The organism is Flavobacterium sp. UW10123, assembly GCF_040538975.1.
Classification (GTDB): domain Bacteria; phylum Bacteroidota; class Bacteroidia; order Flavobacteriales; family Flavobacteriaceae; genus Flavobacterium.
In genome coordinates, this window is record NZ_JBEWQE010000015.1 from 57672 (window position 1) to 115342 (window position 57671).

The window sequence follows — 57671 nt, forward strand, 5'->3', positions numbered from 1 at the left end:
TATGAATGCAAACACAATTTCAAAACAAACCGAAATCAAGCTTTTGAATTTTTTCAACGACAGAATCGATCCTGTTGAAATGGCTAAAACTTTAAGGCAAGTAAATTTTACACTCGCTTTATGTGTTTTGAGCGAACATGAAACATTTCAAAGCGAAATCATCAGATTAAGAGACAGTTTTTATTGGCTCAATGAATTAGCAGAAACTTTAAATCCATATTTGGAGGTGGAGTAAAATTTAAAAGAGAACCCTCGATTTTTGAAATCGAGGGTTCTCTTTTAGTAAGCGATAAACTTTGTGGGCGCGAGCGGGACGCTCGTGCCCACAAAGCATTTCCCCGCATTAATTAACTTATCTATAAATATTGCATCGTGATGGAATTTCTGTTAATTCTTGTAATTAGAAACAATAAAATCTCTTTTTTCTAAATTTATATGCAAAATAATCCCATTTTAGCGTTTCCAAATTAATTTCGTTTTTTAAGATTAGTTCAAATGAATAAAAATATAAAAACTCTCTACGAAATTGCTCAAAAAGAGACTCGAAAAATATTAGGTTTAATGTCAGGAACTTCACTTGATGGACTTGACTTAGCTCTTTGCGAAGTTTCGGGCGAAGGTGAAAACACGGTTGTCAAAATTCAAGAATTTGAAACCATTGACTACAACGACGATATTAAAACCGAAATCAGAAAAGTATTCGCTCAGAAAACAATCGACTTTCAACATTTGGTTTTATTAAATGAATGGATTGCAAACCTTCATGCTGGAATGATTAACGATTGTCTTTCAAAATGGAATATTCCCGCAAGCGAAGTCGATTTGATTGCTTCGCACGGACAAACGGTTCTGCACGCGCCAAAATTTTTACATCAGCAAGAAAAATTTCCAAATGCGACTTTACAGATTGGCGACGGCGATCATATTGCGGTAAAAACGGGAATTATTACACTTTCAGATTTTAGACAAAAACATGTTGCTGCAGGTGGCGAAGGTGCGCCTTTGGCGGTTTATGGCGATTATTTGTTATTCAGCAAAAAAGGAGAAAATCGAATTATGCTCAACATGGGCGGAATCGCAAATTTCACTTATTTGCCCGCTTCACAAAACGCCGAGGAAGTTTTTGTAACCGATACAGGAACAGCAAATACCTTAATCGATATTTTCACCAAACAATTTTTCCCTGAAAAAAGCTTTGACAAAGATGCTAAAATTGCTAAAAAAGGCACTGTAAATCAAGATCTTTTAAGCAAATTAAAAAGCGATGCTTTCTTCCAGAAAAGCTTCCCGAAAACAATTGGTCAGGAATTATTCAACCACGAGTTTGTAAACTCAGCTTTGGTAAAATTAGGATTAGAAAACATTTCGGCACCAGATTTGCTGGCAACTTTAACACGCCTAAGCGCCGAAACGATTGCCGAAGCAGTTTTGTTTGTTGTAGAAAATACTAAAACACCAATCGAAGAGTTTACAGTTTATATGTCTGGCGGTGGCGCAAGAAATCCGTTAATGGTAAGCTGGTTACAAGAATTATTGTCTTGTAAATTTGAAAAAAGCGACGTTCTCGGAATTTCGGGCGATGCGAAAGAAGCCGTTTTATTTGCCGTTTTGGCCAATGAAACTGTTGCTGGAGGAAATTATAATTTTGGTTCACAAAAAGGAATTCCATCGGTAACCATGGGAAAAATTTCTTTTCCAAGCTAAATATTTTCAGCCACGAATTACACGAATTTTCACGAATTCTTTTTCTGCCACAGATTAAAGGATTTCTAGGGTTAATCATTTTAATCTATATAATCTGTGGCAAAAAAAAATATTATGATTACAGTAATTACACAATTTTTTGTTCTTAATTATTCTTTTCAAAAATAATTTGTGAAAATTCGTGTAATTCGTGGCAAAACAGACTATTTTTGGTTCTTGTTAAAATAAACATTTGAAATGCATAAAAATCAGCACTTACTATACTCTATCATACTTTTATTTTTCTTTGGATTGAAATCATTTTCACAAGAAAAAATACCGCATCCTAAAAATGAATTTAGAGGAGTCTGGATTGCAACTGTAGTAAATATTGACTGGCCAAAAACAAGCACAGACAACGTAGAAAAAGAAAAGGCTGATTATCTTGAAATTTTAGAAGCTTACAAAAAACTAAATTACAATGCTGTAATTGTTCAAGTTAGAAGCGTCGGCGACGCTATTTATCCTTCAGAATTTGCACCTTGGTCGCGATTTTTAACAGGAAAAGAAGGTTTGGCTCCAAATCCATACTACGATACTTTGGCTTGGATGATCGAACAGGCACACAACCGCGGATTTGAATTTCATGCTTGGTTAAATCCTTACCGCGCCACTTTCGATTTAAATAAAAATCTTTTAAGTCCAAATCATGATCTTTTTAAACATCCAGAATGGATGATTGAATATGGAGGAAAGTATTATTATGATCCAGCTTTGCCAGAAGTTCAGGCACATTTAACAAAAGTGGTAAAAGAAGTCGTTGACAAATATGATATCGATGCGATTCATTTCGACGATTATTTTTATCCGTATGCTGTTCCAGGAAAAGTATTTAACGATAATGCCTCGTATCAAAAATATGGCGCAGGTTTAAGCCGTTCAGATTGGCGCCGTGCAAATGTGAGCAACTTTGTACACGCAATTTCGACAACCATAAAAGAAAGCAAGCCTTGGGTACAATTTGGAATTAGTCCGTTTGGGGTTTGGCGAAACAAATCTCAAGATCCGAGAGGTTCTGAAACTCAATCTACATCAAATTACGACGATTTATACGCAGATCCGATGTTATGGATGGATCAGAACTGGATCGATTATATTTTGCCACAATTGTATTGGAGTATGAATAATACAAGAGCTTCTTATTCTAAATTGGTAAAATGGTGGTCTGAGAATACTAATCCAAACACTGCTATCTACATCGGACATGCTACCTACAAAATTAGAGGTGATGGTGATAAAAGCTGGAATTTTATGACCGAAATTCCAACACAAATTGATTTTTTAAGAACCTTTAAAAATGTTTCTGGAAGTGCTTATTTCAGTTCAAAATGGTTCATGGGCAAAAACTTCGATGTTGTTCGTCATTTAGAAGAAAATCAATATAAATATCCTGCTCTTCCTGCAGCGGTTCCTAATTTAAAACATGTTATTATCGATACTCCAAAAGTTTTGGAATATAGTAAAGACAGCATTAAATATAACTTTACATTCCAAAGTCCGCTAAATACAAAAGTACGTTATATGGTGGTTTATGGTGGTGATCATATTTCGAAAATTGATATCAACGATGCGTCAAAAATTATCGAAAAAGTAACCGTAAAAGAAGTTGACGGAAAAATTACTTTTGCCATTGCCGCAGGAAAACTTAATCTTTACAAAGCCTGCGCTGTAACTTTTATTGATTATTATGCTAATGAAAGCACTCCAACTGCTATTGACCTAAAAAAACCTTATAAAAACTATACACCAAATCAACCTAATGAAAACAGATAATAAACCTTGGTTCTGGATTCCGCTTCTTAATTTCGCATCTGGATTACCGTATGCCATCATTATTTCGGTTTCGGTAATTATGTACAAAAATCTAGGAATTTCAAATGAAGACATTGGAGTTTATACCAGTTTATTATACCTTCCTTGGGTTATTAAACCGCTTTGGAGTCCGCTTATTGAATTGATCGGAACCAAAAGAAAATGGTTTTTATTGATGCAGTTAATAATTTCTATTTCCTTTTTGCTGGTCGGATTTGTAATTCCAACAAACGGATTTTTCATCATGTCTTTGGCCATATTTTGGGTTGCCGCTTTCGCTTCGGCATCTAACGATATTGCTACTGACGGCTTTTATTTATTGGTTTTACCAGAAGACAAACAATCTTTCTTTATCGGAATCAGAAGTACTTTTTACAGACTTTCTATGCTTGCAGGAAACGGTTTGGTAGTACTTTTTGCCGGATATTTGGAACATAAATTTGGAGACAACACCAAAGCTTGGTCGTATACCATGATTTGCGTTGGTTTATTGATGACATTTATTACCGCTTACAATTTTATTTTTACGCCAAAAAATGAAATCAATGTTGTAGAGAGCAGTAAAGAAACATCGCATCAAAACTTTGGAACCATATTTATCAATTTCTTCAAGAAAAAACAAATCGGATTAATTCTTGCCTTTGTTTTAGTTTTCAGATTAGGAGAATCGCAATTGCTAAAAATGTTAAGTCCTTTTTTACTAGATTCTAAAGAACTTGGAGGAATGGGATTAGACACCGAAGCCGTTGGAATCATTTACGGAACATTTGGAGTTGCTGCATTGACTTTAGGAGGAATTCTGGGAGGAATTGCCATTTCACGACATGGCCTTACCAAATGGATGTTTCCAATGTTTTTAACCATGCATTTACCAATTATTGGCTTTATTCTATTAGCATTTTTTCACCCAACCTCAATTTATTACATTTATATCGTCGTTATTTTAGAACAATTTGGCTATGGTTTTGGTTTTACGGCATTTATGATGTATTTAATTCATGTTGCTGAAGGAGAATCAAAAACAGCACATTATGCATTGGCAACAGGATTTATGGCAATGGGAATGATGCTGCCAGGAATGTTAAGTGGCTACATTCAACAATATTTAGGCTATGGAAACTTCTTCATTTGGGTTTTAATAGCTACAATTCCAGGTCTTATTTTATCACGTTTTTTAACTTTCCCAAAAGATTTTGGGAAGAAATCAGAAGAAGTTTAAACCCCAAATCAAACTTTACCTATGGAAATCAATGAGAATTTGCAGAACGAACGAAATCTGAAAGGATCGGAGTTCGAAAAAAATGGAAATCTTGAAAAAGCGATTGAGTTGTATGAAGAAAATGTTGCAGAAGGCTTTAAAGGAAATCACCCTTACGATCGATTAGCAACGATCTACAAAAACGAAAACGACCTCGAAAATGAAATTCGGGTTTTAGAAAAAGCAATTGTGGTTTATGAAATCATAACCATTGAAGACCGATTGGAAGGTTTGCCAAAACTTTTCCGTTTTAAAAACCGATTAGAAAAGGCGCTTGAAACCAAAAAACAATTGGCTAAACAAAAGAAAGCAAAGTTGAAGTAATTTTTACCATTAAGACATTAAGTAATTTAAGCCAAGCTTTATGAACTTTCTTATTGAAAAGAAGAGAATAAAGTAAAACTAAGGCGCTAAGCTTAATTTTCTTTTACCTCGAATAGATTAAGCAATTTAAGCCATAGCTTTATGAACTTAATGCCTTAATGGTAAAAACAAGATAACTAAAATTATTTGACATGGTTACTTTAAAACGTACAAATTCAGACGATATCGATTTTATAAATCTGGTTGTTTTATTAGATCAAGATTTAGCAATTCGAGATGGCGAAGATCATGCGTTTTATAATCAGTTTAATAAAACCGATAAAATAAAACACACGATTGTTTATTATGAAAACGGAATTCCTGTTGGCTGTGGTGCTTTTCGCGAAAAAGAACCAGAAACAACAGAAATTAAACGAATGTATGTTCATCCAGACCACAGAAAAAAAGGAATTGCTTCTGCCGTTCTAAAAGAACTTGAAATCTGGGCAAAAGAAGTCGGTTATACTTGTACCATTTTGGAAACTGGAAAAAATCAGCCAGAAGCCATCAACTTATATCAAAAATTAAATTATACCATCATTCCAAATTATCCGCCTTACGAAAAAATGGATAATAGTGTTTGCATGAAAAAGACTTTATAATAATGAAAATCACAGCCGAAGCATTACGACAAAAAATAGGACAATTTTTCTTTCCAGCAGTATTCATCAACGATACCGAAGAAAATATTCAAGAAACCGAACGCCTTATAAAAGAACATAATATTGGCGGACTAACCTTTTTTCACAGTCGTGCGAGCGCTGCAACCAATTACGAAAGCAAGAAAAAAGTAGTTTTCAATGATGACAGCTACGAAAAAATCAAAGCTTTGATTGTTCGTTATCAAAAAGCCGCTTCTACTCCACTTTTAATCAGTATTGATGCAGAATGGGGATTGGCAATGCGTATCGAAAAAACTCCTCAATATCCGTATGCGATTACGCTTGGCGCTTTGCCAGAAAGCAAAGCAAACTTAGTTTACGAAACTGGAAAACAAATTGGTTTAGATTTAAAAGCAGCTGGAATTCAATACAATTTATCGCCTTTGGCAGATATTAATAATAATCCAAATAATCCCGTTATCGGTTATCGTTCATTTGGTGAAAACAAACAAAAAGTAGCCGATTTTTCAGTTGAATATTTAAAAGGAATGTCGGAAGTTGGTGTTTTAGGATGTCTGAAACATTTTCCTGGACACGGAAATACGAATGTAGACTCGCATTTAGGATTGCCGGTTTTAAAGGAAACTTTAGAAGAATTATTGGATAACGAATTATATCCGTTCATTAAAGGAATTGAAAACAATGTCGATTCGATTATGATTGGACATTTGGCGGTTCCGAGTTTAAACGACGGAAAAGATACTTCTGCAACTTTATCAAAAGCAGTAATTCAAGATCTTTTACGTGATAAATTAGGTTATAATGGTTTGGTAATTTCTGATGCTTTAAACATGCACAGCGTTTCTAAATTGTACGAAACCAAAGGCCAATTAGAATGGGAAGCTTTTAATGCTGGAAATGATGTTTTATGTTTTGCCGAAAATGTTCCTGAAGGAATTGAAGCAATCTATAAAAATGCTTCTCCAGACCGTATTTTCGAAAGCTACAACCGAATCATGAAAGCCAAAGAAAAAGCCGGAATTCTTTCTGGAAATACTGCTGCTTCGGGCGAATTGGATTTCGCAAAAACATCAAAAATAAATTTAGAAATTGCTCAAAATGCCATTACTAAACTTATAGATAACTCAAGTGCTGAACTGGCTTTTGAAGCGCAGAAAAACAATAAACTTGCCAAATTGAGTTTATATAAAAATACTGAAAATACATTTTTCAAAACTTTAAATACAAAACTTAATTCGCCAGAATTTGCTTTTGAAAGTCTAGAAGTTTCAGATATTAATTCAATCCAAAAAGAATTAGAAAATTTCGATACTATTATCATTTCATTATTTGTTCCAAAAGCAAAACCGCTAAATAATTTCGAAATTGATGACGAAGTTTTAAACTTGCTTTCTGAATTATTGCAAGCCAAAAAGTGTATTATTTTTGTTTTTGGAAATCCGTATGCATTGCCTTTAATTCCTAATCTGAAAAAAGCTTCAGGATTAATTCAGGCGTACCAAGATTTTGAAGAATTTCAAAAAACAGCGGGAGTTCAATTTTTAGAAAAAAATAATTTCAACGGCGCTTTACCCGTAAATATTGATATTCAATAAATTACAACCACAAATAGCCAAAATTTATTAACTTATAAATTTTTATAATCACATCTTATTGTAAGAACCTGTACTTATGCCCTACTTTTGCAGCAAATAAATATTAAACGTAAAACGAAAATTATGTCTTTAGTAGGAAAAAAATTCCCAAGTATTGCAGTAGATGCTATCTCAGAAATGGGTGACAATTTAAAAATCAACATTTTTGAAGAAGCAGTAAACAACAATAAAAAAGTACTTTTATTTTGGTACCCAAAAGATTTTACTTTTGTATGTCCAACAGAATTACACGCCTTTCAAGCTGCTTTACCAGAATTTGAAAAAAGAAATACTATCGTAATTGGTGCTTCTTGTGATACAAACGAAGTTCACTTTGCTTGGTTAAATACTCCAAAAAACAATGGTGGAATCGAAGGTGTTACTTACCCAATCTTAGCTGATACAAACCGTAACTTAGCTAACATTTTAGGTATTCTTGATATCGAATCTACAAGCTATAGTGAAGATACAGATTCAGTTATCATCGAAGGTTCAAATGTAACTTACAGAGCTACTTATCTAATTGACGAGACTGGAAAAATTTTCCACGAAAGCGTAAACGATATGCCATTAGGACGTAACGTAAACGAATACTTAAGAATGGTTGACGCTTACACTCACATTCAAACTAAAGGTGAAGTTTGTCCTGCAAACTGGGAAGCTGGTAAAGAAGCAATGTCTGCTGACAGAATCAGTACTGCTGAATACTTAAGCGCAAACTAATTTTTTATAAAGGTACAAAGGTTCATAGGTACAGAGTTGCAAAGTTTTTTTGCTGCTCAAAAAATTATCCCATTGAACCTTTGTTACTTTAATTCTCCTCTAAAAAAATACCAAAGAATTTTATCGGTCTCAAACAACAAATGTAATTTGTTGCGATTTCTTATATAATTTAAAAAACTTTGAGCCTTTGAACCTTTGTAACTTTGAACCTTAAAAAATAAAGAAATGTTAATCGACTTAAACGAAGATACGTTAGCAGATTTAGTTGCTAAAAACGAAAAAGTAGTAGTACAATATTCAGCTTCATGGTGTGGAAATTGCCGTATTATGAAACCAAAATTCAAAAAATTAGCAACAGAAAATGAAGCTATCACTTTTGTTTTGGTTGATGCAGAAAATTCTCCTGAATCAAGAAAATTAGCTAATGTGAGTAACTTGCCAACATTCGCTACTTTCGTAAACGGACAATTAGTTGGTGAAACGCAAACTAACAAACAAGAAGTTTTAATTGACTTAGTAAACGCTATTGTTTAATTGGTTATTTGTTTATTCGTTTAATCGATTAAACAAAAAAACGATTTAACGCTTAAACAAAAAATTATGAAATTACCAGTAATTAAGCATTTAACACAATTCATCGAAGAAAACGATCAGGATTACATCATTGAAACGATCGAAGTTCTTGAAGCGATGACCGAAATTCCTTCTCTAAAAGACGAAGAATTAGACGTAATCGGTGAATTGATTTCAAATATGTACGGTGCCCTTGAAGTACAAAAATTGGTTACTCAAGGAACAGATAAAAAAGAAGCTTTAAATACGTTCATGAAACGTGTGTTAGGCTCAATCGATAAGTAAATCGGCCCCCTCCCAAGAATAAATAAAAAAACAAAGCTGAGAAAGCGTTTCTAATTTAGGGACGCTTTTTTTTAATTTATAGTCTCAGTGGCAGTTTTCAATCTCTCTGTTGACGCCATCTTTGTCAGGCTGAGCGGAGTCGAAGCCCACGTAAAGTAATTCTACAAAGATTAACTATTTATATTGCGCAATTCCGTACTCGGGCTTCGACTCCGCTCAGCCTGACAAGCATAATAAATCTAAAATAATTCGACAAAATCGTGAATTCGTGGCTACCCAAAAACGATCCTTAATCTCTCCTTAAACCGATAACAAATACTTTTAGATTCAAATATTAATCATTACTTTTGAGCCTCATTAATTTTAATCAAAAATCATGGCATCTATCACATTAGGAGGAAATCCAGTTCATACATCAGGTGAATTACCAGCAGTTGGATCGCAATTAGCTGACTTCAAATTAGTACAAAACGATTTATCTGTTGCTTCTTTAAGCACATTCGCTGGTAAAAAATTAGTTTTAAATATCTTCCCAAGTGTTGATACTGGAACTTGCGCAACATCTGTTAGAACTTTCAATGCAAGTGCAAGCGGATTAGAAAACACTACTGTTTTATGTATTTCTAGAGATTTACCTTTTGCTCAAAAACGTTTTTGTGGTGCTGAAGGTTTAGAAAATGTAGTAAACTTATCAGATTTTCAAACTGGTGCTTTCGGAAAAGCAAACGGATTAGAAATCGTTGACGGACCTTTAACAGGTTTACACTCAAGAGCAATCATTGTTGTTGATGCAGACGGAAAAGTCCTTCACACAGAACAAGTAGCAGAAATTGCAAACGAACCAAATTACGAAGCAGCTTTAGCAGCACTATAATATTTTCCAATAAATGGAGTTTCAAAAAGATAATACATTTGTTACAGGTCGATTAAAAAGTATGACCTATGCTTTTAACGGCGCTGTAAAATTAATTAAGACAGAACATAGCATTATGGTTCAATTCTCATTGGGAATTATCATGACAATTGCTGGGTTCTATTTTCATATTTCTCAAACCGAATGGCTGTGTCAAACTCTGGCAATCGGTTTAGTTTTAGCTATCGAAGGGTTGAATACAGCAGTTGAAAAAATTGCCGATTTTATCCATCCTGATTATAGCAAACGAATAGGTTTTATTAAAGATATTGCTGCAGGGGCAGTATTTTTTGCTGCAATGACTGCAATAGCAATAGGCTTGATTATTTATATTCCAAAATTTATTTAGGCAAAGGAAAACGCAAGAATGGCAAAAAATAAAAAAGAAACTGTAGATAAAAAAAACGATAAACAAGAAGGAAATAAAAGATCACTCAAGATATCCAAACAACAAAAATTTGTTCTAGGATGTCTTTTGGTTCTTTTTTCTATTGCCCTATTGGTCGCATTTATTTCTTTTTATGTTAATGGACAATGGCAAAATGATCAAAGTGTTGTCAATCAGCTTGGTGATCGCACTGAAGTTGCTGAAAACTGGCTCGGAAAATTTGGAGCATATCTTGCTGATTTAATTATCTATAGAGGTTTCGGACTTGCTTCTTTCATTTTTGTACGTTTGTTTTTCCTAACTGGAATGTTTTTAGCATTGGAGCTTTCGACCCAAAAACTAAAAAACACTTGGTTCTGGGATATTTTTGCCATTATTATCGTTTCTGTGCTATTTGGTTTCTTTGCGACTTCTGCACCAGAATTAGGAGGAACTATCGGTTATGAATTAAATTTATTCCTTCAAGATTATATCGGAAAAACAGGTACATTACTCACACTACTTTTTGGTTTAATTATTTATCTGATTTTCAAAATCAAATTATCGCCAGAAAAAATTCAATCGTATTTTGATTCTACTAAAAAAGAATTCAAATCAGAATTAGACACTTTAAAACCAGCTGTAAATCAACCTGAAAGCGCTTATAATTTAGAAGAGTTTGCTATTAAAGAAGAAGTAGAAAGTGATCCTGAAATAGATGACATTCACATCAAAACAGTTGACACGCAATTCGAACTTAACAAAGAAGCTTTAAAGCCAACTATTTCTCATTCGTCAGAAATTGAATTAAATCCAGTTTTAAAGCCAATTACTCCAAAACAAGAACTGCCTTTAGTTTCTGCCGATGAAGCTTTTGTAATTGAAAAAGCAGAAGAAGAAGATATTATCGAAGAAAACTTAGCTTCACGCTTAGTTGCCGATTTCGGATTATTTGATCCAACTTTGGATTTATCCAATTACAAATTTCCAACCATCGATTTATTAAAAGAATATTCGACTGGCGGAATTACTATCAATCAGGAAGAATTAGAAGAAAATAAAAACAGGATTGTAGATACACTTCGTAACTACAAAATTGAAATCGCACAGATTAAAGCTACAGTTGGTCCATCAGTAACTTTATATGAAATTGTGCCAGAAGCGGGAATTAGAATTTCTAAAATTAAGAGTTTAGAAGACGATATTGCTTTATCATTATCAGCACTTGGAATTCGTATTATTGCACCAATTCCAGGAAAAGGTACTATCGGTATTGAGGTTCCGAACAAAAACCCAACTATGGTTTCGATGAAAAGTGTTATTGGTGCGGCAAAATTCCAAGAAGCCGAAATGGAATTGCCAATTGCATTAGGAAAAACCATTTCTAACGAAACTTTTGTTGTTGATTTAGCCAAAATGCCTCACTTATTAATGGCCGGAGCAACTGGACAAGGAAAGTCTGTTGGATTGAATGCAGTTTTAACTTCGCTTTTATACAAAAAACATCCGGCAGAAGTAAAATTTGTTTTGGTTGACCCTAAAAAAGTTGAGCTTACGCTTTTCAATAAAATTGAAAGACACTATTTAGCCAAACTTCCTGACACAGAAGATGCTATTATTACAGATAATGCAAAAGTTGTCAATACTTTAAACTCACTTTGTACCGAAATGGACAATCGTTATTCTTTATTAAAAGATGCGATGGTTCGTAATATTAAAGAATACAACGATAAATTCAAGTCTAGAAAATTAAATCCAGAAGCGGGACATCGATTTTTGCCCTACATCGTTTTGGTTGTCGATGAATTCGCCGATTTGATTATGACTGCTGGAAAAGAAGTCGAAGTTCCTATTGCTCGTTTGGCTCAGTTAGCCCGTGCCATTGGTATCCACTTAATTATTGCAACACAAAGACCGTCTGTAAACGTTATTACAGGTTTAATTAAAGCCAATTTCCCTGCCAGAATTGCATTTAGAGTAACTTCAAAAATTGACTCTAGAACTATTTTGGACACTCAAGGAGCAGATCAGCTTATTGGTCGCGGAGATTTATTATACACCAACGGAAACGACGTAATTCGTGTACAATGCGCTTTCATTGATACTCCGGAAGTAGAAAAAATCACAGATTTTATTGGAGGACAAAAGGCATATGCTACAGCTTATTTGCTTCCAGAGTTTGTTGGAGAGGAAAGTGGCATTAATCTTGATATAGATATTTCCGAAAGAGATACTTTATTTAGAGAAGCGGCAGAGATAATTGTCAATGCACAGCAGGGTTCTGCTTCTTTATTGCAACGAAAATTAAAATTAGGATACAACAGAGCTGGTCGTTTGATCGATCAACTTGAGGCTGCAGGTATTGTTGGTCCGTTTGAAGGCAGTAAAGCACGCAGTGTAAACATCTTAGATTTAAATGCTCTTGATCAATTTTTTAATAATGAACAAAATTAATCCAATCATGAAAGCAAAAATTCAAGAAATCAACAACAATTCTATCACAAACATGACTAAAAAGTGTTTTCAAATGGCAGTTATATTGCTTTTGAGCTTCACTTCTATTCAAGCTCAAGATAAAAAAGCAAAAGATTTATTGAACGAAGTAACTTCTAAAATTAAAAGCTACGACAATATCGTTATCGATTTTAAATATTCTTTGAATAATGCCAAAGAAAACATCAATCAGGACAGTAAAGGAAACGTAACTATGAAAGGAAATCAATATGTTTTGAATTTTATGGGTGTTACCAAAATTTTTGACGGCCAGAAAACCTACACCATTGTTCCTGAAGATGAAGAAGTTACTATTTCTAAAGTAAATGAGAAAGATGATAACGCAATCACTCCTTCAAAAATGCTTACTTTCTTTAATTCTGGTTACAAGTATAACATGGACATTGTTCAGAATGTAAAGGGAAGAAAAATTCAATATATCAAATTAGTTCCAACTAGCGGAAAAGACCAAAGAAAAGAAATTTTGTTAGGTATTGACGTTCAGACAAAACACATCTACAATTTGATTGAAACTGGAAAAAACGGAACAAAAACAACTTTAACCGTTAATTCTTTTAAAACCAATCAACCATTATCAAAAAATCAATTTACCTTTGTAGCGAGTAAATACCCGAAATACTACATCAATAAATTAGATTAATCAGAAGGTTGAAAATTCTAGACAAATACTTATTAAAAACATTCTTACTTACATTTACTACGGTATTTGTAATCTTATTTTTCATATTCATACTTCAAACAGTATGGCTATTTATTTCAGAACTAGCAGGTAAAGATCTCGACTTAATATTGGTCGTGAAATTCCTGCTTTTTTCTATGCCACGTATTATTCCACTAGTTTTACCGCTTTCGGTTTTACTAGCTTCGATCATGACTTTCGGAAATCTGGCCGAAAATTATGAATTTGCAGCCATGAAATCTTCAGGAATTTCACTGCAAAGAGCAATGCGAGTATTGATTATTTTTATTTTCGTTCTCAGCATTCTAGCCTTTTGGTTTGCCAATAACGTTATTCCGTATGCCGAATATAAGTTTGTCAACTTTAGAAAAAACATTGCGCAAGCCAAACCAGCTATGGCCATTGCAGAAGGCCAGTTTAACGATGTAGGAACTTACAATATTAAAGTAAACAAAAAATCTGGCGAAAATGGTAATCACTTAACTGGCGTAACTATCCACGAGAAAGCAAATAGTTTGGGTGAAAACAAAACCGTAATCAAAGCTAAAACTGGTGAACTAGTCAGCAATGAAAAGTCTAGCATACTAAAACTAGTTTTAAATGACGGTTATTATTATCAAGACGTTACTCCAAAAAAATATGAGGATCGTGCTAAAATGCCTTTTATAAAAGGAAAATTCAAGACACAGATCATCAATATCGATTTATCCGAATTAAACAAAACTGATGACAGCAAAGAAAGCATTGCTGGAACAAATGGAATGCTGAATGTCAGCGAGCTTCGTTATACTTTAGATTCATTGAACAAAAATCTAGATAACGAAATTGTTTCTTTTTCTGAAAATATCAATCAACGAGTTGGAATTAAAAGATTCTTTGGAAATACTCAAAAAAACATCAAAAAGAAACCGCTTCCAAATGATGTATTGTCGATTTATTCTAACAAAGACAAAGTTGATATTCTAAAGATGGCAGGAAGCAATATCACAAGCAATATTTATTCTATAGAAACTACACAGAAAGATTTAAAAGACAAAGAGCGAGAAATCAACAAACACTATAATGCGTTGTACGAGAAATTTGTGATTGCTTTCGCTTGTTTCTTAATGTTCTTTATTGGGGCACCACTTGGCGCTATCATTAGAAAAGGAGGTCTTGGACTCCCTATTGTATTTGCCGTTTTAATTTTCATTACTTTCCATTTCATCAATACATTTGGGAAAAGGTTATCTCAAGAAGGCGGTATGACCCCATTTATGGGATCATGGATGTCATCTTTTGTCTTATCGCCACTTGCCATATTATTAACCTACCGTGCTACAAACGACAACGGATTAATTAATTTTGATGCAATTACAACTCCTATTTCACAACTAATTCAGAAAATCTCTGAGCGGTTTTTACCTGCTCAAAAGCAAAAATAATTATGTCAACAACAAAAATACAATTGAATACCATTGAGGAAGCTATAGAAGATATTCGTCAAGGTAAAGTAATCATTGTAGTCGATGATGAAGATCGCGAAAATGAAGGCGATTTTCTGGCTGCTGCCGAAAAAGTAACACCAGAGATGATCAATTTTATGGCTACTCACGGACGTGGTTTAATTTGTACACCACTTACAGAAAGCCGATGCAAGGAATTAGATCTTCGTGCTATGGTGACCAACAATACAGACCACATGGAAACAGCTTTTACTGTTTCTGTTGATTTAAAAGGACAAGGCGTTACAACTGGAATTTCTGCCGCAGATAGATCAAAAACAGTTCAGTCTTTAGTTGATCCAAATACAAAACCTCATGATTTAGCTCGTCCTGGGCACATTTTCCCTTTAATTGCTAAACAAGGCGGTGTTTTGAGAAGAACAGGACATACTGAAGCTGCAATTGATTTTGCGCGTCTAGCTGGATTTAAACCTGCTGGTGTAATATGCGAAATATTAAACGAAGACGGTACTATGTCTCGTTTGCCAGAATTAGTTAAAGTAGCTAAGAAATTTAATCTGAAATTAGTTTCTATCGAAGATTTAGTAGCTTACAGAATGCAGCATGATAGCTTAATCGTTAAAAAAGAAGATTTCGATATCGAAACTCGTTTTGGAACTTTCCGTTTAAGAGCTTACGAACAAACTACCAACAAACAAATTCATATTGCTTTAACTAAAGGAACTTGGAATCTCGGTGAACCAATTTTGACAAGAATCCACTCTTCTCAGGTAAATAATGATCTATTAGGCACATTAACTAATAATGCTGAACAGCAATTGGACGATATGTTTAAAGTGATTAATGAAAACGGAAAAGGCGCTGTTATCTTTATCAATCAAGACATGACTGCCGTAAACCTTTTAAACAGAATTTCTGAGCTAAAATCATTACAAGCTAACGGAACTTTAAAAGCTCCGAAAGTTATTATTGACAGTAAAGATTACGGAATCGGAGCTCAAATTCTCCATGATATTGATATTTCTAAAATCAGATTGGTTTCGAACACAGAACAAACAAAACGAGTGGGTATGATTGGATACGGACTTGAAATTACAGAATACGTTAATTATTAATATGGGAACAGTAGAAGAAAGAATTCAAAAATCAGAAACTCGTATTTTTAAAGCCGTATTTCCTAGCACCACGAATCATTATGACACTTTATTTGGAGGAACAGCCCTTCACTTAATGGATGAAGTTGCTTTTATTTGTGCCACACGTTTCAGCCGTAAAAAAGTGGTTACGATTTCTACAGGTCAAATTGATTTCAAAAAAGCAATTCCTGCTGGAACTTTAATCGAATTAGTAGCAAAAGTAGATAGCGTTGGAAGAACTAGCTGTAAAATTCACGTTGATATTTTTATGGAACAAATGTATACTGAACTTCGCGAAACGGTAGTTTCAGGAACTTTTTCGTTTGTTGCCGTCGACGAACACAAAAAACCAACGCCAATTTTAGACGATTTAGATTAATTTTTCAAACAATCTCCTTTTCGGAAATACTGATAATTAGACACTTGAAAATTATCTTAAAAAACTTCAAAAAAAAGTCCGAAAAAAGTTTTTATAACCAAAAAACCGTCTTATATTTGCACCCGAAATCAGGCACTGAGAGCGACATACTGGAGAAATGGCAGAGCGGTCGAATGCGGCAGTCTTGAAAACTGTTGACTGTAACAGGTCCGGGGGTTCGAATCCCTCTTTCTCCGCTGAAATTCAAAACCCTTAACTTTGTTAAGGGTTTTTCTTTTTTACAGGATATTTTTTTTTTAGAAATAATTAAAAAAAAATTTTCACAATTCAAAAAACAACTTATCTTTGCACTCGCAATCAGAAAATGAAAGCGACATACTGGAGAAATGGCAGAGCGGTCGAATGCGGCAGTCTTGAAAACTGTTGACTGTAACAGGTCCGGGGGTTCGAATCCCTCTTTCTCCGCCAGATAAAGTTTTAAAAGAAACTTAAAAGTAGAGCCTTTAAATATTCTTATTTAAAGGCTTTTTTATTGTTTTTAGTATATGACATTTCTTAGCTACAAAAGCCCTTTTAAAACTTTAACAAAAATAATCTAAGAGGATTTAAACACAATTAAAACAAAAACGGATGAGTTAATACCTCATCCGTTTTTATTTTTAATCACATAGAAAACTGACCGCTCCTAATAATGCCGCAACTTCATTGTCATTTGAGATGGAAGCCTCAATTTTGGAACCCGATTTCTGAATTGTTTTATTAAATGAAGACAGAAATAAATCACTCGCATTGGCAATTTTCCCTCCAATAATAATATGATCTGCTGCAAAATTTTTAATCCACGGAATAACAACTGTCGCTAATTCCTCTCCCATTCTTTCAAATACCAGAATTGCTTGCCGATCTCCGTTTTTCGCTCGATTATAAAGTTCTAAGCCATTATTAAGATCGGTATCGCTTAAAGATTTATAATGTGACAAAAGACCTCTAACCGAAACATAATCTTCTGCAATTCCGTCCTTATATGAAAGATTGTATATTTCACCATCAGCTGGAACAGAATTACCCGAACTGATCGATGTTCCTTTATCAATAAAACAAGCTCCTAAGCCTGTTCCTAATGTTACGGCCATTACTTTTTTAGAAAGATTCTCCTGCTGTTTAAAAACTTCTCCTTTTCCAAAACAAACGGCATCATTTTCAAAAAGAACTGGAAAATCCGCAGGAAAACCAAGAGTTTTTAGAAGCAATTCTCTAATGTTTAATCCGTAAAAATGTTCATATTTAGATTGGCCTTTAATCCAGCAAATTCCGTTTTTATAATCAAATGGTCCAGGCATGCAAATCGCTATTCCAGTAATATCTTTTACTCTAGAATTTTCAATTGACGTACTGATTACTTTTTTCCAGATATTCATAACCTGATCTGCTGGCAAATTCGAATCAAAAGATTCTTTGCAGAGCGAAAAATCAAGTACTTTCATCTCTGCTTTATTAATAACCGCAGCTGTAATATGCGTTCCTCCTATATCTAGCCCAATGGCATGTGATGTATTCATTTTTATTTATTAAGCTTTAGTACTAGATATTTTTATCTTTTAAAATTTGAGGGTAATGAATGCTGGTGTGCACAATCATTTCGCCAAATAGCGTATTCGCCCAAGCAAACCATTTACGGGTAAATTTATTCACATCGTCTTTATGGAATGATTCATGCATAAATCCTGTGTCGGCATTGGTTTTTATTAAATTACTGATACAGGCTTTTATTTCTTTTTCATCTACACTCGTAATGGCTCTCAAAACAATACTCATTGGCCAGATCGTGTCTACTCCTGTATGCGGACCTCCAATACCTTCTCCTGCTTTTCCTTTATAGAAAAACGGATTATTCTCTGATAGCACCACTTTTCTTGTATTCAAATACAAAGGATCATTTGGAGCAATAGCGCCTAAATATGGTAATGATAATAAAGACGGTACATTGGCATCGTCCATCATATGGAAACTGCCGTATCCGTTTACTTCAAAAGCAATGATTTTTCCAAATTTTGGATGATTAATAATTCCGTGTTCATTAAGTCCATTTTGAACCTCATCTCTTAATTTTGTGGCTTTCGCAACTAAATCATTGTCTTTTAAAGCTGGAAGAGAGAAAATCTCGATCAGATAGCCTAGTATTTCAATAGCGAACATATTGCTCGGAATCAGATAACCGAATAAAGTAGAATCATCGCTTGGTCTGAAAGTCGAAACGATTAATCCGCAAGGCTTTACTGGATAGCCGTAACCGCCTAAAGGAACGCCATCTGTTGCCCAAGCCGTCTGACGCTGAAAACTATAAGGTCCGCCTTTGCCATCCATTCGCTGCTGCTCTTTAAAAGTCTGTAGAACTAAGAGCATGGCTTCTTTCCACTTGGCATCAAATAAACTGATATCTCCCGTTTCTTTCCAATATCCGTGCGCTAGTCTAACGGGATAGCACAAACTGTCAATTTCCCATTTTCTTTCATGAATTCCGGGCTGCATTTTGGTAAGGTCATTTTTCCATTCGCTTTCCTTCGTAAAATCTTTATAAAAAGCATTTGCGTACGGATCTAGCAGAATACATTTCGCTTGACGATTAATTACACCTTTTACCAGTTCTGCCAATTTCGGATCTTCTTTTACAAACGGAATATAAGGCCAGATCTGAGCTGTACTGTCACGAAGCCACATAGCATCAATATCTCCTGTAATTACATAGGTATCTGGTTTTCCGTCAATAATTTCAAAATCGACTGTGGTATCTAATGTATTTGGAAAACAGTTTTCGAATAGCCACGCCAATTCTGGATTGGCTATTTGTTTTTTAACGCGTACAATAGCCGCTTCAATTGCTTTGCTTGTAAATTTTCTTTCTGCAACAGGAGGCCTTTTAGAAACAAAATCTTTTAGCGGAAAGGGAAAAGTATCTGAATGAAATCCGAAAGCTTCTGTTTGAAGTGCCAATAATCCTGCCGAAAAAATGCCTGCGTTTTTTATAAATTTTCTACGTGACTGCATATCTTTTTATTTTGAAGTTGAATAAGAATATGGGTATGCTTCTTTTGTTGTACCCCTTTTTAAATTTGGAGAACTTGTCATATCAAAATTTAATTCGCCTCCTTTTAATACATCAAAATGGTTAATGTAATTTTTAGAATAAGAAGCATTATCCCATTTCAATTCGTTTACATATTTGTTTGTTTCTGAATTATTTGATGCGTTGATAATAAGCTGTTTTCCGTTTTCTAACTGTAAAGTTGTTTTCTTAAACAAAGGTGCTCCCAAAACATATTCTTCTGTCGCTGGACAAACAGGATAAAATCCCATGGCTGAAAAAATATACCATGCAGAAGTTTGTCCGTTATCTTCGTCTCCGCAATAACCATCTGGAGTTGGTTTGTACAAACGGTTCATCACTTCTCTTGACCAATATTGCGTTTTCCAAGGTTCACCTGCATAATTGTACAAATAAATCATGTGCTGAATCGGCTGGTTTCCGTGAGCGTATTGTCCCATATTCATAATTTGCATTTCACGGATTTCATGAATAACAGATCCATAATAACTATCGTCAAAAACAGGAGGCGTTGAAAATACAGCGTCTAATTTTTCCGTGAAATTCTTCTCTCCTCCCATTAAATCAATTAAACCTTGAATGTCGTGAAAAACGCTCCAACTGTAATGCCAGCTGTTACCTTCTGTAAAAGCATCTCCCCATTTAAACGGATTAAAATTGGCTGGAAAACTGCCGTCTTTATTTCGTCCGCTCATTAACCCAACAGAAGGATTGTAGAGATTTTTATAATTCATCATTCGCTTTTCGAGAAGATTAATCTCTTTTTTAGGACGATCTAAAGCTTTTGCCAATTTCCAGATTGCAAAATCATCATAAGCATATTCTAGTGTTCGCGCTGCGTTTTCATTTATTCTAACATCATAAGGAACGTAACCCAGGGTATTGTAATATTTAACTCCTTTTCTTCCCACAGCATCCATTGGTCCTTCGTTATTTGCTCCATGCTGCAAAGCTTCATACAAAGTATTGATATCATAACCGCGCAATCCCTTCATATAAGCATCTGAAACTACAGAAGCTGAATTATTTCCTACCATTACATTTCTAAAACCTGGACTAGACCATTCCGGTAGAAATCCGCCTTCTTTATAATCGTTTATTAATCCTTCTTGCATTTCTTTGTTTATAGAAGGATAAACCAAATTTAACAAAGGGTATAAAGCACGGAATGTGTCCCAAAATCCAGTTCCTGCATACATATAACCAGGCAGAACTTTTCCGTTATATGGGCTGTAATGTATTATATCCCCGTCTTTATTGATTTCATATTGTTTTTGAGGAAAACAAACCGTACGGTACAAACAAGAATAAAAGGTTTTCAATTGCTCTTCATTTGTATCTTCTACGTCAATTTTCCCTAAAACTTTGTTCCATTCATTTTTAGACTGTGCTAGAGTTTCTTCGAATGAAGCAGTTCCTAATTCGTTTTTTAAGTTTAATTCGGCTTGCTCAAAACTTATAAAAGATGATGCGATTTTTACATTTATTTTTTCTCCTTTTTTAGTTTTAAAGCCCACTACAGCGCCAGCGTGGCCAGCCGTTAATTCTAATTTTCCTTTTTCTAAAGTTTTGTCATTAAAAGTAGAATTTACTGTAAATGGCTTATCAAAATACAACACAAAAAAGTTTTTAAAATTGTCTGGAACACCACCACTGTTACGAGTTGTATAACCAATAATTTTATTTTCTGAAGGGAAAATTTTGATGTATGATCCTTTATTAAAAGCATCAACTACAATATAAGAGTGTTCGTTTTCTGGAAATGTGATTTGAAAATGTGCTGCTCTTTCTGTTGCGGTAATTTCTGTCGTAACATCATGATCTGCCAGATAAACGCTGTAATAATATGGCTTTGAAACTTCTGCTTTATGACTGAACCAGCTTGCACGTTCGTCTTCGGCGAAAGCCAACTTCCCCGTAACAGGCATGATCGAAAACTGACCGTAATCATTCATCCAAGGTGATGGCTGATGTGTCTGTTTAAATCCTCTGATTTTTTCTGCTGTATATGTGTAAGCCCATCCGTCGCCCATTTTTCCTGTTTGCGGCGTCCAGAAATTCATTCCCCACGGCCTGCAGATTGCGGGATACGTATTTCCGTTGGAAAGATTATGCAGCGATTGCGTTCCCATTAAAGGGTTTACATATTCTACAGGATCTAAGGCTTTTACCTGTGCATTTAAAAAAAGACAGGACTGTACTATTCCTAAAAAAATTAAACTTTTTATTTTCATATTTTTTGCTTTATGCTTTAAGCCGTAAGCTTTAAGCTTTTAATCTTTGTCTAAATACATACAAGGAAATCTTAAATCAGAAATCTTAAATTATTGAGGTCTATCCTCTTTCTTAACTCCCCAAGTTGCTGATGGTTTGTTTCCCATATACAATTTTAATTCTCCCCCTTTTACAATCATATCTTGTGTGATGTATGATTTTGTATATGGTTTTCCGTTGTATTCTGCTTTTTGGATATAGATATTTGAAGCGCTGTTGTTAACCGCATTTATCGTAAAAGAAATATCTTTTGTATGATGAATCACGGCAGTATTTACTAGCGGACTTCCTAAAACATATACTCCATTTGCGGGATTAACGGAATAGAACCCCATTGAAGACAGAATGTACCAAGCCGACATTTGCCCTAAATCTTCATTACCGCATAATCCGTCTGGTTTTGTAGAATAAAATTTATCATCGATTTCACGAATTAATTTTGCTGTTTTCCACGGTTGTCCTGCATACGCATACAAATACGGAATGTGATGATTAGGTTCGTTTCCGTGAGCATATTGACCAATTAAACCGCTAATATCTGGCGAGACATCTTCTCCTTCTACTTTATCTGTCAGTAAGAAAAGTGAATCGAGTTTAGCAATAAATTTTTCTTCGCTTCCAAATAAATCGATCAAACCGTACGGATCTTGCGGAACCAACCAAGTGTACTGCCACGCATTTCCTTCAACATAATCGTCTTTACGGTGTGCAGATGATAGCGGATTAAATGGCGTTCTCCAATTTCCATTGGTCAATTTACCACGCATAAAAGTGGTTTCTTTATCAAAATACTGTTTGTATAAATTGGCTCTTTTCGTAAAATAATTATAATCTTCTGTTTTGTTTAAAGCTTTTGCCATTAAAGCGATGCAGTAATCATCGATAGCATATTCTAAAGCATTTCCAACAGACTCTAATAATTTATCAGCAGGAATATATTCTAGTTTCTGAACATAATCCATCCCGTCGCGGGTTTGCATTGCCGTTTTTTTGATCGCTTCATATGCCAAATTGATATCATAATCACGGTACCCTTTTAAATACGCATCAACAATAACCGCTATAGAATGATTTCCGTTCATCGTATTGGTTTCGTTGCCCATTAAATGCCAAACAGGCAATCTTCCTTGCTGCTGATAAATCGCTAAAAACGATTTTACAATATCATTAATTTTTTCTGGCTGTGTAATGGTGTATAATGGATGCAGTCCGCGGTAAGTATCCCAAAGCGAAAAAGTAGTGTAATTGGTAAAATTGGCTTTTTCGTAAACCTTTTTATCAGTCCCTAAGTAATCTCCGTTGGCATCATTAAAAATAGAAGGCGCAAACATGGTATGGTACAATGAAGTATAAAAGACTTTCATTGTTTTTTCGTCTGCTTTTATCTGAACTTTGTTTAACTCCTTGTTCCATTTTGAATCTGCCAGTTTTACAATCGCATTAAAATCCCAATTCGGAATTTCTGCTTTTATATTAGCTGATGCATTTTCTGTACTAACTGGAGAAATTCCGACTTTTACCAAAATCTGTTTATTTTTTAAGGTTTTAAAATCTAAAACTGCTTTTATTTTTAAGCCTTCCCCTTCTGTTCCTTTAACTACAGCAGTACTGTCATAAACTATCATATTGCTAATCGGTTCAGAGAATTCCATTGCAAAATAAATGCGCTGATCTGTAGCCCAACCTGTAGAATAGCGATATCCTTCAATCTTAGTATCGCTAATTTTGTTAATGAACGTTTTTACCGGTCTGTCCCAGCCAATTCCGTCTGCAAGATCAATTAAAATATGTGAATCGTTCGTGTTTTCAAAAGTATATTTATGAAAACCAACTCTTTCGCTGGCCGTCAATTCGGCTTTCACTTTATATTTATCCAATAAAACGCTGTAATACCCAGGTTTTACCACTTCGTTTTTATGAGAGAAATACGAGCCGTAGCCGTTTACCATATCTTCTTTTGTGCCTTTGGTCAAACCGACTTTTCCGCTTACAGGAAGCACCAGAATATCATTTAAATCTCCAATTCCGGTTCCGCTTAAATGTGTGTGCGTAAAACCTAAAATCGTATTGCTGGCATAATTATAACCGCTGCACCAATCCCAACCTTCAAAAATATTTACAGGTCCCAACTGTACGGCTCCAAAAGGAACATTTGCGCCCACAAACACGTGGCCATGTCCCGCCGAACCAATAAACGGATCTACATATTGCGTGTAATTTATATCTGTTTGTTTTCCCTTTTTCTGCTGTGAAATTGCTGGATTGGCAAAAAGTAAACTCAAAGCCAAAAAACCGCTAAATAGTATTCTCATATTTTTATTTTTTTTATTCTGTGTTTTAGACGCACTGCGGTGCGTCTCTACGAAAAACCTTTGTCCCTTTGCAACTTAGAACCTCAGTACCTTTTCAAAACCTCAAACAAAGAATAAATCTTAATCTCAGGCTTTGCTATTTTCCCTTCAAACGAAATTATTTTTTCTTCTCCCGCTTTTAAATCAAAATAATTATCACTCCATTTTCCGTTATAGCCTTTCATGGAAATGCAAATGTATTTTGCCATTTTTTGAGCTTTTACAATTACGCTATTTCCTTTTATCTCCCAACTAATTTTTGGATCTTCTAATGCTAAATTTTTCGGATGCGTAAAATCGGTTTCTAGTTTTATGTCGTCTCTGTATGCTTCTTTTATGGCATACCAAGCTGCTTTTGGCTGTCGATTATTGTAATCTGTGATACTCCAGCTTGCTACGGGCCAACAATCATTTAATTGCCAAACTAAAGTTCCCATATTATAAGGTGCTTTAGAACGATGTGTGCCTACAATATTTTTTATTGAATAATAATGCAGACATTGACTCAAATAGGCATAATCTTCCAGATTCAAGTTTTTTATTTTCGAAGCATCAATGAAATACCTGCCGAGATAGGAATCTAATTTTTCAAAACCTTTACCTGCTTTTAAATGTACTTTAAGTATATCTGAATATAAATGTCGATCTTCTGGCGAAGTAAAACTCTCAATTGAATTATAATTTGGCAAAGACAGCATTCCATATTCGCTCACAAATCTTCCTGTCTTTTTCTGAACGGCTTCAATATCTTCCAATCCCCACCAAATTCCCCAATAATGACTGTCTCCTTCGGTTACACTTTTTGCTTTTGACCAATGGTATAATGGCGAAGAACTTAAATAGGGGCGTTTTCCATCTACTTCTTTTACCCATTTTGGAATACTGTCATGAAATAAACGCGTATAATCTTTCCACAAACGGATTGAATCTTGTTTTGAAATTTTGAAACTTTTCATCCAGCCCCAGTTTTTAAAGGCTTCATCAGATTCATTGTTTCCACACCATAAAACGATGCTTGGATGATGGCGCAGTCTTTTTACCTGATATTGAACTTCTTTTTTTACATTATCAAAAAAAGCATCGTCTCCCGGAACCATTGTGCCTGCAAACATAAAATCCTGCCAGACATTTATGCCATATTTATCGCATAAATCGTAGAAATAATCGTCTTCATAAATGCCTCCGCCCCAAACGCGAAGCATATTCATATTGGCTTCTTTGGCAGATAAAACTATTTTTTCATATTCTTTTTTGGTCACTCTCGAAAGAAAAGCATCTGATGGAATATAATTGGCTCCTTTCATATAAACTGGCTTTCCGTCAATTTTAAAATAAAAAGAGCGACCAAGACTGTCTTTGTCTTGTATTAATTCAATTTTTCGATTTAAAACATAAGGTTTCTCAGGTTCTTTTTCGTCGTAAGCTTCAAATCTTGGCGTTTTCCAGATTCCGCAAGTGGTAAATTTTGGTCCCCAATCCCAGCCAAAATGATATTGTGCTTTACGTACATAAGCACGCGGATTGTCTGGAATTACAAATGGATAATCTTTTTTTGCCAATGAATCAACCACATTTTGAGCCGATTGAAATACGATTCGTAAATCATTATTTCCAGATTTCAAGACTTTTTTAACGTCAACACGCCATTGACGGAACATATTATCGGCTTTTAAAACTAATTGATTGTTTACATAAACTGATGCATAAGTATCTAATCCGTCAAAAACTAATTCTGTATTTTTCTTTTTCAGCATATTTGCTGTAACCTGAAAAGCCGTTTTATATTCCCAGTTTTTGCGCTCGATCCATTGCAGTTTTTTTTCGTTATCTCTGTAAAATGGATCTGGTATTAATTTGCTGTTGAGCAAATCTGTATGAATTTCTCCTGGAACATTTGCCGAATACCATTTTTGTGTTTTTTCTTCACGATATGTCCAATTGCTTTTTAAATCAATTTTCTGCGAAAAGGCAATTGTTGTAAAACCTGCCAGACAGAGAGACATTATCCAATGAAGTTTATTTTGATAATTCATTTTACTGAGTAATATTTTATACCTTCTAAAATTACTAAAAAAGGTAAGTAATTTGGCAGTTTTAGAGAAGGAAAGAACTGACCGCACCTATTCCTTCTCTTGAGAATTTATTCTTTGTTAGTAACTCTAAAATACAACTAGAAATATCTTCTTTACCACTGCCTTATGCTTTATTTTGATTTTGATATGGATTGTTTTTAAACTCAAATAACTGAAATAAACTTTAAGTATATTATTTTGAAATTTTTAAAATACAGAAAATAAAATCCATCTTTTTCAGCAGAACCAAATTTGTTTTATGCGAAAAAAAGGGTATTTGAATCTGTAAAATAACTTTTCAAATATTTGCTTTTCAGATCAATCAATTGCAGATTTTAAAAATAAGCCGGGTATGCTCATTACCCGACTTATTTAAACTAACCAACCAATTTAAAAATTATTTGTCCCACCAGATTCTTGTGGTCATTAAATCTAAACCTTGACGTTGAATTGCTGCTTTATAATTAGCCTCATTTGTAATAAGTTCTGACTGATCATAAATTAATCTTCTTGGAATTGTTCCTTGAGTTTCTCCTGTCGGATCATTTACAGGAACTAAAACTGGATAACCTGTTCTTCTGTATTCTGAGAACGCTTCAAAACCGTTGAATAAAAGCACAATCCATTTTTGAGTGATAATCTGTTCGATTTTCTGCGCTTCTGTTCCTGCAGATTTAAATGGATATGTTGTAATGTAAGTGTTGTATTCTGCTAATGAAACTGCTGGCACTTTATCTCCAAAAATGGTTAAAATATTCATCGCCGCTCTTACTCCGTTTTCATAATAAGTCTGAGCCGATCCGCCAACGTTCCATCCTTTTACTGCAGCTTCTGCCAATAAAAACTGAACCTCGGCATAAGACATAATTAATGTTGGAGCATCTAAACGCAATACTGTAGACGTATTTGGATCTGAAAACAGTTTTTTATCTCCTCCTGGAAATTCTTTTGCATCATTTGCCAAACCTTGCTGACTTGTTGGATTGTTATCTCCTGTAGCTTCAAGTTTTGCATAAATTCTTAAACGTGGATCGTTTGTGTTTTTCAACATATCGATAAACGTTTTACTGAATTTGATATTAGATTCTCCTCCATTCAAATCGTTTCTAACCCAAGATGATGTAATTGGATTGGTTTTAACTCCTGCAGGACCTGCATCATGCTTTAAAACCAAACTGTCATCATTTGAAGTGAAAACACCTTTTGCATAGGCTTTTTCTACATATTCTTTTGCTTTCGCAGGGTTTACTTTAGACAGACGCATTGCTACTCTTAACATTAAAGAGTTTGCTAATTTTTTCCATCTTGCAACATCACTTTGGTAATACAAATCAGCATTTCCAACAAATGGCTTTCCTGCATCAAGCGCAGTTCCAGCTTCGTCCAGTTCTTTTAAAAGATCATTGTAGATTGCTTCTTGTGTGTCATATTTTGGAGAAAATACGTTTCCGTTGTATCCTTTTCCAGCATCAAAATAAGGAACTTCACCATAAGTATCCGTTAATTTTTGGAACAAGAAAACTTTCATGATTCTACAAGCTTGAATCATATTGGTATTCTCAGGCGTATTTTCTACTGCAGACAATAATTGGAAAATCTGATTTAGTCCTTTTCCGTAAGTTTCTCCAAAAAGCGCTGCAGAATACTCAGAAGAATACGTGTATTTTGAACCTGGCCCTCCAAGCGAAGAAAACTGCTGCACGATTTGCGCCGCGTATAAATTGTTTCCTCTTGTATTAGAAAAATCTTGTCCGTCAACATAAATTTCGGCAAGCGTAAACATAGATTTTACAGCTGGATCTGTTAAAGCATTTGGATTCTTATTCATTTCTTCGAATCCTTTATCGCATGAAGCTAATGTCAAAGCACCAACAATTGCGACACAAAATATTTTGATATATCTATTTTTCATCTTTTTTAAGAATTAGAATTTGACATTAAGCGAAAAACCATAGTTTCTTGTCAATGGCATAGAAGCTCTCTCCATACCTTGAGCATTACTGTTTGAGTAATTTGACTCAGGATCGATGTTTGGAACTTTGTCATAAATAGTCCATAAATTATGAGCAGAAAATGCTAAACTAACAGACTGGAATGGTGTTTTTTGCAAGTATGCTTTTGGGAAGTTGTAAGCAAATGAAATTGCTCTAAGCTTAACAAAATCAGCATCGTAAACAAAGTTTGATGTTACATCACTGTAGCTTCTCCAGTAATCGTATGCCGAAACGGTTTTATTAACTGGATTTCCGTTCACATCTGTTCCGCTTACCTGAACACCATTTTCACGACCTGGAAGTGTAATTTCAGATAATCCGTAACGTGTTCCTAACTGGTTTGTAGCCGAGTAGATTTCTCCTCCGAATTTAGCATCAACAAAAACTGAAAGTGTGAAATTTTTATAAGAGAAATCATTTGAAAGTCCCATAGACATTGGCGCAACACCTTGTCCTGCAATAATTAAATTTCCTCTTAAGAATTTACCATTTGTATCAAGAATAATATTTCCGTTTGCATCTCTTAAATAGTCGTACGCTTTAATCACTCCAAATGGCTGTCCTTTTTCTAAAACTACATTAGCTCTTCCATCTCTGTTTCCTTCTAATGTTTTTGTCGTAATTTTATCAGAAAGATTCAGAACCTCGCTATCATTGTACGCAAAATTGTAACCTACGTTCCAAGAAAAACTTGGCGTCTTAATAGCTTTCACATTAACAGCAAACTCCACCCCTTTGTTTAGGATTTCACCAACGTTGATTTTTGTTGTTCTATAACCTGAAGCTTGAGAAACGTCAGCATCTGTAATATCATTTGTAGTTTTTTTGCTGTAGAAAGTCAAATCTGTACTCACTCTGTTATTGAAGAATGTATTTTCAAAACCAAACTCAATTGTACTTACATTATAAGGTTTTAAAGTTCTGTTTGGAATCGTTTCTCCGTTTACACCCAAAATTGGCTGTCCTAATGAATCTGTTTGTCCGTCTGGCGTAGTGTAAGTCAATGCTAAAGCATAAGCTTCTGGCAATGCACCTCCAACGTTACCCCAACCTACTCTAACCTTACCATATGACATCCACTCAGGAAGTCCTAAAACTTCAGAATAAATGAAACTTGAACTTACAGAAGGATAGAAAGTACTGTTGTTTGCAGGATCTAATGTTGAAAACCAGTCTTCACGACCTGTTAAACTTAAGAATAAGAAATCTTTATATCCAAGATCGGCAGAATAGAAAAGAGAGTTTACTTCGCTTTCTGAGAATAATTTTTCTGTTTTATCAGGCTGCGTATTTCCGTAGAAATATTCGAACGGAACAATAAAGTTGTTTCCTTTCATTTTAATACCGCTGTATCTGTTGTGCTGACGGTTTGCTCCAATAAAAGCATCCAACGAAATATCTTTAGCAATATCTCCTTTGTAACCTAAGAAACCAGAAGCATTTACCTCAGAACGAGTTTCAATTCTGTTTTCGATAGATCCGCCTGGATTATAATTTATTCCAGTAGGCTCAATTTCAGTATATTCATAATTAACATCGTCAATACCAATAACAGCTTTAGCATAAATTTTATCTGTAATGTTATAATTTACTTTTGCCGAACCAATAAAACGCTTTCTAAGATCATCATTTAATGGAGATTTTGTAGCAAAATAAGGGTTTGTATGATATACGTTTGCCCCTAAAAAGTCTTCTTCTCCTCCGTTAGCATCATAAGGATTGCTTAACCATCTGATATCTGAACCTGTAGTCATGAAAGTAGTCGGAAAAGACGGATTTCTTGGTGAGTCATTCAAATATGGACGATTGTGACTTTTCTCAGAAATGTACTGAGCGTTAGTCTCTATGCTGATTTTTTTATTTGGAGCCGAGTTTAAACTCAAAGCGACGTTGTTTCTTCCAAATGTAGTTTCTGGCATTATCGATTCGTCTTTAGTATTTCCGAAAGACAATCTAAAGTTTGTTGATTCATTTCCACCAGAAATTGCTAAAGTATTACTGAAAGAATATCCAGTTCTATAGAAATTCTCAACATTATCTTTTCCATAAGCTTGATACGGTCTTGTCTTACCATCAAGTGATAAAGATGGCGTTCCGTCGTATTTATCTCCCCATGAAAAATAATACGAATCTCTAAGTTCCTGCAAATTGTTAAATCTAGTTGGCACACCACTCGCGTTTGGAGCTCCAGCACCATATTGATCCTGCCATTTTAAAAGGCTTGCAGGTGTATTAAAAGAAGAATTTGTACTAAAATCTACTCCAATTCCCGTTCCGTTTTTACCTTTTTTAGTTGTAATTAAGATAACACCATTTGATCCTCTGTATCCATAAAGAGCAGAAGCCGCACTACCTTTTAATACAGACATCGAAGCGATATCATCTGGGTTAAAAGAAGACATACCATCTCCTTTATCTGCACCTCCCCACATTCCTGCATTTCCTTGCTGCGTATTATCAATCGGAATTCCGTCAACAACATACAACGGCTGATTAAGCCCTGACGCAGAAGTTGCTCCACGAATTACCACACGACTAGAACCTGAAGGTCCAGTAACTGGTGCCGAAACGTTTACTCCGGCAATTTTACCTTGAAGCGCGTTTCCTAAGTTAATTTCTTTATTTTTTGTCAGGTCTTCGCCTTTTAGTTCTCCAACTGCGTAACCTAAACTTTTCTTTTGTTTTTTAACTCCAAATGAAGTTACAACAACATCTTTTAATTCTTGTGTAGTTTCAACTAACGTAACTGCAACTCTTGTATCTTTTTCTTGAACTGCCACAGATTGTGACTGAAACCCCATAGAAGATACATTAAGGACAACTTTACCTTCAGGAACATTCATTCTAAATCGACCTTCGGCGTCTGAAATAGCACTAAATGGTTTACCCTGAACTTCGATTGATGCACCGACAATTCCCTTGTTCTCTGCATCTGTAACTATACCGGTTATTAATCGATTTTGCGCGGCAGCACTCAAACTGCTAAGCAATATCACTCCTAACACTGCTAATATTCGTCTCATAAGCGTTTTTTTGGTTATTGGTTTTGATTTTGTTTTGTTGATTTGTGTTTGTTTTTAAATAATTAATAAAAAAATTGTACTCTATTTTAAATATCACAGCTCGAATAAAAATGTATCATTACAGCTGTTTTCGGTTTTTAATGGATCGTAATCGTAAGTAAATCAAGGACAAATCTTACTAAATCGTTTTAGTGAATTGATTAAAAAAAATCGTTTTTTTTCATTTTAAATCTTAAATCGAAATATTGGGTTGATTAAACAGATTCTCTTAGAATCAAAGTTCCTTTCTTGAGAACCTTTTCTATTTTGAAATCTTCAAAGTTTGTCATCTGGCTCATTAACAGTTGTATCGATTTGACGGCAATTTCTTCAATAGGCTGTGCAATGACTGAGATTGTTGGTGTATGCAATTTGAAGCTGTCATGATCATCAAAACTTATCACAGAAACATCTTCTGGAATTTTGTATTTCAAATTCCTAAAAGCTTGGAGCCCTGCTAGTCCAAGATAGTTGGCTGAAAAAAGAACGGCATCTATCTCTTTATTTTTCTTAAAGAAATTTATAATAGTCTCAATTCTGCTATGTTCACTGGCATGATAATCTATATGAAGCGTATACTTTTCGTTATAGATTCCTTCTTCTTTTAACGCCTCTACATATCCTTTTTCTCTTAACTTCATCTGAATCATTCCAGACTCATTATTCACAACGGCGATATTCTTTTTTCCTTTGCTGATTAAAAATTTAGTCGCCGAATAAGATGCTTCATAATTGTCCATTAGAACGTGACTTACTTTTTGGTTGGCAAAATATCGGTCAATCAAGACAACAGGTTTTTGCAATTTTAAAAGCTGACCAATTGTTTTCTCTAAATTTCGAGTCGGCGTAATAATAAAACCTTCAACATTTGCCTGCAAAAGACTTTGCACTAATTCTTCTGAACGGTTATTATCATCTCCTGTACTGCAATAAAAAACTCTGTAATCTATATTTTTTGCTTCGTCTTCTATAACTCTAGCCAAATCTGCAAAAAACTGGTTGGATATATCTTCTACAATAAGTCCGATTGATCTTGTTTTTCCTGTTCGCAGACTGCTTGCGATCATACTTGGTTTGTATTGCAGTTTTTGCGCTACATCCTGAACCTTTTTGATTACCGTTGGACTAATAGCCATTTTTTCGCCCTTTCCGTTGATCACAAAAGACACAGTAGAAATAGAAACTTCTGCCTGTTTCGCAATATCTCTAATTGTAATCTTTTTCATCGGACAAAAAATTTATTGTTGAATATTTTAGTACATCGCAAATATATGCAAGTGAAACTTACAAAAACGTTTTAGTAAAATTTTTTTTCAATAAATCGCTTTTTTTTCTACAAAATAAAATGAAATATTCAGCAAATACTGGTTTTTGATTAGTTATTGTCATTTTGACTTTTAATAAATATTTTACGTTTTTTATCTTATTTTAGGTGAATTTTGATGGCGTTATTAAAGATTTTTAGTGTTTGTTTTTGCGAAAAAAGTTCAAAAATGGCGATTATTGCACATCAGCTTTTTTTTTAGAAAAATCAAAAACAAAATCTTAGTACAACAGCAAACGCATGTAACACGTAAGAAAAAAATCACTATTTTTAATCTAACCTTCACTCTTTGTATTATGACCGATAAATCACAACTTTTAGGTTCCATTTTCAGACATCTTGACGGATTAGTGAGTGCTCCTGTAGCAGTTGCATTCAAAAACAAATCGGTTTTAGAATTTATATTAAACAAAGAAAAGCTCACATTATCTGAGCTTTCTGCTACTTTTAAAGCCAACGAAGGTTATCTGAATGTAGGTTTGCGAGTTTTGGCTTCTCAGGGATTTCTGGATTATGAAGTTGATAATAAAAAGCAGGAAATCACGATTTCGATAAACGAAAAAACAAAAACAGCATTTTCATTATTTTATCTCTACGAAGATGTTGTTGAATTGCTTCAGTTATCGATACATTTTCATCCACGTTTGTTTGAAGATGTTCCTTTTGAAAAACTCAATATTATTTTTGAAAAGTATAAAAAAAGATACGGAATTGAACCTTCAGAAGATCCTCTGAAAAACAGTATCCAAGAACAGATTTTAAAACATATTGAAGGCTATTTGATTGGTCCAACAATTGTGCGATTGGCAATGAACGGAATGTTTCATAAATATTTTATGGAAACTTCTTTCAGACCCGAAGAGTTTCATAAATCACCAGAAAATTTTAAAAAGATTTTAGACTTTTTTGTCCATCTGGGTTGGTTTCTGGAAAAAAACGGTAATTATCAATTTACCGAAGCAGGTTTATTCTTTGCCAAAAGAGCCAGCGCTTATGGCGTAACAGTTTCTTATCTGCCAACTTTTGCCAAAATCGAAGAATTAATTTTTGGCAATCCAGATATTTTGAGAACGGCTGAAGGCGAAAACGAACTTCATGTAGATCGTGAAATGAACGTTTGGGGAAGCGGTGGCGCTCACGACACTTATTTTAAAGTGGTTGATGAAATCCTGATCAAGCTTTTTAATCTTCCTATTGAAGAACAGCCAAAAGGAATTCTAGATATGGGGTGCGGAAATGGCGCTTTCTTACAGCATATTTTTGAAGTAATCGACAGACAAACTTTAAGAGGAAAAATGCTCGACGAATATCCGCTATTTATAGTTGGAGTTGATTATAACCAAACTGCCCTAAAAGTAACTAGAGCCAATCTGATAAATGCAGATATTTGGGCAAAAGTAATTTGGGGCGATATCGGACGTCCTGATTTACTTGCAGAAGATCTGAAAGAAAATTATAATATTGATTTGAAAGATCTTCTAAATGTGAGGACTTTTCTAGATCACAACAGAATTTGGCAAGAGCCGAAACATATTAGTCCAAACAGAGTTAGTACCTCAACTGGTGCATTTGCTTACAGAGGAAAAAGAATTAGCAATAATCTGGTTGAAGACAATCTTTTGGAACATTTACAAAAATGGTCACCATATGTACACAAATTTGGTTTGCTTCTGATTGAACTTCATACCATAAATCCTAAATTGACAGCCAATAATTTAGGCCGAACTCCAGCAACAGCTTATGATGCCACACATGGTTTTTCTGATCAGTATATTGTTGAAATTGATGTTTTTAATGCCATTGCCGCAGAAGCAGGATTATTTCCGGACAAATCAATTTTTAAGCGATTTCCAGATGCAGATACAGCAACGGTAAGCATCAATTTATTGAAAGGAAAATAATTAAAAAGGCCTCCAAATCGGAGGCTTTTTTGAATTTTATCATTTGAAAAGAAATCATTTCCCTCCTATCAATTCCATAATCTTGTCATAAATTGCTGTATTCTGATACACTCCCATGAATTTTTCAGATCCTGGCCCGTAAGCAAAAACAGGAACGGGAATTGCCGTATGATCGTTGGTACTGAAACTTCCGTGAACGTACCCTTTTTCAATACTTCCGTCAATTAATGATAATCCGCCCGTTTCGTGATCTGCGGTTACGATTAATAAAGTTTCTGGATTTTTATCTACAAATTCCATCGCTTGACCAACCAATTTGTCAAAATCAAGCATTTCCCTCACAACATATTCCACGTTATTTTGGTGTCCGCCGTAATCGATTTGAGCGCCTTCAGCCATTATAAAAAACGGATTCTTTGTTTTTGAAAAAGTAGTTGTCGCTTTCGCTAAAGATTTAGTCAAAAAATCTCCTCTCCCATTTTTCATAGAAACTACCGCTGCATCTTCTAAAACTACAAATCTGCTGTTTTTAATAGTATCCAAACTTGCAAATTTATCTGAGAAAGTATATCCTTTTTCAATTAAGGTTTTAGACAAATCTTTACCATCTTTTCTAGAAATAAATTCTTTCTGCCCTCCTCCAATCAAAATATCCGACGGACTTGAAAGAAAATCGTTCGCAATTGGTTCGCTTAAACTTCTTTCTGGCTGATGCGCATAAAATGCCGCTGGAGTCGCGTCTGTAATATTTCCAGCAGAAATAATCGCCGTTTTATAGTTTTTCTTTGCCAACTGTTCTGCAATCGTCTGAAGCGGTTTTCCCTGTTCATCAACGCTTATAAAACGGTTATTGGTTTTATGTCCCGTAGCCATTGCCGTTGCTCCTGCTGCCGAATCTGTAATATAACTATCTGAAGCTTTTGTGATTGAAAATCCTTGTGTCGGAATATTAAACAAACTTAATTGCCCTTTATTTGCCGTATATCCAGAATAAATTTGCGCTAATCCCATTCCGTCACCAATTAAAAGAATAACGTTTTTTGGGCGTTTATTCTTGAAACCATTTTTAGGAACATAAGCTTGATGAAATTCTGTATTCTGGTAAAATGTCGTTTTAATGTTATTTATAAATTGAGTTAGTTCGGCAACTTTATCCGTTCCGATAAAATCAACTTTTAAATTCATCAAAGTCATATACGTATTCACGTTGTCTTGCGTAGCCCAGAATCTTATCTTCTTGTTTTGACCGTGAACTTTTTTGATAATTGCCTGAATTTTTTCAGCATCTGGCTGCGTCAAAACACCTTTTCCGTTCCAAACTGTGATTTCATGTAAATCTTCACTGATCATCTCAACTCTTGCCAATTGGTCAGGAGTATAGCTTTCATTCAGTCTTCCGTCAAAATAAATAAAATCTGGATATTCCTTCCATAATGACGGTAAAGGCCTGTTTCCAGAAATAACCACTTTTATGTTTTTATTCGAAATAATATCTGGAAAAGTCTTTAACTGTTGTGTAATTGCTTTTAGAGTTGAATCGGCATCAGACTTAATATCGATCATTAAAATCAAAGGTTTATTGCTTGGATATGCTTTTCCGCCTAAAGTTTTTAATTTATTAGAAAGCGGTTCCAAATACAGGCTTTTAAGGGTATTGTGAGGAGCAATTTCTTTAGAAGTATGGGCTACAAATAATTCGTTATTCACTAAAAAAACATCGGCTTCTATAACTCCTGTTTCGTTAGAATAGGCACCATAAAATGGTAATTTACTTTCGTAATCGTTATGAGAATGAATGTTAGACGAACTGTATTCTTGCGCTTGAGCAAACAAGCAAAATTGAAGACAAAAAAGGGTGATTATTTTTTTCATCGAAAATGATTTTTATTCTTTTAAAGCTGTAGGTAACTTTATTAGAAATGGGTTTTATAATTTATTAAGTTCTATTTGTCATTCCGAGGAACGAGGATTCACACTAGAAATTCCGTATAGAATATCTCCAATCTTTGTCGAATCCCGAGTGTGAATCCTCGTTCCTCGGAATGACAAACTTTACTCTGTTTTTTTTTACAACTGCAGTCTCCTGACTAAGACTGCAGTGTAAAAACTAACAAAACACAATGAAATTATTGATTTACCAACCTTGGTTTTGAGTCAAAGCTCCTTTACTTACTGCGATTTCATCTGGCGGTATTGGCCAAACGTGATGAATTGCAGGGTTGAAATTACGAGCAGGATAAATTACGCTTCCGTCATAATGGTGCAATGGTTTTGCGTAGGTTTCTTTTGCATCTCCCCAACGCACTAAATCAAAATGGCGGTCTGTCCATTCCCCTGCCAGTTCACATCTTCTCTCTCTTTTTAAATCGACCATTGTCGCACCAGAAATATCTGCAAGACCTGCACGGTGACGAATCATATTGATTTCTGTATCTGCGTTTTGACCTTTCATTAATTTCGCTTCTGCTAACATCAAAATCACATCAGCATAACGTAAAAGAGGTACATTTAAAGCTGTCGAAGGTTTGTCTCCATTCGCATTTACGTAACGAATGTCTACTCCGCCCGATGTTGTTTTTGGATAACTGAACGGCTCCATATATTTTTTAAACTGATAACCTGTTCTGTTACTTGAACTTACAACATGATTTCCTTCATTAAAAGTTACGGTCTCTCCGAAATAAACAAATTTGTCTCCTTTTTGTAAAATTGTCGCGCTACGTCTTTTATCGTTTGCAACATAAGTATCAAATAATTCTTTTGTCGGATAGAAATTTCCCCATCCGTTGTAAACTCCCCAACCTTTATCTTCTAAACAAACTCCAGGAAAAATAGAACCTAAAGAAGTATTTTCTGCACTTGAAGTTACCGACCAAATATATTCTGAAGACCAGTTATTGCTGATTTTAAACACATCTTCAAAATTGTCTAATAATTTGTGTTTTCCGCTAGCCACAATCATATTGGCATATTTGATGGCATTGTCCCAATCTTTTGCATATAAATAAGTACGCACTAAATAAGCCCAAGCTGCTGTTTTGTGAGCGCGTCCGTAATTGTCTGGCGTAAGCTGGTCAAAATAAGGCAATAAATCTGCGGCTTTGATTAAATCTGCAGCGATGTAAGCGTAATTTTCAGCTACATTTTTAGCGCGAGACACATAAACATTTGTTGGATTTTCTCTGTCCTGAATCGGAATTCCAGCACGATCGTCTCCATAATGATAAGCCAATTCTAAATGCATTACAGCATGATTAAAATAAGCTTCTCCTAACATTCCGTTTCTTGTTTTTTCATCCAAAGAAATATTTGGAATATTACGAATCACATCATTACAACGCTTCATAATTTCATAGTGAATTCTCCAGATATCTTTAGTATCCGATTCTGATCCGTCTACAATAAAGTTTTTAATTCTTTCTGCATTTTGTCTTGGTTTTGTTCCGATATCATCGCTGGCATTATTCAGCCAAAAGAAACCACGACCGTACATATTATCATCAGAATACAAAGCATAGATTGCATTTACTCCTGCTTTTGCATCTGCTGGTGTTTTCCAGAAATTCCCGCTCGAAGGAGCTCCTTGTGGCACAACATCAAGTTCGCTTTCGCAAGCCGAAATGCTTACCAAAAGCACAAAACTCAATAATAAAAGACTTATTTTTTTCATTTTAATTGTTTTTTATTTTTTAAAAAGTTGCGTTAACACCTGTCATGTAAATACGAGAAAGCGGATAACGTCCTAAATCCATTCCGAAGTTTTTAAGTCCAACTTCAGGATCCATTCCAGAATAATTGGTAATCGTAAATAAGTTTTGTCCAGAGATGAAGAATCTCAATTTCGCTTTTCCGTTCAACCAGCTTTCTTTAACGGTATAACCAATCGAAACGTTTTTCAATCTTAAGAAAGAAGCGTCTTCGATGTATAAATCAGAAATACGGCCGAAGTTGTTATTGTTATCTGTTGACGAAAGAATTGGAACATTTGTATTGGTGTTGGTTGGAGACCAAGCATCTTTTGAATCAGCCAATAAATTGTAACCTGGGAAAGAAGCATTTAAACCTGTATGTTTTACAGCATTGAAAACACTATTTCCTGCGGCTCCACTGAAAAAGATATTCATATCAAATCCTTTGTACTTGAAGTTAGCATTCAAACTATAAGTTGTTTTTGGGAAAGGACTTCCTAAAACCACTCTATCGCTGTTATTGATTACGCCGTCTCCATTTTCATCTTTAAATTTAATATCTCCAGCAACCGCATTTGGCTGATACATTACACCATCTTTGTTTACATAAGCTTTTACCTCATCATTGCTTTGGAATAATCCATCAGTAGCATATCCGTAGAACGCACCAACTGGGCTTCCGACTTGGTAAATATTGGCTAATGGCAAACTACGAACTCTGCTTAAACCAAGAGGTTCTAATGAATTTAAATCGTCTTTAATAGAAACAATTCTATTACTTAAGAATCCAGCGTTTGCTGTAACATCAAATTTAAATTCTCCGCGAGTTTTTTGATACGTTACACTAACCTCGATTCCTTTGTTTTCAACATCTCCTGAGTTTACAATTCTTCCTTGTGGGGTTCCAGAAACTCCAGGCAATTGGTCACGAACCAACATGTCTTTGTTTTTCTTTACGTAGGCATCAACAGATCCAACCAAAGTATTATTTAGCATGGTAAAATCTAAACCAATGTTGGTCTGTTCAGAGCTTTCCCATTTTAAATTTGGGTTAGATAATTCGCTTTCCGCATAACCATAATTAATTGATGGCACAGCGCCAATTAAGGCTTGCGTTTGCACTAAAGGCACACTAAATTGATATGGTCCAAGGTTTCCTAAATTTCCTATTTGTCCCCAGCTTGCGCGAAGTTTTAAATTGCTGATGATTGGCTCAATACCTTTCATGAAATTTTCTTCAGAAATTAACCAACCTGCAGAAACAGAAGGATACACTTTCCAACGGTTATTTTCTAATAATTTTGAGGTTCCGTCGCGACGAACAATTCCCGAGATTAAATATTTCTGATTGAAATCGTAATTGATTCTTCCCACATAAGAAGAAATAATTTCATCTGATCTTCCTGCTGCCGTTTGCTGAATTAATTTTGCATTTAATAAATAACGCTGTGATGGGTCTTCGTTGTCAAAACCAGTTCCTTCAACTGTGTAAAAATCTCTTTTAGTTTCTTGATACGTATATCCAGCTAACGCTTTTAAATTGTGCTTTCCGAATGATTTCTCATACGAGATAGTCTGCTCGCTCAATAAATCGGTAACTGTCATATTTTTCAGTGTCAATCTATTGAAGTCGAAGATTTTTCCTGGCTCAGTAACCTTTACTGTAAAGTCTGTTGCATTATCCTGAATTCTAGTATAACCCCAATTCGATTTTACTTTTAAACCTTTAACAATTTCCCATTCTGCATACGGGTTAATCAAAATGGTAGAAACTGGATTTTTATTGTCTAATCTTTTTAAATACGCCACCGGATTGATAACGTCTCCGTAAGAACCAATATATTTTTCTGGAACACCACCAAATTGACCCGAACCATCTTCTCTATAAATTGTTGCGTTTGGCGGATACAAAATCGCGGCTTGAATTGCTCCTGTATATGAACTTGAAGTATTGGCTGTCTGTCCATCAGTCAACGAGTATGAAATATTTTCTCCAATTGTAAAATTATCAGCCAATTTGAAAGAAGAATTTGCTCTTACTGTATAGCGCTCTCCGTATGTATTTAATAGAATACCTTCGTTTTTTCTGTAGCTTCCAGAAAGAAAGAAATTAGATTTTTCTGTTTTTCCATTTACCGAAAGAGACAGATCTTGAATTTCTCCTGTACGGAAAATTTCATCCATCCAATTGGTCTTTGTTGTTCTTGCAGTTGGCTCAAATGCAGGATCAAAAGCAGGAATTCTCGGCAAACCTGCATTATCTCTTGCAAGATTCATGGCATCAGCATATTCTGCGGCGTTTAAAACCTCTAATTTTTTCGCTACATTCTGAAAACCTCCTTGGTAGTTTACATTGACATTAATTTTGTCTGAAACTCCTTTTTTAGACGTAATTAAAATTACTCCACCAGAAGCTCTTGCACCGTAAATTGCTGCAGAAGCCGCATCTTTCAAAACGTTTATCGAGGCAATATCATTTGGATTTATCGTGTTTAAAGAGCCACTGTAAATGATTCCGTCCAAAACGATTAAAGGCGTTTCAGCATTCAAAGATCCAATACCACGAATGTTGATTGTTGGCGATGCCGTTGGGTCACCACCATCGTTGATTACGGTAACCCCAGCAACCGTTCCTTGCAATAATTCAGCTGCATTGTTGTAGGTTCTGCTAGAAGTTTCTTTCATAGAAACAGAACCAACCGCTCCTAAAACTTCATTCTTTTTCACGCTACCATATCCCATTACCACAACTTCTTGAAGCTGTTTTACATCGGCTGCTAATTTTACCGTGATATTTTGTGAACTCGTAACTTTTACTTCTTGCGTTACATAACCCACATAAGAAAAAATAAGTGTCGCTTCAGAAGAGTTTACTTCTAATTTGAATGTTCCGTCAAAATCTGTTGCTGTTGCTGCGTCTGAACCTTTATCTTTAATTCCAACTCCTGGCAAAGGCATATTGTCATCTCCGCCAAAAACAGTTCCCGAAACAGTGATTTTATTTTGATCTGAAGAAGTGACTTTTTGATTTTTCTTAATTACGATATTATTACTCACAATCTCATATCGAAGCACATTTCCGCAAATTTTATCCAGCGCTTGTTCAAGCGTTACATTATTCAGTTTTAAACTTAATTTCTGATTGGCATTTACTTGGCTGCTTTCGTACATAAAATGCACATCAACCTGATTTTCAATTTTTTGAAATATATTTTTTATACTCTCATTATCAACTTTTAAAGTGACTCTTTTATTAATGTCAACATTCCCAGCTTTTACTGTTAGTGCCGCAAAAAACAAAGTCATAAATAGGAATAATTTTGTTCCTATTGTCCTTATGCTGGCATACCGCATTTGCTTTTCATTCATAGTTTTTAGATTTAGTGTAATTGTTTTGTTTATAGTTTGCTACGTAGTTTTATTTTTATTGTTTAAAGAATTATTCGATTTTGTAAACCCCAGAATCCTTTTTATATTGGGCATTAACGATATTGCATACCAGTCCAATTACCTGATCAGCAGGCAGTTCTTTAAAATAGGCGCTAATCTTTAAATCGTTTAAATTCTTGTTCTTGACTTCAATCGCAACATTATAATTACGACCGATTGTGGCCACAACTTCAGAAAGAGGTGTTTCTTCAAAAACCATAATATTTTTTCGCCATAGCGAAATGGTATTTACCGGAATATCTTTAAAAGCTTGAAGTTTATTATCCTGAGATTTAAAGACCACTTTCTGACCTGGCGTTACAAAGACATTTTCATCTGTAACAGTCGATTTCACGTTTACTCTTCCTGTTGCAACTGAAACTTCTTGCATCTTTTGATCCGGATAAGCTTGAACATTAAAACTGGTTCCTAGAACTTTGGTGTCCATTTTATTGGTATGAATGATAAAAGGATGTTTCTTGTCTTTGGCTACATCAAAAAAAGCTTCACCACTTAAATAAACTTCTCTTGTGTCGCCTTTAAATTCTTTCGGATATTTAAGAACACTTCCTGCATTTAACCAGATTTTTGTGCCGTCGCTTAATTTTATTTTCGCATGTTCTCCTAGTTTTACCGCAAACTGTTTACTTTCTACAGCATTTTTTGTCGAATAGAAAAACACAGATAATCCGACAAGGAAAACCAAAGAAGCCGCAACAGCCCAGTTTTTGTATGTGAGAGAAATAACTTTACTCGTATTCTTTATTTGTCTTAATTCTTTTTTCAGTTTTGAGCGGTCAGATTGAACCACTTCCATATTATCAAAAAAATCATCAGTACGATCGTACCATTTGTTCCACATTTCTTGTCCTTTTGGAGAGTACTTTCCTTCTAAAAAAATTTTGATTTCGTTATTTGAATTTTCAGGCATTATAATTTCTTTATGTCTTTAATAGTATGTCTTGGGAATTGTAATTTTAGGTAGGCGCAAAAGGTTACGCTTCTGTTAAGAAAAAAGCTGTATTCTTAATCTGAAGTTTACTTTTAATTGAATTCGCCCAAATAAGTGCGCATGAATTTCAGCGAATATGTAATATGGTATTTTACAGTCTCGATTGAAACATTCAATTCTTCGGCGATTTCTTTATTGGTGTAATGTTTTACTCGGCTCAGAATAAAAACCTCTTTTGATTTTTTAGGGAGTAATGCTGCCGCTTCGTCAACCGCTTTTTGCAATTCATCATAATAAATAGAATCTTCGATTGCATTATAGCTAATTTGCGAAACGGTATTTTTTTCTAAAACTTCTTGAATGTATTGATCGGTAACCTCGTGCGATTTGATATAATCTAAAGTCATATAGCGAACCGAAGTATAGATATACGCCGCGAAACTTTTCTGAATTACAATTGTTTTGCGTCTTTCCCATATAGAGGTGAAAACTTCCTGCACAATTTCTTCTGAAATGGCAATCGATTTCATTCGGAGATATACGAATCGAACTAACAGATCTCGATATCTAAAATAAAGTTCATCAAAAGCCTTATCCTTGCCCGATTTTAATAATTCGACAAGTTCTTCGTCTGTAAACTTCTTATACATGATACATTATTTTGATATGAATAATCAAATCAAAAGTGTGATACAAAACACTTTTTCTGATTTCGTCTTGATAATGATCGTGCTGTTTAAAAATTGGCATATACAAAGTATTGGTTTCTTCTTATATGTCTCCAAAATTAAAGCTGACGGTAGGTCGATTAGGTTACGTTTACATTAATAAAACCTTTCTAAAACGAAACATATTATTAACATTTGAAGTCAAAAGCCAACTGAAAAATAAGGGTTTGCAGTATTTCGCGTAAAAAATGAAATGCTTTGTTTGGTATAACAATCTTTCTCTTATAAAAAGCAGAAAAAGTGCTTAACAAATAATTAATGAGAATACATTAAGATGGGTTTATTCTTTTCAAAATTCTTTTCAAAATTCTTTCCAAAAAAATAAAAATCAAAAATTAGTTGACAAAAGCAACTAAATTTATATATTTGTACCTCAACAATACAATTTCAAATCATGAATACTACAACTTCAAAAATTAGAAGTTTCAACCGATTTTATACGGCACATTTAGATATCTTAAGTCAACATTATTTAGATAGCGAATATTCTTTAACAGAAATACGAATCCTGTATGAAATCAGCGAAAGCAAAACTATAACTGCTCAAAAAATCACTGAAATTTTAAATCTTGATAAAGGATATTTAAGCCGAATTTTGAAGCGTTTTATAAAAGAAAACTTAATTGAAAGAGTTGCTTCAGAAGAAGATAAACGCGCTTTTGACATTAAATTGACAGATTCTGGAACTGAATTATTAAGCGTTTTAAATGCTAAATCTGAAAACAAGATTGAAGGTAAAATTGAAAAACTAAATTCATCCGAAAAAGAAATTTTAGTTGATTCAATGAATACTGTACGAAATCTGCTGACAGAAAATAAAATAACTCGGGAAGATATTACTTATCGTCATAATATTACTCCTGGCGATATTGGCTACATTATTTATTTACATGGATTTATCTACGGAAACGAATCGAATTTTTCAAATGATTTTGAGAAATACGTGATCAAAACTTTTTACGATTTCTTAGAAAAATATTCTCCAGAAAATGACCGAATCTGGATGGCAGAATACAATAATAAAATTGTGGGATGTGTCGCAATTGTGCATCAACCAAACGAAGAAGGTCAGCTAAGATGGTTTCTTCTAGATCCAGCTTTTAGAGGTCTCGGAATTGGTAAAAAACTCTTAACTGAAGCTGTAGATTTTTGTAAAGAGAAAAAGTTTAAAAATGTGTTTCTGCTTACTACAAATCTGCAAGATAAAGCGCTTCAAATGTATAAAATGGTTGGATTTGAACTGACGCAATCTGAAGAAGTTCAGGAATGGGGGAAGACTTTTTTTGAGGAGCGATATGACCTAAAATTGGATTAAAAAAAATAAACCTCCAAAATCTAATAGATTTTGGAGGCTATTACCGTTTGATTTGAACTGCATATTTTTTACACCAAATTGTTGGAGTATTTCTTATTTTTTGTTTACCAATGAAGCCTTATAGTCGTTATAGTATTTATCTTCTTTTTTAATACGATTTTCACGTTGAGAAATAACACTTTGCTTATCCTTATTTTCACTCCAGGTTAAATATATACTGTCATATGCCTTTTCTCTAGAAGGAAATTCTTTGGTCCTTAGCAGTTTGCCATTACTGTCATAATAATTCCAAATACCTCGTTTTTGAGTTAGATAACATTTATCGCTAAAGTCTTTAGAAGGAATTCCCGGAGTTCCTTTTTATATATATATATGAATGCCCTTTTCTTTTAATTTACCATTCTCATGATAATATTCCCATATTCCCACTTTTAAGCTATCCTGAAATGCTCCTAATTCTTTCAAATGGCCATTCTTGTAATAATTTTTCCAAATACCCATCTTTTTATTTGATGAATACCCTCCTTCCGATTCTAACTCTCCTGTAGGATAAAAGTGTTTCCAATCATAATTCTTAGCATCATCTTCTATGATTCCAATCGCTTTAATGGTCTTGTTATTAGGATAATAAAAGTGTCTTTATCTTTTATATAGGCTTTTCTTTCTGCTTCTATTTTCTTTCTTTCCGCCCTTACTTCTTCTACATCTTCTTCTTTTATGTAATCTGCATTATTACTCCCGTCTGGGGTAATATCAAGTCTTGCCCCATGTATCCAAAAAATCTGATTGCCAAGTGTCCTGCCAAATTCTGCTTTTCCCATACCAGATATAATTTCTAAATATTCCTTACTGTATTCTTCCCAGTTTAGAATATGAATTTTATTGTCTTCTCGGGTCCAAGTACCAGAGTGGCTACGTTCAATCGAATCCTTTTTATAGTAGTGAAAAAAAGTTCCATCAGCCTTAAAGTCTATATAGTGTATAGCTTTGTCATCTTCGATATTATAATATTTCCCTAACACTTCTTTTTGGCAAGAGGTTAATCCAAAAATAATAATCCCAAATAATGCAGTAATTTTTAATTTCATGTTATTACAAAAGTGATCACTTTTATTTATTTCTTATTTTTTAAAGAAGCCTTGTAATCATTGTAATCTTGATCCAGCTCTTTTATTCTTTTATTACGTTTTTCAATAGCTTTCTCTCTATTATAATTGAATGGCGGTGCCATATATAAACTATCATAGTATTTTTCTTGTGTTGGAAATTTTTCTACTTTAATCAATTTCCCATTATCGTCATAAGTTTTCCATTCTCCCCTTTTTTCTTCTTTATCATTCAGATTATATATGTATATATATGTTCCTATATTTTTTAACTGCCCATTTTCGAAGTATTGTTCCCAAGTGCTTATCTTCGAGTCTTCTTCATAAGATCCTACTTCTTTCAAATGACCATTCTTAAAATAATATTTCCAAATCCCTATTTTCCTATCTGTTGAATATTGCCCTTCTGATTCTAGTTCTCCTGTAGGATAAAAGTGCTTCCATCCATAATTTTTTTCATCTCGCTCTATTTTTCCAATGGCTTTAATAATTTTTGTTTTAGGATAATAAAAGGTGTCTTTATTTTTTAGATAAGCTTCCCTTTCTTCTTCTTCTTTCTTTCTTTCTGCCCTTATCTCTTCTACTTCTGCTTCTTTTATGTAATCTGCACCGTTACTGCCGTCTGGAGTAATGTCCAGACGGGAACCATGTATCCAAAAAATCTGGTTGCCCAAAGTAGTGCCAAATTTTACTTCTCCCATACCAGATATGATTTTCAAATATTCATAACTATATTCTTCCCAATTTAAAATATGTATTTTATTATCCTCAAGGGTCCAATTACCGGAATGACTCCTTTCAACTGTATCTTTTTTATAATAATGATAAAAAGTACCATCCCCTTTAAAATCTATATAGTGAAGGGCTTTCTCATCTTCAACATTATAGTATTTTCCTGAAACTTCTCTCTCACAGGATATTAGTCCAAAAATAATAATCCAAAATAATACACTAATTTTCAATCTCATATATCTTATTTTTCCTGCAATATACTGCTTTTATGGTAATTTAAAAGTAAAATAAATACGTTGTGCAATAGTTGACAATAATGCTTCTTTTTCTTCTTTTATATTTTTCCTTTTTCTATCATTACCCACATGAAGCATTAATGATTGCCTTCCGGTCTGATTATAAATATAGCCTTCTAGTTTTTTATTTTTTATACGAACCAAAGCAAAAGCTCCCCCTATAAATATTTGCACTAAATTAGAATCTAGATGTTTGTCCAGAGATTCAATAGCATATTCCAGTGTTGGGCTAAACTCTAAATCCACTTTTAAATCTTTACTGTCAGGTCTGTTTACAAAATCATAATTCGTTTGTCGCAATAATTTTAAAGTTTCTTCCATAATTTCCTGAATCATACGGTCTTTTAAAAGAGCCTGTGCAAATTTATGCTCATTATAATCAAAACTACGTACCTCTGGCCCTTTACCAGTTGCAAACTCATACAATAAAATAGCCACTGTAGCTTCGTAACTTTTTTTAAATAAATATTCTTTTTCGTTTTCTTCAATAATTTTTCCAACTCCTGGATAAATACGTTCTGCTGTTTTAACCAATGCGTTTACGGCAATTTCATCTGGTAATCCTTTGCCTTCTTCTTTCACTACTTCTACTGTTTTATGAATCTCTTTCGCTATTTTTTTTCTTAATTTTTCACTTATTTCATGAATTTCAATCATATCATTAAATAAGTTTTCCACTAAATCAATATAATCTTGATTACCATTTTTTTTACTTTCTGTTATTTCAAGTTCCTTTTTTAGGTACTCATAAAGTTCTTTCAAATCATTATAAAGTATGTTATCAATGTTAAGAGCTGCTTCTGAAACTTCGTCACCAATATCTGATAATGATTTTTTAATTTGTCTCTTTATAGCATTTATTGACTTTTTAATCTCTTCATTAATAGATTTTTTTACATCATCCTTAACTTTATTAAGTTCTTTACTATTAACTGCACCCTTATCTATATTTGTCTTTATTCTCTCTAATCGTTCTAATATTTTATACTCTTTCAGATGTTTTACTTGCTCTTTTACAGCATTCTCTTGATTAATTATAAAGTACTCTTCTGTTTCAGCATTATAACTTTGAGGCTTTTTGATGATTTTATCGAGACTTTCTGCTTTAAAAGTATCGCTCAGTTTCAAATAATACAATTCTTTTACCATAACTTGGCCCAATTTTACCCTGTCATCATATTTTGCGAAATTGAAGGTTACTTTTCCGTCTACCGTAAAATACTTTTCCATAATATCCTGTGTTAGATCGGGAGCCATCCAAAGCGTAAAATTTTCGTTAATTTCTGCGACAATTTCATCTAATTCATCATTTCCAGTAACACCAGCTTCACTTAATGATTTTTTCATTAGATTAATATCTAAATCTTGAAAAGAAGAGTTTATATAATCCTGAACCATAGTTTGTTCAAACTCTACTAATTTAAAATCTAATTCTTGTTTAGTTAGATTTTTAAAACTTTGTTTATTTCCTTTTGCATCAATAAATTCACCACTTAATCTACCTTTTCCTTCTAAAAGCAGTTTTACATTATTCATGTTTTCTGCAAAGAGATATTTATTACCGCCTTTCAAAAATTCATCGCTCTTATCGGATAAATACCACAAATTCATCATTTCGGCAGATCCTAATGCAATTTCTCCATCTATTGCGGATGCTATAGAGCCCATTGTAACTCTTGCTGCAGCATCAAACCATTCTGATATAATTCCTTTAGTTTTTAAATAAGCATCGACAAACTTGTAGTAAGCATGACGCTGTGCAATTGTATTATACAAATAATGTTGAGCGTTCATTGTGTTATATATAGAAGCATTCCAGAAAGTAGAGCCGCTTTTATCTGGATAATCAATTCTATCAAAATCATACCACTGGCCTTCTTTTAATTTCTGATATTTTTTTTCTTTATTTCTTCTCTTTTCACCTTGTGCATATTTTATTTCCACTTCGTCCAGTAATGTTTCCGACCAGATATAATAAATACTTTGCACACCTAAATCTGGATACACCTTTTTAGGGCTTAGATTCGGATATATTTCTTTTCTTGTTTGAATAGTAATTTTACTTGGAAGTTGTGGAAAAACAGATTTTAGGAGTATAAAAAGCTCATCATGTTCTGAAAAAAGTTTATTAATATCAATATCCGATCTTTTAATTTCAGAGATCAATCTTTTATAATAGGCTTTTATACGGGAATCTTCATTTTCTCTGGATAATTCTAATAATTTTAAAATCATTAATTCCTTGACGTCTTCCCAGTTTACATTATTGAATTCAGATTCGCCAATTACAGGAAGATGCCATTTTTGAAGCGCAAAATACATTTCTGTAAACAAAATTTCATTTGGTTTATCAATAAAATCTGCTACTGTCGTCTTCTCATCATCAAAAGCTTTACTAATACGTGTCCAATATTGAATAGTTTCAGGATTATTTTCTTTAATTGCCTGATCTAATTTCTTTTTGATTTCAGCTTTGATAAGCTCAAACGACGGCTCATTGCTATTTGATTGAAGCATTTGAGGTACTGTCAACACTTGTTTTGCATCGATACTTTCATAAATCTGACTAAATGCATTGCTTAAAACTGTATTTTCTGCTTCTGAAACCGGAAGAGTATTGCCAGTTGATCCAAAAGAACTCATAATTGCACTTTCAGTACTATCAAAAGCGCCTCCTCCGATTGAAGCATTAAGCGTTGATCCAGTAAATAAATTTGACCTCGAAGCCGAAGAAGTATTGCTAAACGATGGGACTGTTTTAATTGCAGCATTGGTATCGAAAACGCCTTCTTCAGCCGAGTCTAAAGTATTGTTCATGACATTATTAGAAGCATTTTGCTCCTGCCAAATTTGTACAATATCTTTTTGCTCGTTGATTTCTTTTGAAACCTGAGCAAGTTCTTTTATAAAGCTTTTTGTTAAATCTTCAGAGCTTTCTAAAGGAGAATTATTTTTTATTAAAATATTGAAATTGTGAACTGTATTTTTATTCATAATGAAACGTTTTTTCTGGAGACAAAAGTACACCCATCATTTATGTTTTAAAAATTACAACACCTTTGAATTCAGTAGTTTCAGCAGGTTTTCTTTCTACTGAAACTACTGAAAACCGTTAGCTTTTTTCAATTAAAAACATATTCCTTTTCCTACTTTTGTTTCTTCCAAAAAACAAATAATCGCATTGCATTTTTTTACCTCATTGCAATTGTGTCTTCCTTTGAATTTGTAAAAAATACCACTCGACTTTTATTATTAATCAACTTAAAATAGCCGTTATGGATTTTTTATTTTCAATTGGCATACGGAAAATGCCTAAAATTCCCGACAAGAGTAATTCTTATTCTATACTCCCATCTAATCTTTGGTTTAGAGACTTTAATTCCTCTTTAAATCAAAACCATTCTCTTTTAAAACTTCATTAAAAATTAAAACAACATGGCACTTCAAACATTAAATACTATAAAAAGCTGGTTTAAAACCGGATTAAAACCTTCTCAGAATCAATTTTGGGATACTTGGGACTCCTTTAGGCATAAAAATGAGAAAATACCTCTTCAGGATATTGAAAATCTTGAAACAACTTTAAACACAAAAGAAAATAAATTCAACAAAGGAATTGCAAACGGATATGTTCCGCTAAATACTTTTTCTAAAATAGCCAATCAATATTTAGATATAGTAAATGATCTAGTTTCTGGAGGTTCAAATTCACTGTTAAGTGCTGAGCAAGGTAAAATTTTACAAAACCAGATAAATGAAGTTATCAATCTACTTAAATCTGATAATACAAATCTTAATACGCTTCAGAAAATTGTAAATACTATTGAAGAAATTCAAAAATCGATAAGCATTATTTTGGTAAATGATTTGACTACTGGCGGCGTTACAAAAGCACTAACTGCTGAAATGGGTAAGCAATTGCAGAATACTAAACTCACTGCCTCAATTGCTACAGATGCGGAAACACAAACAATTGTAGCAATTGATGAAGATAATAAAGTTGTTAGTCGCTCTAAATTATTTAATTGGTGGGCTTGGATTAAATCCAACGTTCAAACAATTAATGCCATTTGGAATTTTCCGAGAGGAATCAAGGCAGAAGGTAATGCTGGCGATTATACTTTTACTTCAAAAATGAATACTGGTAATTTCAGTGTGCAATGTAAATATGACGATAATTATGATACTTCAACTTTTGAAATAGGGTTAATACGCTGGATTAAAAATGGTATTACAACTGTTTTGATGCCTTATGGAGGGCTTCAAGATAATACGATATTTTTACCCAATAAGTCGGGACATATTGCATTGGAGAATGATTTTATTGTGACAGCTGAAGGAACAACTGATAAACCGCCTTTGATAATTCCAAGAGGTGAACTAACGTCATATGCACACAATGGTGCTATAGAGCGTGATTTAGACGGATGTTTATACGATACTGCATTAGATAATAACCGAAATCGAATTCTGACAGAAAATAATGCAATCACTTTATTTACTAAAGGCAGTGCAACGCAAACTGACAATAGCCACAATAAGACTACTGAAGTTGAAAGAAATATAAAGTCAATACCTTCATCAACATTTTCAAATATAAGTTTTGGATCTCTTTACGTATCCGTTGATGCCTCTTGGGGAGAGACAGTAGGTACTGTTCAACCAAATGTATTCAAGATTGAATATTTTTTAAAATTGGTCAATGGCTTTTTTAGCTCAAGCACTTGGGGTTCAGATAATTTAGGACAATATATTAAAATAGCCGATATGAATCTACTTCAGAGCTGGCCTATAAATCAAACTTTTACTTTAAGTTATTCAAATTCATTTAGAACACATTGCAACAACAATGGTAAAAATGGTAATAGATGTGGTGTTGGAATTGGAGATGACTTTTATAACACACGTAAGCTAGACAATTCCGATAATGAACTTCCATTCAATTGTCAGTTTGAAATTATTGAAAGAATTACTTGGGAATATAGCGATGAAAATAATACTAATGGAGATAATATGATGAAAAGAGCTATTGCAGGAGTAAATGCGTTTTACATAGAAAAAATAATTTAATAATCATTTAAAGAGTAAATAACAAATTTAATTTAATCAAAAAAATCAAGCTAAATAATTCAAAACATGCCAATTCGAACAAAACCTAATGCAAAAATGGCGAAACCAATCAAATAGTAATAGAAAATGAAACTATTATCTCGAGGCGGAACTAACACTATTAAGTTAATAGTAAAAATATTGCTAAAGATATTTTAAGAGACACTGTAAATGCGATTAGGCTAAATGTGTTTTTAAAAATACATTAGCTAAAGAAGGCGGAAAAATACAGGGTATATTTATAGAAAGCCGACAGGTAAATTAATGATAGTTTTTTAAGATAAATTGGCATTTTAAAGAAAAACATTCCCATAAAACAAATGAAAGTTAAAGATTATAAATAAAAAATCATAGGAGCAGAAAAATTAAAAACTCCACCAACATTAAAAATCTTACTACTTTCTAAAACAAAAAGTCTACGGCTACTAAAGAACCAAATCTTTATTAGTCGTAGGCTTTTATATGCTCACAGATATATTTGTACTGAAACTACCGAAAACAGAGATCATTTTTCTCGTTTTTTAGTGTTCTTGCAACCTACTTTTACACCCTCAAAATTAAATAACAGCTTTGCTTTTATATAAAGAAATCTACTCCTGTTATTCTTAAAACATTTCCAAAAGAATATATTATTAATTCAATTATAACAAATACCACTATGAGTTATGTATTATCAAAAGGTATTAGAAAAATACCTAAAATTCCAGACAAAATTTATTTAAAAACCTCTCTAAATCTGAAATCCCCCTCCTAAAAAAATCCAAAAACAACAACTTAATTAGACATTATTATCATGGCTATACAAACATTAAATACCATAAAAAACTGGTTTAAAACCACCTTAAAACCTTCTCAACAACAATTCTGGGATACTTGGGATTCGTTTAGACATAAATTTGATAAAGTTCCTGTAGAAGACGTTGAAGGAATCGATGAATTGTTGAATACAAAAGCAGATAAAATTGCTTTAAATGATCATATTGCCGATATAAATGCACACGCTTCTTTGTTTGAACCAAAGGAAGACAAATCACAAAAAGGTATAGCTCACGGGTATGCACCTTTAAACAATTTTACAAAATTAGCAAGTCAATATTTAGACATTGTAAATGATTTGGTTTCTGGAGGTTCATCTTCGCTTTTAAGCGCTGAGCAAGGAGTACTTTTACAAAATCAAATTAACAACATAAATGCCATTTTGGCTTCAGACAATCTTAATCTAAGTACTTTTCAGGAAGTTGTTGATGCGATCGAATCAATTCAAACTTCTTTGAGTACTATTTTAGTAAACGATCTTACTACAGGCGGAACTATGAAGGCATTGACAGCTGAAATGGGGAAAATTTTAAATGAAAACAAAGAAAATAAATCACAACGAGGTGTTGCAAATGGTTATGCTCCTTTGGACAGCTTTACTAAAATTTCAAATACTTATCTCAATATTGTAAATGACCTCATTACTGGTGGAACAGATTCATTATTAAGTGCCGAACAAGGAAAAGTTTTAAAAGAAAAAATTGACGGTATCAATGCTATTTTATCTTCAGATAATATTAATCTTGATAGTGTCCAAGAAATTGTTGATGCAATAGAAACCATTCAGGCTTCTTTAAACACTATTTTAGTAAATGATTTAACCACAGGGGGAACAACTAAAGCGTTAAGTGCAGAAATGGGTAAAACTTTAAAAAGTTTAATCGATAATTTATCAACTCCAGCCATTCCTACATTACAAGAAGTATTAAAATCCGGAAATACATATACCAACCCTCACACCATGGCTGGTCATATGTGCGAAGTCCAAATATCAGACAATGGTTTCAAACACTCGCTAAATAATAGTGATGGAACATTAGTTAGTAAATTCGAAAAGCTGTGGGACAGGTATACCCATATGAACAGGAGTGTTTCTGAAGCCAATCCAGCATATTATACTGAAAATTTAGATCAACACGATGGACAAGGAATTATATTAAAGTCTGAAGAAGGTTCTGATTCAGGCAATACAATAAGTTCTCTAGTTCTCAACAGATTTGGAGTAAACATATTTACCTCAAAATTTTTAGCAAGCTTAAGAGCTGACTATTTAACGGCCCGAAGAATTTTCCAATTTCCTGACAAAGCAGGAACATTAGCAACCACATCCGATTTCAAAACCATCAATGGAAAATCAATTGTTGGTGAAGGAGATATTTCTACTTCCGACAATAACGCATTGCACAAAACTGGAAACGAATCTAAAGAGGGTGATCTTTATATAACAGGTAATCTTAGTGTATCTCAATATCTTGGTATAACTGGCAATATCGAAATAACCGATCTAGATACATTCCCTCGTCCGCCAGAAACCAATATAATTCTTGACAAAAACGGAGATCTTACCGCTAAAAACTTCATAGGCAGATCTATAGCTTCTTATACAGGAGAATTTTATAGCAATGTAAAAATTGGGAATTCAACTAGCAACGAAAACAAACTAGAGGTTAATGGAACTATTTCTACAAATGGAATCAAAATTGCAGCTGCAAATACCGAATCATCAGATACTATATTTGCTAATACTCCTGTTGGTTCTCAAAAAACAATAAGTGGAAATAGCATTCAAATATCTGGAGCTACAGGGGACTATTTTTTAGAAACATTCAGATACAATGCTTCCGATTACGGAATGCAGCGAATTACATTTACATCTACAGCATCAGCTGGTCGCTTTTTTATAAGAACATTAACTGCTGGAGCTTGGTCTGCATGGATTGAAAAATAATTAACTACTAAATTAAACAATCAACATAATTAGTAAGATGTTGCAATTTAGCATTTGCTGTATCTATTACATAATTCCTATTTTAAAAAACAGCCAAAACTCTCAATCTTTTACAGTAGATCTATTCACAATATCAATCTCAAATTAACTTATATGGATAAATCAAAAATTACAGTAATCATTAGCTTATTAATTGTTTTAACAGGCTTAATTGACACAAAATTCGATCTTTTGCAAGATGCAGGATTATCAATGATAACAATTAACAGAATCAAATTGGTTGGTTTATTTTTATCGGCTGCATTGTCCAGTATTATTCCGTTTTTTTCTAAAGAAGAAATGTAACAAGGGTTTGTAGAAATTTAAAATTATTCTACTCCGATAAAAAATATCCCAGGATCATTAGAAGAATATAAATTTCCTAATGATTCTGGGTGTTTTTTTATAAAAATACAACACTCTATTTTCTACTGAAACTACTGAAAACCAAGAGCTAATTATTCTTTTTTCGGTTTGCTACTCCTTACTTTTACATACTCTAATTCATCTATTAGAATTCCCAAAACACACACAATTGCACGATTTACTTTTAAGATATTTTCTTAAAAGTCAGCACTTCAATTGCATTAATTAATCATTCAAATAATTATATCAACCTTTAAATATTTATCAATCATGGATTATGTACCAAAAGATTTAGGAGAAACGCCTAAAATACCCGACATGAGCAACTTTAAAAATCCTTTGGAGTCACAATCCTCAGGTGGCATTTTTATTGAAAACTTCAATATTACTCCTTCAATTTCAACTGAAAAAAGTGAAAGTTTAGCCGAAATTATAAAAAAAGAAAGTAAAGACAGCTGTATCTAATCTAAAAAAAACAAAATAATGACAGACGAAATATTTATCCAAAACCTTAAAGAAAAATACGGTCAGATCTTAAAACTTACTTCAGATGATCAATCAATTACAGCGTATTGCAAAAGACCAACTTTTGAAATCTATCTAAAATATCAAAACTTATACAAAGATAATCCACATGAAGCGATTCTATTTTTATTTAAAGAATGTCTACTTGAGAAAGAAAATTATAATGACGAGTTCATGCTTGCTTCAGGAAACTCAATCATCGAAATGATCAAAAAAGATAGCGAATTCAATATAAACTCAACACCACAAAAAGATGAGTTTAAGAAATCTGCAGCTCTTATTCGATATGCTTTTCGGGTTGATCCATACAAACTTCCTATGGATGAATTTTATAAACTCCTCGAAGAAGCACTCTGGTTGCAAAAACATAACGACAACAGAATGGAAAGTACTATGATGGCAGCTTTTGCTAAAACATTTTCAAACTAAAAATAAAAAAACAAAATCATTATGAAATTCAATTTTAATGTAAACGAAATTTTAGAAGCCAAAGACATCGAATACAGCGGTATTAATTATAACGAATCTGAATCAAAAGATTTTATTATTGACAAAACAGGTGGTGAATTTAATCTTCGCGTTTTCGCTCCCTTAGTTTTTGAACCTCTAGTAAAAAACGATCTTAACCTGCCAAGCTTAAGAGTAGATGCCGTTACGGTAAATCTAAGCCGTTCTAAAATTATTAAGAAAGAAGGCGTTGAAGGAAGAGATTCAACCATAAAAGAACATATTACAAATGGCGATTTTAGCATTTCTATTGAAGGACTTATCGCTAATGAAACTGGAGACGAATATCCGAAAGAAAAACTGTTCTTATTGAAACAGTTTCTCAATGCTCCATATTCTTTAAGGGTAACACATGCGATTTTAAACCGATTTGGAATCTATGAATTAGTTATTGATTCTTATTCGATTCCTTCGATTTCGGGAACAAAAAACATCCAAAAATTTACGGCCAGCGCCACATCAGATGAAACTGTCGAACTAATAATCAGAGACAATGCTTAAACTCAATGCCAAAATTAAAGTTTACGAAACTGTACGGCTTATTCCCACATCTAAATTTTATGAATTCAATTATGTCAAAAATGTAAACATAAACAGTTCATACAAATCGCTTACCGATACGGCAACGATCGTAATGCCTCAGAAAGTGTATACCGATACAAAAGGATTTGACCAAAGTCTGTTTACAAATGCCAGCGGAGAAGAAAAAACAATTCATGATTTCTTTAAACTTGAAAGCTATATTGAAATATTTTTAGGATATGATGGCGATTACAAACCTGCTTTTAGAGGTTACATTACAGGAGTTCAATCAGATACCAATGCTGTAATAACTTGCGAAGATGCAATGTATGCTTTTAAAAAAGTAAAAGCCGTAAAAAACAATGATGTTCAGGATAAAAAGGACAATCTTAATCTTGTCGCCGTTAATCCAGCCACAAATGTCGATAATTTTAATCCTAAAACTTTCTTTGAAAAAAGAATTAAAGAACTGAAACTTCCTTTTAAAGTCAACGCTTTAGATGAAAATATTGGGAATATTATAGTTAATAGAAATCATAGTTTGGCTCAGGTTTTTGAAATGCTGAAAGACAAAGGAATTTACACCTATTTTAAAACCGAAATAACTGGCCCTGTTCTTACGATTACCAATAATCCCCAGCAACATACGGCTAATGAATTATCTGGATTTATTAATCGCAATTTCATCAAAAGTCCGTTGGCAGGCGCCCTTGTAAAAAAACTGATTAATGAAGGTTTAAATCTTCTTGGTTCTCAGTTAAACAAAGCCATTCAATCTATTTCTGGAGGTTTTTCTGGTAGAGTAAATTTCAGATTTCGTCATAACATTATCGAAGATAAGTTGGTTGTTGTCAACGAATCAGCAAAAAATACCCGAACACGAGTTGAAAAATACTTTAAGAATTCAAACAGTCCGATTTACATTGAACTAGGAGATCCTAACGGCCAGCTTTTAAAAACACATGTTTTACACAGTGATAACGAAAATCTCCCAAATGATCCTGCATTATTTGAAAAAACAACAACAGAAATTGCTTCAGAATTATACCAATATGGCGCTTTAA

Annotated in this window: 43 protein-coding genes and 2 tRNA genes (1 of these 45 only partly in view); 28 read left to right on the forward strand and 17 right to left on the reverse strand. The window is 33.7% G+C overall.

Annotated elements, in window-relative coordinates; all coding sequences use genetic code 11:
* Position 1: 1 nt before the first annotated feature.
* The 19 genes from ABXT06_RS17650 (at position 2) to ABXT06_RS17740 (ending at position 16915) form a co-directional block, all read left to right on the forward strand.
* Positions 2-235: a hypothetical protein gene (locus tag ABXT06_RS17650; protein WP_354591919.1), complete on the forward strand. Its 234-nt coding sequence runs from the start codon at positions 2-4 to the stop codon at positions 233-235.
* 260 nt (positions 236-495) lie between these two features.
* Entirely contained in the window at positions 496-1704 is a 1209-nt protein-coding gene (locus ABXT06_RS17655) for an anhydro-N-acetylmuramic acid kinase (protein WP_354591920.1), read from the forward strand.
* 237 nt (positions 1705-1941) lie between these two features.
* A complete protein-coding gene (locus ABXT06_RS17660; protein WP_354591921.1) occupies positions 1942-3516 on the forward strand; it encodes a glycoside hydrolase family 10-like protein in 1575 nt (524 codons plus the stop codon).
* Positions 3503-4774 (forward strand): MFS transporter, encoded by a 1272-nt coding sequence (locus tag ABXT06_RS17665; protein WP_354591922.1) that lies wholly within the window; start codon positions 3503-3505, stop codon positions 4772-4774. Before ABXT06_RS17660 ends, ABXT06_RS17665 begins: the two co-directional genes overlap by 14 nt.
* A 21-nt stretch (positions 4775-4795) precedes the next feature.
* Complete coding sequence (locus tag ABXT06_RS17670) at positions 4796-5137, forward strand: tetratricopeptide repeat protein (RefSeq protein ID WP_111377772.1); 342 nt, start codon at positions 4796-4798, stop codon at positions 5135-5137.
* Positions 5138-5328: 191 nt separating this feature from the next.
* Positions 5329-5778: a GNAT family N-acetyltransferase gene (locus ABXT06_RS17675; RefSeq protein WP_354591923.1), complete on the forward strand. Its 450-nt coding sequence runs from the start codon at positions 5329-5331 to the stop codon at positions 5776-5778.
* Positions 5779-5780: 2 nt separating this feature from the next.
* Complete coding sequence (locus tag ABXT06_RS17680; RefSeq protein ID WP_354591924.1) at positions 5781-7394, forward strand: glycoside hydrolase family 3 protein; 1614 nt, start codon at positions 5781-5783, stop codon at positions 7392-7394.
* A gap of 123 nt (positions 7395-7517) precedes the next feature.
* Positions 7518-8156: a peroxiredoxin gene (locus tag ABXT06_RS17685; RefSeq protein WP_012024184.1), complete on the forward strand. Its 639-nt coding sequence runs from the start codon at positions 7518-7520 to the stop codon at positions 8154-8156.
* Positions 8157-8381: 225 nt separating this feature from the next.
* Complete coding sequence (locus ABXT06_RS17690) at positions 8382-8690, forward strand: thioredoxin family protein (RefSeq protein ID WP_008462030.1); 309 nt, start codon at positions 8382-8384, stop codon at positions 8688-8690.
* 66 nt (positions 8691-8756) lie between these two features.
* Positions 8757-9014, forward strand: coding sequence for a DUF6952 family protein (locus ABXT06_RS17695; protein ID WP_354591925.1), 258 nt, complete (start codon positions 8757-8759; stop codon positions 9012-9014).
* Between the two features lie 376 nt (positions 9015-9390).
* Positions 9391-9888: a thiol peroxidase gene (gene tpx / locus ABXT06_RS17700; RefSeq protein ID WP_354591926.1), complete on the forward strand. Its 498-nt coding sequence runs from the start codon at positions 9391-9393 to the stop codon at positions 9886-9888.
* A 13-nt stretch (positions 9889-9901) separates the two neighbouring features.
* A complete protein-coding gene (locus tag ABXT06_RS17705) occupies positions 9902-10276 on the forward strand; it encodes a diacylglycerol kinase family protein (protein WP_057119332.1) in 375 nt (124 codons plus the stop codon).
* A gap of 18 nt (positions 10277-10294) precedes the next feature.
* Positions 10295-12748, forward strand: coding sequence for a DNA translocase FtsK (locus tag ABXT06_RS17710; protein ID WP_354591927.1), 2454 nt, complete (start codon positions 10295-10297; stop codon positions 12746-12748).
* Between the two features lie 73 nt (positions 12749-12821).
* The gene (gene lolA1 / locus ABXT06_RS17715) at positions 12822-13448 is read left to right on the forward strand and encodes an outer membrane lipoprotein periplasmic chaperone LolA1 (protein WP_465254288.1); all 627 of its coding nucleotides are present in this window, start codon (positions 12822-12824) and stop codon (positions 13446-13448) included.
* Between the two features lie 8 nt (positions 13449-13456).
* Positions 13457-14911, forward strand: coding sequence for an LptF/LptG family permease (locus ABXT06_RS17720; protein ID WP_354591928.1), 1455 nt, complete (start codon positions 13457-13459; stop codon positions 14909-14911).
* Between the two features lie 2 nt (positions 14912-14913).
* Positions 14914-16047 carry a 3,4-dihydroxy-2-butanone-4-phosphate synthase gene (gene ribB, locus ABXT06_RS17725; RefSeq protein WP_162536276.1) on the forward strand — a complete coding sequence of 378 codons (1134 nt, stop codon included), beginning with the start codon at positions 14914-14916 and terminating at the stop codon, positions 16045-16047.
* A 1-nt stretch (position 16048) separates the two neighbouring features.
* Positions 16049-16447 carry an acyl-CoA thioesterase gene (locus ABXT06_RS17730; RefSeq protein WP_008462012.1) on the forward strand — a complete coding sequence of 133 codons (399 nt, stop codon included), beginning with the start codon at positions 16049-16051 and terminating at the stop codon, positions 16445-16447.
* A gap of 151 nt (positions 16448-16598) precedes the next feature.
* Positions 16599-16683, forward strand: a tRNA-Ser gene (locus ABXT06_RS17735).
* 144 nt (positions 16684-16827) lie between these two features.
* A tRNA-Ser gene (locus tag ABXT06_RS17740) sits at positions 16828-16915 on the forward strand.
* A 191-nt stretch (positions 16916-17106) separates the two neighbouring features.
* Here the strand turns inward: ABXT06_RS17740 and ABXT06_RS17745 are convergent.
* From ABXT06_RS17745 to ABXT06_RS17780, 8 genes are all read right to left on the reverse strand, one after another.
* Positions 17107-18006, reverse strand: a complete 900-nt coding sequence (locus ABXT06_RS17745) for an ROK family protein (protein WP_354591929.1) — start codon at positions 18004-18006, stop codon at positions 17107-17109.
* Positions 18007-18028: 22 nt separating this feature from the next.
* On the reverse strand, positions 18029-19492 hold the full coding sequence (locus ABXT06_RS17750; RefSeq protein WP_354591930.1) for a glycoside hydrolase family 125 protein: 1464 nt from the start codon (positions 19490-19492) through the stop codon (positions 18029-18031).
* Positions 19493-19498: 6 nt separating this feature from the next.
* Positions 19499-21784 carry a GH92 family glycosyl hydrolase gene (locus tag ABXT06_RS17755; protein WP_354591931.1) on the reverse strand — a complete coding sequence of 762 codons (2286 nt, stop codon included), beginning with the start codon at positions 21782-21784 and terminating at the stop codon, positions 19499-19501.
* Between the two features lie 90 nt (positions 21785-21874).
* Complete coding sequence (locus ABXT06_RS17760; RefSeq protein WP_354591932.1) at positions 21875-24136, reverse strand: GH92 family glycosyl hydrolase; 2262 nt, start codon at positions 24134-24136, stop codon at positions 21875-21877.
* A gap of 83 nt (positions 24137-24219) precedes the next feature.
* Positions 24220-26208, reverse strand: a complete 1989-nt coding sequence (locus ABXT06_RS17765) for a beta-mannosidase (protein ID WP_354591933.1) — start codon at positions 26206-26208, stop codon at positions 24220-24222.
* A 436-nt stretch (positions 26209-26644) separates the two neighbouring features.
* Complete coding sequence (locus ABXT06_RS17770) at positions 26645-28159, reverse strand: SusD/RagB family nutrient-binding outer membrane lipoprotein (RefSeq protein WP_354591934.1); 1515 nt, start codon at positions 28157-28159, stop codon at positions 26645-26647.
* Positions 28160-28171: 12 nt separating this feature from the next.
* Positions 28172-31264 carry a SusC/RagA family TonB-linked outer membrane protein gene (locus ABXT06_RS17775; protein WP_354591935.1) on the reverse strand — a complete coding sequence of 1031 codons (3093 nt, stop codon included), beginning with the start codon at positions 31262-31264 and terminating at the stop codon, positions 28172-28174.
* 254 nt (positions 31265-31518) lie between these two features.
* Positions 31519-32529 carry a LacI family DNA-binding transcriptional regulator gene (locus ABXT06_RS17780; RefSeq protein ID WP_354591936.1) on the reverse strand — a complete coding sequence of 337 codons (1011 nt, stop codon included), beginning with the start codon at positions 32527-32529 and terminating at the stop codon, positions 31519-31521.
* Positions 32530-32923: 394 nt separating this feature from the next.
* Between ABXT06_RS17780 and ABXT06_RS17785 the strand changes: the two genes are divergently transcribed.
* A complete protein-coding gene (locus tag ABXT06_RS17785) occupies positions 32924-34528 on the forward strand; it encodes a class I SAM-dependent methyltransferase (protein ID WP_354591937.1) in 1605 nt (534 codons plus the stop codon).
* A 54-nt stretch (positions 34529-34582) separates the two neighbouring features.
* Here the strand turns inward: ABXT06_RS17785 and ABXT06_RS17790 are convergent, their stop codons facing one another.
* The 5 genes from ABXT06_RS17790 to ABXT06_RS17810 form a co-directional block, all read right to left on the reverse strand.
* Positions 34583-36400 carry an alkaline phosphatase gene (locus ABXT06_RS17790; protein WP_354591938.1) on the reverse strand — a complete coding sequence of 606 codons (1818 nt, stop codon included), beginning with the start codon at positions 36398-36400 and terminating at the stop codon, positions 34583-34585.
* A gap of 262 nt (positions 36401-36662) precedes the next feature.
* Positions 36663-38198 carry a RagB/SusD family nutrient uptake outer membrane protein gene (locus ABXT06_RS17795; protein WP_354591939.1) on the reverse strand — a complete coding sequence of 512 codons (1536 nt, stop codon included), beginning with the start codon at positions 38196-38198 and terminating at the stop codon, positions 36663-36665.
* A gap of 19 nt (positions 38199-38217) precedes the next feature.
* Entirely contained in the window at positions 38218-41586 is a 3369-nt protein-coding gene (locus ABXT06_RS17800; RefSeq protein ID WP_354591940.1) for a TonB-dependent receptor, read from the reverse strand.
* A 70-nt stretch (positions 41587-41656) separates the two neighbouring features.
* Positions 41657-42577, reverse strand: a complete 921-nt coding sequence (locus tag ABXT06_RS17805; RefSeq protein ID WP_354591941.1) for a FecR family protein — start codon at positions 42575-42577, stop codon at positions 41657-41659.
* A 113-nt stretch (positions 42578-42690) separates the two neighbouring features.
* Positions 42691-43248 (reverse strand): RNA polymerase sigma-70 factor, encoded by a 558-nt coding sequence (locus tag ABXT06_RS17810; protein WP_354591942.1) that lies wholly within the window; start codon positions 43246-43248, stop codon positions 42691-42693.
* A gap of 472 nt (positions 43249-43720) precedes the next feature.
* Here ABXT06_RS17810 and ABXT06_RS17815 point away from each other — a divergent pair, with 472 nt between their 5' ends.
* A complete protein-coding gene (locus tag ABXT06_RS17815; protein ID WP_354591943.1) occupies positions 43721-44641 on the forward strand; it encodes a bifunctional helix-turn-helix transcriptional regulator/GNAT family N-acetyltransferase in 921 nt (306 codons plus the stop codon).
* 360 nt (positions 44642-45001) lie between these two features.
* Here ABXT06_RS17815 and ABXT06_RS17820 read toward each other — a convergent pair whose 3' ends face one another.
* The 4 genes from ABXT06_RS17820 to ABXT06_RS17835 all read right to left on the reverse strand — a co-directional run bounded on the left by ABXT06_RS17820 (position 45002) and on the right by ABXT06_RS17835 (position 49769).
* Positions 45002-45142: a toxin-antitoxin system YwqK family antitoxin gene (locus tag ABXT06_RS17820; RefSeq protein ID WP_354591944.1), complete on the reverse strand. Its 141-nt coding sequence runs from the start codon at positions 45140-45142 to the stop codon at positions 45002-45004.
* Positions 45143-45228: 86 nt separating this feature from the next.
* Positions 45229-45729, reverse strand: coding sequence for a lipocalin family protein (locus tag ABXT06_RS17825; RefSeq protein ID WP_354591945.1), 501 nt, complete (start codon positions 45727-45729; stop codon positions 45229-45231).
* Between the two features lie 26 nt (positions 45730-45755).
* Positions 45756-46715 carry a toxin-antitoxin system YwqK family antitoxin gene (locus tag ABXT06_RS17830; RefSeq protein WP_354591946.1) on the reverse strand — a complete coding sequence of 320 codons (960 nt, stop codon included), beginning with the start codon at positions 46713-46715 and terminating at the stop codon, positions 45756-45758.
* Positions 46716-46745: 30 nt separating this feature from the next.
* Complete coding sequence (locus tag ABXT06_RS17835; protein WP_354591947.1) at positions 46746-49769, reverse strand: hypothetical protein; 3024 nt, start codon at positions 49767-49769, stop codon at positions 46746-46748.
* 441 nt (positions 49770-50210) lie between these two features.
* On the opposite strand from ABXT06_RS17835, the gene ABXT06_RS17840 reads away from it, so the two are divergent.
* From ABXT06_RS17840 to ABXT06_RS17870, 7 genes are all read left to right on the forward strand, one after another.
* Complete coding sequence (locus tag ABXT06_RS17840; RefSeq protein ID WP_354591948.1) at positions 50211-51845, forward strand: hypothetical protein; 1635 nt, start codon at positions 50211-50213, stop codon at positions 51843-51845.
* A gap of 832 nt (positions 51846-52677) precedes the next feature.
* Positions 52678-54648, forward strand: coding sequence for a pyocin knob domain-containing protein (locus ABXT06_RS17845; protein WP_354591949.1), 1971 nt, complete (start codon positions 52678-52680; stop codon positions 54646-54648).
* A gap of 153 nt (positions 54649-54801) precedes the next feature.
* Positions 54802-54993 (forward strand): hypothetical protein, encoded by a 192-nt coding sequence (locus ABXT06_RS17850; protein WP_354591950.1) that lies wholly within the window; start codon positions 54802-54804, stop codon positions 54991-54993.
* A 330-nt stretch (positions 54994-55323) separates the two neighbouring features.
* Positions 55324-55518 (forward strand): hypothetical protein, encoded by a 195-nt coding sequence (locus ABXT06_RS17855; RefSeq protein WP_354591951.1) that lies wholly within the window; start codon positions 55324-55326, stop codon positions 55516-55518.
* 18 nt (positions 55519-55536) lie between these two features.
* The gene (locus tag ABXT06_RS17860) at positions 55537-56007 is read left to right on the forward strand and encodes a hypothetical protein (protein ID WP_354591952.1); all 471 of its coding nucleotides are present in this window, start codon (positions 55537-55539) and stop codon (positions 56005-56007) included.
* A 21-nt stretch (positions 56008-56028) separates the two neighbouring features.
* Positions 56029-56586 carry a DUF6046 domain-containing protein gene (locus tag ABXT06_RS17865; protein WP_250349118.1) on the forward strand — a complete coding sequence of 186 codons (558 nt, stop codon included), beginning with the start codon at positions 56029-56031 and terminating at the stop codon, positions 56584-56586.
* Positions 56579-57671: the 5' portion of a hypothetical protein gene (locus tag ABXT06_RS17870; protein WP_354591953.1), read on the forward strand. 209 nt of this gene lie beyond the right edge of the window; 1093 of the gene's 1302 nt are visible here — the first part of the coding sequence; its start codon is at positions 56579-56581; the stop codon falls past the right edge of the window. Before ABXT06_RS17865 ends, ABXT06_RS17870 begins: the two co-directional genes overlap by 8 nt.

Coding starts and splice junctions, on each gene's coding strand:
- ABXT06_RS17650 (WP_354591919.1), top strand. CDS start 2: ATGAATGCAAACACAATTTCAAAACAAACCGAAATCAAGCTTTTGAAT.
- ABXT06_RS17655 (WP_354591920.1), top strand. CDS start 496: ATGAATAAAAATATAAAAACTCTCTACGAAATTGCTCAAAAAGAGACT.
- ABXT06_RS17660 (WP_354591921.1), top strand. CDS start 1,942: ATGCATAAAAATCAGCACTTACTATACTCTATCATACTTTTATTTTTC.
- ABXT06_RS17665 (WP_354591922.1), top strand. CDS start 3,503: ATGAAAACAGATAATAAACCTTGGTTCTGGATTCCGCTTCTTAATTTC.
- ABXT06_RS17670 (WP_111377772.1), top strand. CDS start 4,796: ATGGAAATCAATGAGAATTTGCAGAACGAACGAAATCTGAAAGGATCG.
- ABXT06_RS17675 (WP_354591923.1), top strand. CDS start 5,329: ATGGTTACTTTAAAACGTACAAATTCAGACGATATCGATTTTATAAAT.
- ABXT06_RS17680 (WP_354591924.1), top strand. CDS start 5,781: ATGAAAATCACAGCCGAAGCATTACGACAAAAAATAGGACAATTTTTC.
- ABXT06_RS17685 (WP_012024184.1), top strand. CDS start 7,518: ATGTCTTTAGTAGGAAAAAAATTCCCAAGTATTGCAGTAGATGCTATC.
- ABXT06_RS17690 (WP_008462030.1), top strand. CDS start 8,382: ATGTTAATCGACTTAAACGAAGATACGTTAGCAGATTTAGTTGCTAAA.
- ABXT06_RS17695 (WP_354591925.1), top strand. CDS start 8,757: ATGAAATTACCAGTAATTAAGCATTTAACACAATTCATCGAAGAAAAC.
- tpx (WP_354591926.1), top strand. CDS start 9,391: ATGGCATCTATCACATTAGGAGGAAATCCAGTTCATACATCAGGTGAA.
- ABXT06_RS17705 (WP_057119332.1), top strand. CDS start 9,902: ATGGAGTTTCAAAAAGATAATACATTTGTTACAGGTCGATTAAAAAGT.
- ABXT06_RS17710 (WP_354591927.1), top strand. CDS start 10,295: ATGGCAAAAAATAAAAAAGAAACTGTAGATAAAAAAAACGATAAACAA.
- lolA1 (WP_465254288.1), top strand. CDS start 12,822: ATGGCAGTTATATTGCTTTTGAGCTTCACTTCTATTCAAGCTCAAGAT.
- ribB (WP_162536276.1), top strand. CDS start 14,914: ATGTCAACAACAAAAATACAATTGAATACCATTGAGGAAGCTATAGAA.
- ABXT06_RS17730 (WP_008462012.1), top strand. CDS start 16,049: ATGGGAACAGTAGAAGAAAGAATTCAAAAATCAGAAACTCGTATTTTT.
- ABXT06_RS17745 (WP_354591929.1), bottom strand. CDS start 18,006: ATGAATACATCACATGCCATTGGGCTAGATATAGGAGGAACGCATATT.
- ABXT06_RS17750 (WP_354591930.1), bottom strand. CDS start 19,492: ATGCAGTCACGTAGAAAATTTATAAAAAACGCAGGCATTTTTTCGGCA.
- ABXT06_RS17755 (WP_354591931.1), bottom strand. CDS start 21,784: ATGAAAATAAAAAGTTTAATTTTTTTAGGAATAGTACAGTCCTGTCTT.
- ABXT06_RS17760 (WP_354591932.1), bottom strand. CDS start 24,136: ATGAGAATACTATTTAGCGGTTTTTTGGCTTTGAGTTTACTTTTTGCC.
- ABXT06_RS17765 (WP_354591933.1), bottom strand. CDS start 26,208: ATGAATTATCAAAATAAACTTCATTGGATAATGTCTCTCTGTCTGGCA.
- ABXT06_RS17770 (WP_354591934.1), bottom strand. CDS start 28,159: ATGAAAAATAGATATATCAAAATATTTTGTGTCGCAATTGTTGGTGCT.
- ABXT06_RS17775 (WP_354591935.1), bottom strand. CDS start 31,264: ATGAGACGAATATTAGCAGTGTTAGGAGTGATATTGCTTAGCAGTTTG.
- ABXT06_RS17780 (WP_354591936.1), bottom strand. CDS start 32,529: ATGAAAAAGATTACAATTAGAGATATTGCGAAACAGGCAGAAGTTTCT.
- ABXT06_RS17785 (WP_354591937.1), top strand. CDS start 32,924: ATGACCGATAAATCACAACTTTTAGGTTCCATTTTCAGACATCTTGAC.
- ABXT06_RS17790 (WP_354591938.1), bottom strand. CDS start 36,400: ATGAAAAAAATAATCACCCTTTTTTGTCTTCAATTTTGCTTGTTTGCT.
- ABXT06_RS17795 (WP_354591939.1), bottom strand. CDS start 38,198: ATGAAAAAAATAAGTCTTTTATTATTGAGTTTTGTGCTTTTGGTAAGC.
- ABXT06_RS17800 (WP_354591940.1), bottom strand. CDS start 41,586: ATGAATGAAAAGCAAATGCGGTATGCCAGCATAAGGACAATAGGAACA.
- ABXT06_RS17805 (WP_354591941.1), bottom strand. CDS start 42,577: ATGCCTGAAAATTCAAATAACGAAATCAAAATTTTTTTAGAAGGAAAG.
- ABXT06_RS17810 (WP_354591942.1), bottom strand. CDS start 43,248: ATGTATAAGAAGTTTACAGACGAAGAACTTGTCGAATTATTAAAATCG.
- ABXT06_RS17815 (WP_354591943.1), top strand. CDS start 43,721: ATGAATACTACAACTTCAAAAATTAGAAGTTTCAACCGATTTTATACG.
- ABXT06_RS17820 (WP_354591944.1), bottom strand. CDS start 45,142: ATGGGTATTTGGAAAAATTATTACAAGAATGGCCATTTGAAAGAATTA.
- ABXT06_RS17825 (WP_354591945.1), bottom strand. CDS start 45,729: ATGAAATTAAAAATTACTGCATTATTTGGGATTATTATTTTTGGATTA.
- ABXT06_RS17830 (WP_354591946.1), bottom strand. CDS start 46,715: ATGAGATTGAAAATTAGTGTATTATTTTGGATTATTATTTTTGGACTA.
- ABXT06_RS17835 (WP_354591947.1), bottom strand. CDS start 49,769: ATGAATAAAAATACAGTTCACAATTTCAATATTTTAATAAAAAATAAT.
- ABXT06_RS17840 (WP_354591948.1), top strand. CDS start 50,211: ATGGCACTTCAAACATTAAATACTATAAAAAGCTGGTTTAAAACCGGA.
- ABXT06_RS17845 (WP_354591949.1), top strand. CDS start 52,678: ATGGCTATACAAACATTAAATACCATAAAAAACTGGTTTAAAACCACC.
- ABXT06_RS17850 (WP_354591950.1), top strand. CDS start 54,802: ATGGATAAATCAAAAATTACAGTAATCATTAGCTTATTAATTGTTTTA.
- ABXT06_RS17855 (WP_354591951.1), top strand. CDS start 55,324: ATGGATTATGTACCAAAAGATTTAGGAGAAACGCCTAAAATACCCGAC.
- ABXT06_RS17860 (WP_354591952.1), top strand. CDS start 55,537: ATGACAGACGAAATATTTATCCAAAACCTTAAAGAAAAATACGGTCAG.
- ABXT06_RS17865 (WP_250349118.1), top strand. CDS start 56,029: ATGAAATTCAATTTTAATGTAAACGAAATTTTAGAAGCCAAAGACATC.